Origin of the sequence: Peptoniphilus koenoeneniae, from assembly GCF_030812875.1 — a bacterium.
Lineage (GTDB): Bacteria > Bacillota > Clostridia > Tissierellales > Peptoniphilaceae > Peptoniphilus_B > Peptoniphilus_B koenoeneniae.
The window spans coordinates 1-57,671 of the sequence record NZ_JAUSTN010000005.1 but is presented as its reverse complement, the minus strand read 5'-3'; the positions used below and the strand labels follow the sequence as shown (position 1 = coordinate 57,671).

Annotated in this window: 52 protein-coding genes and 1 tRNA gene (1 of these 53 running past the window's edge); 39 read left to right on the top strand and 14 right to left on the bottom strand. The window is 30.3% G+C overall.

Features of this window, described 5'->3' with window-relative positions; translation table 11 throughout:
- The 4 genes in view from J2S72_RS05300 to J2S72_RS05285 are tightly spaced (at most 7 nt apart) and all read left to right on the top strand, a layout consistent with a single transcriptional unit that may run on beyond the window.
- Window positions 1-1,011: the 3' portion of an AMP-binding protein gene (locus J2S72_RS05300; protein ID WP_307495121.1), read on the top strand. It extends 465 nt beyond the left edge of the window; 1,011 of the gene's 1,476 nt are visible here — the last part of the coding sequence; its start codon lies beyond the left edge, outside the window; it ends in the stop codon at window positions 1,009-1,011.
- Window positions 1,004-1,252: an acyl carrier protein gene (locus J2S72_RS05295; RefSeq protein ID WP_307495120.1), complete on the top strand. Its 249-nt coding sequence runs from the start codon at window positions 1,004-1,006 to the stop codon at window positions 1,250-1,252. Before J2S72_RS05300 ends, J2S72_RS05295 begins: the two co-directional genes overlap by 8 nt.
- Window positions 1,249-2,760 carry an MBOAT family O-acyltransferase gene (locus J2S72_RS05290; protein WP_023056003.1) on the top strand — a complete coding sequence of 504 codons (1,512 nt, stop codon included), beginning with the start codon at window positions 1,249-1,251 and terminating at the stop codon, window positions 2,758-2,760. The genes J2S72_RS05295 and J2S72_RS05290 overlap by 4 nt, the downstream gene beginning before the upstream one ends.
- A gap of 7 nt (window positions 2,761-2,767) precedes the next feature.
- Complete coding sequence (locus tag J2S72_RS05285; protein WP_023056104.1) at window positions 2,768-4,546, top strand: polysaccharide deacetylase family protein; 1,779 nt, start codon at window positions 2,768-2,770, stop codon at window positions 4,544-4,546.
- 15 nt (window positions 4,547-4,561) lie between these two features.
- On the opposite strand, the gene J2S72_RS05280 is transcribed toward J2S72_RS05285, so the two are convergent.
- Complete coding sequence (locus J2S72_RS05280; RefSeq protein WP_023056081.1) at window positions 4,562-5,377, bottom strand: hypothetical protein; 816 nt, start codon at window positions 5,375-5,377, stop codon at window positions 4,562-4,564.
- A 126-nt stretch (window positions 5,378-5,503) separates the two neighbouring features.
- On the opposite strand from J2S72_RS05280, the gene J2S72_RS05275 reads away from it, so the two are divergent.
- The 3 genes from J2S72_RS05275 to J2S72_RS05265 all read left to right on the top strand — a co-directional run bounded on the left by J2S72_RS05275 (window position 5,504) and on the right by J2S72_RS05265 (window position 8,570).
- Window positions 5,504-6,667: an NAD(P)-dependent malic enzyme gene (locus J2S72_RS05275; RefSeq protein ID WP_023056031.1), complete on the top strand. Its 1,164-nt coding sequence runs from the start codon at window positions 5,504-5,506 to the stop codon at window positions 6,665-6,667.
- Entirely contained in the window at window positions 6,667-8,043 is a 1,377-nt protein-coding gene (gene fumC / locus J2S72_RS05270) for a class II fumarate hydratase (protein ID WP_023056036.1), read from the top strand. Before J2S72_RS05275 ends, fumC begins: the two co-directional genes overlap by 1 nt.
- An 89-nt stretch (window positions 8,044-8,132) precedes the next feature.
- Window positions 8,133-8,570, top strand: a complete 438-nt coding sequence (locus tag J2S72_RS05265) for a universal stress protein (protein ID WP_023056095.1) — start codon at window positions 8,133-8,135, stop codon at window positions 8,568-8,570.
- 44 nt (window positions 8,571-8,614) lie between these two features.
- On the opposite strand, the gene J2S72_RS05260 is transcribed toward J2S72_RS05265, so the two are convergent.
- Window positions 8,615-9,166 carry a stage II sporulation protein M gene (locus J2S72_RS05260; protein ID WP_023056006.1) on the bottom strand — a complete coding sequence of 184 codons (552 nt, stop codon included), beginning with the start codon at window positions 9,164-9,166 and terminating at the stop codon, window positions 8,615-8,617.
- A gap of 79 nt (window positions 9,167-9,245) precedes the next feature.
- On the opposite strand from J2S72_RS05260, the gene J2S72_RS05255 reads away from it, so the two are divergent.
- The 7 genes from J2S72_RS05255 to J2S72_RS05225 all read left to right on the top strand — a co-directional run bounded on the left by J2S72_RS05255 (window position 9,246) and on the right by J2S72_RS05225 (window position 17,230).
- Window positions 9,246-10,367: an AI-2E family transporter gene (locus tag J2S72_RS05255; RefSeq protein ID WP_023056059.1), complete on the top strand. Its 1,122-nt coding sequence runs from the start codon at window positions 9,246-9,248 to the stop codon at window positions 10,365-10,367.
- A 94-nt stretch (window positions 10,368-10,461) separates the two neighbouring features.
- Window positions 10,462-11,610, top strand: a complete 1,149-nt coding sequence (locus J2S72_RS05250) for a cation diffusion facilitator family transporter (RefSeq protein ID WP_023055995.1) — start codon at window positions 10,462-10,464, stop codon at window positions 11,608-11,610.
- Window position 11,611: 1 nt separating this feature from the next.
- Window positions 11,612-13,000 (top strand): Trk system potassium transporter TrkA, encoded by a 1,389-nt coding sequence (trkA, locus tag J2S72_RS05245; RefSeq protein WP_307495119.1) that lies wholly within the window; start codon window positions 11,612-11,614, stop codon window positions 12,998-13,000.
- On the top strand, window positions 12,978-14,417 hold the full coding sequence (locus tag J2S72_RS05240) for a TrkH family potassium uptake protein (RefSeq protein ID WP_023056107.1): 1,440 nt from the start codon (window positions 12,978-12,980) through the stop codon (window positions 14,415-14,417). The genes trkA and J2S72_RS05240 overlap by 23 nt, the downstream gene beginning before the upstream one ends.
- An 8-nt stretch (window positions 14,418-14,425) precedes the next feature.
- Window positions 14,426-15,796: an NAD-binding protein gene (locus tag J2S72_RS05235; protein WP_023056044.1), complete on the top strand. Its 1,371-nt coding sequence runs from the start codon at window positions 14,426-14,428 to the stop codon at window positions 15,794-15,796.
- Window positions 15,797-15,806: 10 nt separating this feature from the next.
- A complete protein-coding gene (locus tag J2S72_RS05230; protein ID WP_023056004.1) occupies window positions 15,807-16,475 on the top strand; it encodes a uracil-DNA glycosylase in 669 nt (222 codons plus the stop codon).
- Window positions 16,475-17,230, top strand: coding sequence for a prolyl oligopeptidase family serine peptidase (locus J2S72_RS05225; protein ID WP_307495118.1), 756 nt, complete (start codon window positions 16,475-16,477; stop codon window positions 17,228-17,230). The genes J2S72_RS05230 and J2S72_RS05225 overlap by 1 nt, the downstream gene beginning before the upstream one ends.
- Before the next feature lie 24 nt (window positions 17,231-17,254).
- Here J2S72_RS05225 and J2S72_RS05220 read toward each other — a convergent pair whose 3' ends face one another.
- Complete coding sequence (locus J2S72_RS05220; RefSeq protein WP_307495117.1) at window positions 17,255-17,785, bottom strand: guanylate kinase; 531 nt, start codon at window positions 17,783-17,785, stop codon at window positions 17,255-17,257.
- 68 nt (window positions 17,786-17,853) lie between these two features.
- On the opposite strand from J2S72_RS05220, the gene J2S72_RS05215 reads away from it, so the two are divergent.
- Genes J2S72_RS05215 through J2S72_RS05195 form a run of 5 tightly spaced genes read left to right on the top strand, consistent with a single transcriptional unit; the run spans window position 17,854 to window position 24,826 of the window.
- Complete coding sequence (locus tag J2S72_RS05215; RefSeq protein ID WP_307495116.1) at window positions 17,854-18,834, top strand: ABC transporter substrate-binding protein; 981 nt, start codon at window positions 17,854-17,856, stop codon at window positions 18,832-18,834.
- Entirely contained in the window at window positions 18,812-19,546 is a 735-nt protein-coding gene (locus J2S72_RS05210; protein WP_307495115.1) for an ABC transporter permease, read from the top strand. The genes J2S72_RS05215 and J2S72_RS05210 overlap by 23 nt, the downstream gene beginning before the upstream one ends.
- Window positions 19,537-20,100, top strand: a complete 564-nt coding sequence (locus tag J2S72_RS05205) for an ATP-binding cassette domain-containing protein (protein WP_307495114.1) — start codon at window positions 19,537-19,539, stop codon at window positions 20,098-20,100. The genes J2S72_RS05210 and J2S72_RS05205 overlap by 10 nt, the downstream gene beginning before the upstream one ends.
- 42 nt (window positions 20,101-20,142) lie before the next feature.
- Window positions 20,143-20,844: an ABC transporter ATP-binding protein gene (locus J2S72_RS05200; RefSeq protein WP_307495113.1), complete on the top strand. Its 702-nt coding sequence runs from the start codon at window positions 20,143-20,145 to the stop codon at window positions 20,842-20,844.
- A 1-nt stretch (window position 20,845) separates the two neighbouring features.
- The gene (locus tag J2S72_RS05195; RefSeq protein WP_307495112.1) at window positions 20,846-24,826 is read left to right on the top strand and encodes an FtsX-like permease family protein; all 3,981 of its coding nucleotides are present in this window, start codon (window positions 20,846-20,848) and stop codon (window positions 24,824-24,826) included.
- A gap of 29 nt (window positions 24,827-24,855) precedes the next feature.
- On the opposite strand, the gene J2S72_RS05190 is transcribed toward J2S72_RS05195, so the two are convergent.
- A complete protein-coding gene (locus J2S72_RS05190) occupies window positions 24,856-25,239 on the bottom strand; it encodes a hypothetical protein (protein WP_307495111.1) in 384 nt (127 codons plus the stop codon).
- Window positions 25,240-25,495: 256 nt separating this feature from the next.
- On the opposite strand from J2S72_RS05190, the gene J2S72_RS05185 reads away from it, so the two are divergent.
- On the top strand, window positions 25,496-26,890 hold the full coding sequence (locus tag J2S72_RS05185; RefSeq protein WP_307495109.1) for a copper amine oxidase N-terminal domain-containing protein: 1,395 nt from the start codon (window positions 25,496-25,498) through the stop codon (window positions 26,888-26,890).
- A 15-nt stretch (window positions 26,891-26,905) separates the two neighbouring features.
- Here J2S72_RS05185 and J2S72_RS05180 read toward each other — a convergent pair whose 3' ends face one another.
- Window positions 26,906-27,439, bottom strand: a complete 534-nt coding sequence (locus tag J2S72_RS05180) for a phosphatase PAP2 family protein (RefSeq protein WP_023056108.1) — start codon at window positions 27,437-27,439, stop codon at window positions 26,906-26,908.
- Window positions 27,440-27,970: 531 nt separating this feature from the next.
- Window positions 27,971-28,047: transfer RNA gene (locus tag J2S72_RS05175), tRNA-Arg, on the bottom strand.
- Between the two features lie 65 nt (window positions 28,048-28,112).
- On the opposite strand from J2S72_RS05175, the gene J2S72_RS05170 reads away from it, so the two are divergent.
- The 13 genes from J2S72_RS05170 to rplA all read left to right on the top strand — a co-directional run bounded on the left by J2S72_RS05170 (window position 28,113) and on the right by rplA (window position 36,422).
- Window positions 28,113-28,691 carry a hydrolase gene (locus J2S72_RS05170; RefSeq protein WP_307495108.1) on the top strand — a complete coding sequence of 193 codons (579 nt, stop codon included), beginning with the start codon at window positions 28,113-28,115 and terminating at the stop codon, window positions 28,689-28,691.
- A 76-nt stretch (window positions 28,692-28,767) separates the two neighbouring features.
- On the top strand, window positions 28,768-29,016 hold the full coding sequence (locus J2S72_RS05165) for a GlsB/YeaQ/YmgE family stress response membrane protein (RefSeq protein WP_307495106.1): 249 nt from the start codon (window positions 28,768-28,770) through the stop codon (window positions 29,014-29,016).
- A gap of 321 nt (window positions 29,017-29,337) precedes the next feature.
- Window positions 29,338-31,335: a methionine--tRNA ligase gene (metG, locus tag J2S72_RS05160; protein ID WP_307495105.1), complete on the top strand. Its 1,998-nt coding sequence runs from the start codon at window positions 29,338-29,340 to the stop codon at window positions 31,333-31,335.
- 6 nt (window positions 31,336-31,341) lie between these two features.
- Entirely contained in the window at window positions 31,342-32,109 is a 768-nt protein-coding gene (locus J2S72_RS05155; protein WP_307495104.1) for a TatD family hydrolase, read from the top strand.
- The gene (gene rnmV, locus J2S72_RS05150; RefSeq protein WP_023055656.1) at window positions 32,102-32,662 is read left to right on the top strand and encodes a ribonuclease M5; all 561 of its coding nucleotides are present in this window, start codon (window positions 32,102-32,104) and stop codon (window positions 32,660-32,662) included. Before J2S72_RS05155 ends, rnmV begins: the two co-directional genes overlap by 8 nt.
- On the top strand, window positions 32,635-33,486 hold the full coding sequence (gene rsmA, locus J2S72_RS05145; protein WP_307495183.1) for a 16S rRNA (adenine(1518)-N(6)/adenine(1519)-N(6))-dimethyltransferase RsmA: 852 nt from the start codon (window positions 32,635-32,637) through the stop codon (window positions 33,484-33,486). The genes rnmV and rsmA overlap by 28 nt, the downstream gene beginning before the upstream one ends.
- A gap of 4 nt (window positions 33,487-33,490) precedes the next feature.
- Entirely contained in the window at window positions 33,491-33,826 is a 336-nt protein-coding gene (locus tag J2S72_RS05140; protein WP_023055660.1) for an ArsR/SmtB family transcription factor, read from the top strand.
- Window positions 33,827-33,863: 37 nt separating this feature from the next.
- Entirely contained in the window at window positions 33,864-34,094 is a 231-nt protein-coding gene (locus J2S72_RS05135) for a glutaredoxin family protein (protein ID WP_307495102.1), read from the top strand.
- A gap of 191 nt (window positions 34,095-34,285) precedes the next feature.
- Window positions 34,286-34,435, top strand: a complete 150-nt coding sequence (gene rpmG / locus J2S72_RS05130) for a 50S ribosomal protein L33 (RefSeq protein WP_036739506.1) — start codon at window positions 34,286-34,288, stop codon at window positions 34,433-34,435.
- A 10-nt stretch (window positions 34,436-34,445) separates the two neighbouring features.
- The gene (gene secE, locus J2S72_RS05125) at window positions 34,446-34,664 is read left to right on the top strand and encodes a preprotein translocase subunit SecE (RefSeq protein ID WP_023055666.1); all 219 of its coding nucleotides are present in this window, start codon (window positions 34,446-34,448) and stop codon (window positions 34,662-34,664) included.
- 1 nt (window position 34,665) lies between these two features.
- On the top strand, window positions 34,666-35,205 hold the full coding sequence (gene nusG, locus J2S72_RS05120; RefSeq protein ID WP_023055652.1) for a transcription termination/antitermination protein NusG: 540 nt from the start codon (window positions 34,666-34,668) through the stop codon (window positions 35,203-35,205).
- 50 nt (window positions 35,206-35,255) lie between these two features.
- Window positions 35,256-35,681: a 50S ribosomal protein L11 gene (rplK, locus tag J2S72_RS05115; RefSeq protein WP_023055650.1), complete on the top strand. Its 426-nt coding sequence runs from the start codon at window positions 35,256-35,258 to the stop codon at window positions 35,679-35,681.
- Window positions 35,682-35,720: 39 nt separating this feature from the next.
- Window positions 35,721-36,422: a 50S ribosomal protein L1 gene (gene rplA / locus J2S72_RS05110; RefSeq protein ID WP_307495101.1), complete on the top strand. Its 702-nt coding sequence runs from the start codon at window positions 35,721-35,723 to the stop codon at window positions 36,420-36,422.
- A 108-nt stretch (window positions 36,423-36,530) separates the two neighbouring features.
- Here the strand turns inward: rplA and J2S72_RS05105 are convergent, their stop codons facing one another.
- From J2S72_RS05105 to J2S72_RS05085, 5 genes are read right to left on the bottom strand one after another with little or no spacing between them, the layout of a single operon-like run.
- Window positions 36,531-37,622, bottom strand: coding sequence for a threonine synthase (locus tag J2S72_RS05105; protein ID WP_307495100.1), 1,092 nt, complete (start codon window positions 37,620-37,622; stop codon window positions 36,531-36,533).
- A gap of 52 nt (window positions 37,623-37,674) precedes the next feature.
- Window positions 37,675-38,772, bottom strand: a complete 1,098-nt coding sequence (gene wecB, locus J2S72_RS05100) for a non-hydrolyzing UDP-N-acetylglucosamine 2-epimerase (RefSeq protein WP_307495099.1) — start codon at window positions 38,770-38,772, stop codon at window positions 37,675-37,677.
- On the bottom strand, window positions 38,769-39,815 hold the full coding sequence (locus J2S72_RS05095; RefSeq protein ID WP_023055668.1) for a glycosyltransferase family 4 protein: 1,047 nt from the start codon (window positions 39,813-39,815) through the stop codon (window positions 38,769-38,771). The genes wecB and J2S72_RS05095 overlap by 4 nt, the downstream gene beginning before the upstream one ends.
- Before the next feature lie 8 nt (window positions 39,816-39,823).
- A complete protein-coding gene (gene upp, locus J2S72_RS05090) occupies window positions 39,824-40,453 on the bottom strand; it encodes a uracil phosphoribosyltransferase (RefSeq protein WP_023055670.1) in 630 nt (209 codons plus the stop codon).
- Between the two features lie 9 nt (window positions 40,454-40,462).
- Window positions 40,463-41,509 (bottom strand): L-threonylcarbamoyladenylate synthase, encoded by a 1,047-nt coding sequence (locus J2S72_RS05085; protein ID WP_307495098.1) that lies wholly within the window; start codon window positions 41,507-41,509, stop codon window positions 40,463-40,465.
- Window positions 41,510-42,054: 545 nt separating this feature from the next.
- Between J2S72_RS05085 and J2S72_RS05080 the strand changes: the two genes are divergently transcribed.
- The 5 genes from J2S72_RS05080 (at window position 42,055) to J2S72_RS05060 (ending at window position 52,393) form a co-directional block, all read left to right on the top strand.
- The gene (locus J2S72_RS05080; RefSeq protein WP_023055662.1) at window positions 42,055-42,468 is read left to right on the top strand and encodes a MaoC family dehydratase; all 414 of its coding nucleotides are present in this window, start codon (window positions 42,055-42,057) and stop codon (window positions 42,466-42,468) included.
- 13 nt (window positions 42,469-42,481) lie between these two features.
- Window positions 42,482-43,663 (top strand): acetyl-CoA C-acetyltransferase, encoded by a 1,182-nt coding sequence (locus J2S72_RS05075; RefSeq protein WP_023055651.1) that lies wholly within the window; start codon window positions 42,482-42,484, stop codon window positions 43,661-43,663.
- Window positions 43,664-43,672: 9 nt separating this feature from the next.
- Window positions 43,673-44,455: an enoyl-CoA hydratase-related protein gene (locus J2S72_RS05070; protein ID WP_023055664.1), complete on the top strand. Its 783-nt coding sequence runs from the start codon at window positions 43,673-43,675 to the stop codon at window positions 44,453-44,455.
- A 19-nt stretch (window positions 44,456-44,474) separates the two neighbouring features.
- The gene (locus J2S72_RS05065; RefSeq protein ID WP_023055648.1) at window positions 44,475-45,317 is read left to right on the top strand and encodes a 3-hydroxybutyryl-CoA dehydrogenase; all 843 of its coding nucleotides are present in this window, start codon (window positions 44,475-44,477) and stop codon (window positions 45,315-45,317) included.
- Window positions 45,318-45,853: 536 nt separating this feature from the next.
- Window positions 45,854-52,393, top strand: a complete 6,540-nt coding sequence (locus J2S72_RS05060) for an S-layer homology domain-containing protein (protein WP_307495097.1) — start codon at window positions 45,854-45,856, stop codon at window positions 52,391-52,393.
- Window positions 52,394-52,517: 124 nt separating this feature from the next.
- Here J2S72_RS05060 and J2S72_RS05055 read toward each other — a convergent pair whose 3' ends face one another.
- The 3 genes from J2S72_RS05055 to J2S72_RS05045 are packed head-to-tail and all read right to left on the bottom strand — an operon-like array spanning window position 52,518 to window position 56,058.
- Window positions 52,518-54,191, bottom strand: coding sequence for a vWA domain-containing protein (locus J2S72_RS05055; protein ID WP_307495096.1), 1,674 nt, complete (start codon window positions 54,189-54,191; stop codon window positions 52,518-52,520).
- The gene (locus J2S72_RS05050; RefSeq protein WP_023055644.1) at window positions 54,188-55,102 is read right to left on the bottom strand and encodes an AAA family ATPase; all 915 of its coding nucleotides are present in this window, start codon (window positions 55,100-55,102) and stop codon (window positions 54,188-54,190) included. Before J2S72_RS05050 ends, J2S72_RS05055 begins: the two co-directional genes overlap by 4 nt.
- A gap of 5 nt (window positions 55,103-55,107) precedes the next feature.
- Window positions 55,108-56,058, bottom strand: a complete 951-nt coding sequence (locus J2S72_RS05045) for a 2-hydroxyacid dehydrogenase family protein (RefSeq protein WP_023055659.1) — start codon at window positions 56,056-56,058, stop codon at window positions 55,108-55,110.
- A gap of 128 nt (window positions 56,059-56,186) precedes the next feature.
- Here J2S72_RS05045 and J2S72_RS05040 point away from each other — a divergent pair, with 128 nt between their 5' ends.
- On the top strand, window positions 56,187-57,533 hold the full coding sequence (locus tag J2S72_RS05040; protein ID WP_023055654.1) for an MATE family efflux transporter: 1,347 nt from the start codon (window positions 56,187-56,189) through the stop codon (window positions 57,531-57,533).
- Window positions 57,534-57,671: the final 138 nt, after the last annotated feature.

Genomic DNA, 57,671 nt, shown 5'->3' with positions numbered 1-57,671 from the left:
TTAAAAAGTCACGGCTCTATAATTGATCAGTGCAGAAACTTTAATGAAGAATTTAATTTTACAAGGGAAGATATTTTTGGAAATCAAGTTAGCTTTGAATTTGATTCTTCCTGTAAAAGTATTTTTTTGTCGATTTATAACCTTGCAGCTATAGCCCTAATACCGCCTAAATATTTTATGTTTCCCAAAAAAATCCTTGATCTTATAAATTATTTTCAAGCAAGTGTTTTAATTTGGTCTACTTTTGCTTTAAGAATTATGGAAAATTTTAAGGCATTTTCTTATAAAAAAATACCAAGCGTAAAAAAAGTTATGTTTTCAGGAGAAATTTTACCAAAGAGAACGGCGATTTATTGGATGGAAAATTCTCAGGCAAAATTTTACAATCTTTATGCTCCTACTGAAGTAAGTTTTAATTGTCTTTATCATGAGATTTCAAAAGATGATGATCTTTTAAATATTCCTGCTGGAAAAGAAGTTCCTGGATCTAAAATATATATCTTAGATGAAGAAAACAAACCTTGTAAAGAAAATGAAGAAGGACAAATTTTTGTTGGAGGAGAAGGACTTGCCTTAGGTTATTATGATGATTTTGAAAAAACAAATATGACCTTTGTTCAAAATCCTCTACAAAATAAATATAGGGAAATTTTTTATAAAACGGGTGATTTTGGACTTATAAAAAATGGGGAAATTTATTTTAAGGGCAGAATGGATAATCAAGTAAAACACTTAGGATATAGAATAGAACTTGGAGAAATTGAAAATAGAATTAATGCCTTAGAAGGAATTGACATAAGCGGAGTTTTATTTGAAAAAGAAAAAGAATTAATAAGCGTATTTTATCAAGGTCAAATCGATGAAAAAAATATGTTTAGGCTCTTAAAAGATAAATTGCCAAGACACATGATGCCAAAAAAAATAATAAGACTTGACGTAATGCCATTAAATAGAAATAATAAAGTAGATAGAAATAAATTAAAAGAATATTTAGGAGAAAAAAATGACTAATTTAGACAAAATTATAGAAATTTTAAAGGATGTAACACCAGATCCTAATGCTGAAATCGAAGAAGATACTGAACTTATTGAATCAGGAGTAATAGATTCCTTTGATACTGTAAGTTTGATTTTGGAACTTAACGATGAATTCGGAATCGACATAGGAGTTGAAGACATCTTACCTGAAAATTTTGAAACTCCAAAAACTATTTTAGAACTTGTAGAGCATTTTTTAGGAGAGCTTGATTGAATTTTACAAATCCCATTCTTTATTTAGGGTTAAGTATTTTTGTAGTTTTATATTACACAATTTTTAAAAAATTCCAGTGGTTATTTTTACTTCTGGCAAGTCTTGTTTTATATTTTGTCATGGAAAAATCCATGGCAATTTATATTATTATAACTAGTATAAGCATTTATTTTTTAGGTGTAAAAATACAAAAAATAAACGACCTCTACCCTAAGAAAGATAGAAAAAAATATTCAAAAAAATATTTAATAAGTGGGCTTTTAATTAATTTTGGAATACTTTTTGGCTTAAAATATCTGGGACTTTTAAAAGTATTTAAAATTGAAAGCTTTGATTTTATGTCAATTATTCCGCCCCTGGGAATATCTTTTTACACTTTCAAGGCAACTTCATATTTAATTGATCTTTATAGAAGTAAATATGATGCTGAGAAAGATTTTTTTAAATTTGCAACTTTTGTAAGTTATTTTCCAGCTCTTTTACAGGGCCCTATTGATAAATATGATGAACTTTCAAATACCTTATACACAAAGAAAAATTTTGACTATGAAAATCTTGTAAGAGGTTTTTATTTAATTTTATTTGGTATTATGAAGAAAACCGTAATAGCGGATAGATTGGTTGAACCTATAGGAAATGTTGTAAAATCTTACACTTCTTATCAAGGTTCTGTTTTATTTTTTGCTATGTTTGTTTTTGGAATTCAAATTTATGCAGATTTTTCCGGCGGTATAGATATGGTTAGGGGTTTTTCAAAAATCTTGGGAATTGATCTTGCAGAGAATTTTAATAATCCCTATTTTGCAGATTCAGTTGCAGAGTATTGGAGAAGGTGGCACATGAGTTTGGGAGCTTGGATGAGAGAATATGTATTTTATCCTATGAGTCTTTCAAAGAGTTTTGCTAACATAAATAAAAAATCAAGGAAAAAATTTGGACCTAAATATGGGAAAATTTTTACTTTGCTTATTTCAACTATTGTAGTTTATCTTTTAATAGGAGCTTGGCATGGTGCAAGGACCATATCTCTTTTATTCGGTTTATTTTATGGTATAGTTATATCTATTTCTCTTGTTTTGGAAAATATAAGAGCAGACATAGATAAGAAACTTCCTCTACCCTATAAATTTAAATATTCCTTAAAAATTTTATGGGTAATTTTTATTACCACCATAGGAAGATATTTTTCTAAGGCAAATACTGGAAGAGAACTTTGGATCATGCTTAAATATACTGTAAAGAATTATTTCGGAAAAAATTTTTGGGCAAACTTTTATTCTGCCATGAACATGAAACCTCTTTCATATGTGGTTCTTATTATTGGCATAACTATAATGATTTTTGCCGGAATATATAAGGAAAAATACGGAGATTTTTACGAAAAGATAAAGAGACTTAAACCTGTAAGTTTATATTTACTTTTAGTCTTTGTAATAGGATTTACAATTGTTTTCGGACTTATGGGCACAAACATAACTCAAATGGAATTTGTATATCAAAAATATTAGGAGAAAAATGAAAGCTAAAAAACAAATTAAAATAGTTATACTTTCAATTTTAAGTATTCTTATTTTAATAGGAGCAATAAATTTTTATATGGACCCCTTTGGAGTCTTTAGAAAAGATGGTTGGTTTGCATATAGGATGACAAGAAATCCTCGAACTGCAAAAATAACTTATCTAAATAATAAGGATAATTATGATGCTTATATAGTAGGGTCATCAGGTTCAAGTCCTCTTTTGACACAAAGCTTTAATAAATATGGCAAAAAAAATTATTATAACGCCTTTTATTATGGTGCCGATATGAAGGATGTAAAAGAAACTGTTAAATATTTGGTAAATAAAAGAGGTGCAAAAGAAATAGTCTTGCCTATTACTTTTTCTTTTGCTGAAAGTTATGATACAGGGGATAATGATCTTCACTACAAGATGAAGCCTGAAGTTGATGGTAAAAATAAATTTGAATTTTACTTAAATTATTTATTTTCAGATATGAGATATGCCTATGACATGTATAAGTCTTCAAAAAAGAAATCTTATATTCCATCGGGATTTGATGTATTTATACCTGATAGTGGCAATTATGACAAAAGAGTTAGAGATACAGAAAATATAGGCTCCCTTGAAAATTATTTAAATTTATATCCGGATTTTAAATTTGAAAAGGCAAAAATAGAAACAAAATATAAAGATCAATTTTTTTCAGACTTAGAAGATACAGTAAAGTTTTTGCAAGAGAAAAATGTTAAATTAAGACTTATAATGTATCCTCTTTATAAAACTGCCTTTAATGCTTACCCAAAAACAGATATTGATGAATTTTATAGAAGGTTAAATAAAATAAGCGACTATTGGGATTTTACTTATTCAAGTATAAGTCTTGATCCAAGATATTTTTATGATACCGCCCACTATAGAAATGATGTGGGAGATATGATGATATATAAAATATTTGGAGACAAAGAACATTTTATTCCTGAAGATTTTGGAACTTTTGTAAAGAAAGGACAAGATGTAAGACCTCAAATTGCAAAAAAAGAAAATTTTGAAGGTAAAATTTTAAATCTGATGCTCCATCATATAGGGCAAGATAAAAATAATCCTGCAATAATTGATGAAAATAAACTTATAGAACTTTTTGAAAAAATAAAAGAAAAAAATTATACTACAATAAGTCTAAAAGATATAAATGATTTTGTAGAAAAGGGAAAAGCCCTTCCTGAAAAATCAATTCTTTTAACTTTTGACGATGGCTATAAAAGTAACTATACAAAAGTTTATCCCCTTTTAAAAAAGTATAATTATAAAGCTTTGTATTTTCCCATAGGAGTTTCCATAGGCAAAGACACTTATAAAGAAAGCGGAATAAAAATTATTCCCCACTACGATTTAAATCAAATGGAAGAAATGAAAAATTCAAAACTTGTGGAATTTGGATCCCACACTTTTGATATGCACCAAGTGGAAAAATATGAAAAAGAAAATCCTGACATTCACACATCTCTTTTAAGGCAGGGGGATGAGAAAGAATATATTTCTTATTTAAAAAATGATATTAAAAATTTTGAAGAAAAGATGAATGGACTTATGAGTCCCTATAAGGCTATGGCATATCCTTTAGGTCTTCACGATAATTTAAGTGATGTTATAGTAAAAGAAAAGGGATATAACATTACATTTACAACAAATGAAGGAGAAAATATTATTTTAAAGGGATTAAAACAGTCTACTTTTTCAATGAATAGAATAAACATAGGTCCTGAAACGGATTTAGAACAAGTATTAAAATAACCCGAAAAATTCGGGTTATTTTTTTATGCTTTTTAAATATTCTTTTGCGCCGTTAAGATTCATGTAATAATTTGCAAAACTGGCATTTTCTGCAAGTTTATATATATTTAAATCCTTTAAATCTTCTTGATTTAACATTTCTTTTGAAAAAAGACTATAAGAAAGAAGAGCCTTTTTTCTAAATTTTAATTTTACAAATAAATTATCATAAGATTTTTCCTCTAGTTTTTCATTAAAGTTTGAAAGTCTTATGCAAAGATAAAAAACATATAAATTTTTTTCCATATCATCTTTTATTATCTTATAATTTATCTGATCTAAACCCTTTGAAGTGCCATAGATGTTTTTAATTAAGGCATCTATATCATCTATAATTTTAATTTTTGCAAGCTCACCTTCATCAATGGTTTTAAGCTCATAAGTAAGTTTTTTAAAATTTTCCTCATTTACAGGTAGAGAAAATAGTTCTCTTAAATATATTTTAAAAGTTTTTCTCTCAATAATACTTTTATCTGTTGAACTTTTTAAAACAATGGTGTTTATAGTGGGATTTAAATAAAAAATATAAACAAGTTCTTTTATATTTTGGTAAGAATTTTTAAAATAATCCTGGTCACTAAGCTCAAGAGTAAGAGTATCATCTTTTAAATTCATTATTTGTTCTGTTTTATTTAAAGCAACACTTAAATCTTTAATTTTTTCAGCAGAAGGCCTTGAGGAAAAATATTGAAAAATTTTTTCCCTTTCATCCATTTCTTTTGAAATCTCTTGATTTGAGCAGGCTGTTAAAAATATAAAAATTGAAATTAAAAATAAAAAATATTTTTTCAAAATATCACCAATCTAAGTTTATTAGCCTTTTATTTTTAAGTCAAGAATAAGAAAACATTTTCTGTATAAAGAGGATTGTGTGCTATAATTTACTTAGTTTAAAAATTAATTATTAGGAGGATAAAAATGGACAATAAAAAAGAAGCTATGAAGCTTCATAGAGAATTAAGGGGAAAATTTGAAATTAAACCAAGAGCAAAGACAGATAACGCAGAAGTTCTTGCCCTTGCATATACACCGGGAGTTGCAGAAGCTTGTTTAGCAATTAAAGAAGATCCTCACGAAGCTTACAATTTAACAAGAAAATGGAATCTTGTAGGAGTTGTAACTGATGGAACTGCAGTTTTAGGTCTTGGAGATATAGGTGCTATGGCAGGAATGCCAGTTATGGAAGGAAAATCAATTTTATTTAAAAATTTTGCTAATGTTGATGCCTTTCCAATCTGCCTTGCTACAAAAGATACAGAAGAAATTATAAAAACTGTAAAAAATCTTGAACCTACTTTTGGTGGAATAAATCTTGAAGATATAAAAGCACCTAAGTGTTTTGAAATAGAACAAAGGCTTGCAGAAGAAATGGACATTCCAGTTTTTCATGACGACCAACATGGAACTGCAATAGTTGTTATTGCAGCAATTTTAAATTCTTTAAAATTAGTAGGAAAAAAACTTGAAGACACAAGAATTGTAATGAGTGGTGCCGGTGCAGCTGGTATGGCAATATTACACCTTCTTACTCTTGAAGGAGCAAAAAATGTAATTTTTGTAGGAAGAAAAGGAATAATAGGTCCGGACTACTACGATGATGAATATAGACAAAAAATGCTTTCTAAATGTAATCCTGAAAATGTTAAGGGCGGCATGGCAGAAGCTTTAACAGGAGCTGATATTTTTATAGGAGTTTCAGGTCCAGGTCTTGTTACAAAAGAAATGGTAGAAAAGATGAATAAAGATGCAATTGTTTTTGCAATGGCAAATCCAGTTCCTGAAATTTATCCGGAAGAAGCAAAAAAAGGTGGAGCAAGAATTTGTGGTACAGGAAGAAGTGACTTTCCAAATCAAGTAAATAATGTATCAGTATTTCCGGGACTTTTCAGAGGAGCCCTTGATGTAAGAGCAAGAAAAATTACAGATAACATGAAACTTGCCGCAGCTCATGCAATAGCAGATGCAGTTGAAAATCCTATAGAAGAACGTGTACTCCCTGATGCTTTTGATTTAAGCGTTGCAGAAAAAGTTGCAAAAGCTGTAGCAGATCAAGCAAGAAAAGATGGAGTTGCAAGAGAATAATGGATTATAGAATTGAACATGACAGCATCGGTGAGATAAGAGTTCCAAAAGATAAATATTGGGCTGCTCAAACTGAAAGAAGTCATGAAAATTTTCTTATAGGTACTGAAAAGATGCCTGAAGAAATAATAAGAGCTTTTGCAATTTTAAAATATGGAGCTGCTGAAACTAATAAAAATTTAAATCTTATTGATGAAAAAAAAGCAGGAGCTATAAAAAAAGTTTGTGATGAAATACTTGAAGGAAAACTTGACGAACATTTCCCTCTTGTGGTTTGGCAAACAGGATCTGGCACTCAAAGCAATATGAATGTAAATGAAGTAATAGCTAACAGGGGAAATGAAATACTAAAGGAAAAAGTTCTTCATCCAAATGATGATGTAAATAAATCCCAATCAAGTAATGATACTTTTCCAACGGCTCTTCATATAAGTGCTTTACTTTCCATCGAAGAAAAATTAATTCCTGCTATAGATCAATTGGAAGAAACTTTTGATAAACTTTCAAAAGACTATATGGAAATTATAAAAACAGGAAGAACTCACTTGCAAGATGCAGTGCCCCTATCTTTAGGACAAGAAATAAGCGGCTGGCATAGAATGCTTGAACTTTCAAAGGAAATGATAAAAGATTCTCTTGAAAGACTCCGTGAAATTGCCCTGGGAGGAACTGCAGTAGGAACAGGACTTAATGCTCACAAAGATTTTGCAGAACTTGTAGCAAAAGAAATTTCAAAAAAAAGCGGCCATAAATTTATAAGCGCAAAAAATAAATTTCATGCTCTAACAAGTAAAGATCAACTTGTCTTTGTGCATGGAGCAATAAGAGCTCTTGCATGTGATATGCTTAAAATGGCCAACGACGTAAGACTTCTTGCATCAGGTCCAAGGTGTGGAATAGGAGAAATAACAATTCCTGCAAACGAACCTGGTTCATCAATAATGCCAGGAAAAGTTAACCCAACCCAAGCAGAAGCTCTTACAATGGTATGTGTTCAAGTAATGGCAAATGACACTGCAATAAGTATAGCGGCTTCTCAAGGAAATTATGAATTAAATGTATACATGCCTCTTATAGCTTATAATTTTCTTCAAAGTGTAAGACTTTTAAGTGATGCACTTATAAGCTTTAATAAAAATTGTGCAGTTGGAATAAAACCCAATATGGAAAAAATTAATGAAAATGTAAACAAATCTTTAATGCTTGTAACTGCACTTAATCCCTATATAGGCTATGAGAATGCAGCTAAAATTGCAAAAAAAGCTCACCAAGAGGGAACAACTTTAAAAGAAGCTTGTCTTAGTTTAAAACTTTTAACAGAAGAAGAATTTGATAAAATAGTAGACCCTAAGAAAATGGTAAATTTAAAAAGATAATATCAAAAAGAAACAGAGTAAAATCTGTTTCTTTTTTTTAAATTGGGTATAATTATATTAATAAATTATAGAAATTTAAGGAGGGCAAAATGAAATTTTTAGTACCTATAGATGGATCAAAATCCAGTAATGAATCCGTAAAAGTTGCAAGAAAATTAGGAGAAAAAGTTCAAGCGGATTTATTAATACTTACAGTAATACCTGAAACCAGCATATTTGAACAATATCCTACAAATTTCCCCTATACTTTGGAAATAGATAAGGCAAACACCGAAAGAGCGGAATTTGTCTTAACTGATGTAGATAAAGAACTGGAAAATTATCCCTACAATCATGAAACATTTTATACATCAGGAAATCCTGCAAGTCAAATTTGTAAATTTGCAGAAGAACATGATTGTGATTTAATAGTAATGGGAAACCGTGGTTTGGGAGCATTTTCAAGAACACTTTTAGGAAGCGTATCAAACAAAGTAATAAACCAATCAAAAGTAAGTGTCCTTGTAGTAAAAAGTGATTTAAAATAAAAAGAGATTGTTAAACAATCTCTTTTTTTATAGAAATTTTAAATTTATTTTAATAAAAGGGGAGTTACATAAGCTTCAATAAGAGCGGCGATTATCAGTAGGGGAATTACAATTTTAATAAAATTCATAATATTTTTTCTGAAAAGGTCTGAAAAATTTTCTCTGTCTTTTTTCAGAAATTTTTTTGTTATATTTAAGCAAAAAGTTACACCTAAATACATGGCATAAATAAGGGCGGGAATTTCAAATATTCCATGGGGAAGAATCCCAAAGACAAAAGCTCTAAGCAAGTTCATTTTTTTAAAAGAGAGCATTTTTCCTATTACCCCTATTATAAATCCATTTGCAAAAGAGCCTAAGTAAGGTAAAAACAAAAAAGGTATGAAGCCTATAATGACCATTATAAAGCTTGCTCTTACATTATTTATAAAAAGTCCCTTTGCGGAAATTTCTCCGTTTATTAAAATATTTTCTTTATTTTTAATAAATTCATAGGAAAATTTTTGCGCTAAGTCTTCATTTAAGAGAAAGTAACCCAACAAGATTGAAACTAAAAAAGTGAGACTTAGTGAGATAATTATATTTCTTTTTTTCATAAAGTCCTCCAAATTATTGTTTTGTTATTTATATACCCATAAAGTTTAACTTAATGTTAAAATAGATATGGGTGAGAAAATGATAAGAAAAGAAGAAAACAAAGACATTTTAAAAATTATATTAATTGCAATTACTTTTACTTTTTGCTTCATATATATAAAAAGTATTTTCAAATATTTTTTATTTTTACTTGGTATTGTAAGTCCTTTTATTGCAGGGGCGGCTCTCGCTTTTGTTTTAAAAATTCCAATGAATTTTTTTATAAAGCTTTTAAGTAAAGTTAAGAATGAAAAGTTTAAAAAATTTATAGAGCCTCTTGCTCTTTTAATAACTTTAATTATTTTAGGAGCCTTTATAACTCTTGTAACTTATCTTATAATTCCTCAACTTATAAATGCGGTTAAAGCTCTTGAAGAGAAGATACCTGAATTTATAAAAAGACTTGTAGAATTTTTAAAGAAAAATTCCTGGACTGCAGTTTATGGAGAAAATCTTGAAAAAACCATAAGCAAACTTTCTTGGGACAAAGTTTTTGACAAAGTTAAAGGATTTTTTGACGGGTCAAATTCAAAAATTTATACCTCAATTATAGGAACGGCATCGGGTATTTTCGGAGCCTTTATGGATTCTTTCTTAGCTTTTGTTTTTGCAATTTATATTCTTCTTGATAAAAAAGGTCTTGAAAGGCAATTTAAGAAATTGATAAAAGCTTTATTTAAGGAAAAGAGCGCCTATATTTTTCATGTTCTTTCAATTACTCACAATAATTTTTATTATTTTGTAAAAGGACAAGTTTTTGATGCAATTATACTTGGGCTTTTAACTTTTGTGGGCATGATAATTTTAAGACTTCCTTATGGACCTATGATTTCAGTTATTGCAGCTACAAGTGATCTGGTTCCTCTTGTGGGACCTTTTATAGGAACTGCTTTGGGAGTTGTGTTTATTTTAATAGAATCTCCTACAAAGGCCCTTATATATTTAATTTATTCTCTTGTTATCCAACAAATTCAAGGAAACTTTATTTACCCTAAAATTGTAGGTGGAGCTCTTTCTATACCTCCCATGTGGTCCTTATTTGCCATTATAGTTGGAGGAAGTCTTTACGGAATAATTGGGATGTGGGTTTTTGTTCCTCTTTTTGCAGTTGTATTTCAGCTCTTAAGAGAGTACACTAATAAAAGAATTACAAATATTTAATGGAAAGCTTCGGCTTTCTATTTTTGTATAAGGTGAGAAAATTTCTTGCCTTTTATTATGATATAATCTAAGAAATACTTATATTGAGGTTAAAATGGTAAATTTAATTTTGAAACTTGGAAAATTTGGAGGTCCTTACGAAGATAGGGCTAAAATTTCAACTTATACCGGATTTTTCGGCATTATCACCAATGTTATTCTTTCTATAATTAAAGTTACAATAGGTCTTGTTTCAGGCTCTATTTCAGTTCTTGCAGATGGGGTCAACAATATTTTTGATGTTTTTTCTGCAGTTGTAACTATTATAGGGGTTAAACTTTCAAGAAAACCTGCCGATAAGGAACATCCTTACGGCCATGGAAGAATAGAGTATTTATCAGCTCTTATTATTTGTATTTTTGTTTTAATAGTGGGAATTCAATTTTTATTCGCTTCCTACAAAAAAATAGTAAACGGATCAAAGGATGAATACAGTTTTATTTCCCTTATTCTTATGAACCTGTCAATTTTAATAAAGGTTTATATAGTTGTGGTTTATAAGACAATAGGAGAAAAAATTGATTCAAGTCCATTAAAGGCAACGGCAACAGATGCCATTGGAGATGTTTTAGTAACATCCATTGTACTTATAAATATTTTTACTAATAAGATTTTCAAAATTCATATTGACGGAATTATAGGGATAATTGTTTCAATATTTATTATTTTCTCAGCTTTTTCTCTTCTTAAGGATACGGTATCGAATATTATAGGAGAGGCACCTTCTGATGATATTATTAAAGAAATAAAAGATTCTATAAATTCTTACGAAGATGTTAAGGGCTGTCACGATGTAAGAGTTGTAAGCTTTGGTCCTGAAGATAAGTTTGCCATTGTGGATGTTGAATTTGATCATAACATGAGCATTTATGACGTTCATTCCATTGTTGACAATATGGAACATCAATTAAAAAATCAGCTTAAACTGAATTTTATTATTCATCCAGAACCAGCGGGTATGAAAGCTAAAAAATATAAGGATGCTGAAAGGGAAATTGAGAAGATTATGGAAACCACAAGAGCTTTTGTAGGCTTTCATGATTTAATAATAAGAGACGGAGTTATAAATTTTGATGCTGTAGTTGACGGAAATATAATAAAAAGTTACGGAGACAGAGATAAGATAGATAAAGAGATTGAAAATAAATTAAAAGAAAAATTTAAAGATTATACTTTTAATATTGAAATAAAAATGAGGTATTGATATGAAAGCTATAATTGTAGGTGGAGGAAAACTAGGTTCAAGATTATCTTCTGCTCTTTCGATAGAAAATTATGATGTTACAGTGGTTGATAAATCGGAAAAAGCAATTTCAGATATAAATTCCAGTTTAGATGTTTTAACCGTTCATGCAAACGGTCTTGATTTTGATGTTTTAAAGGAGCTGGAAATATCAAGCTATGACCTATTAATTGCAACTACTACTTCTGATGAAGCTAATGTACTTATTTGTACTGTTGCAAAAAAATTAGGCTGCAATAAATGTATTGCAAGGGTAAGAAATCCGGAGTATCACAAGCAAGTTGGCTTTATTATTGATGAGCTGGGAATAGATCACATAATAAACCCAGACTATGCAACCGCCCTTAATATTGAAAAATATTTGCTTAAAAAATATCTTTTAATGACAGATGAATTTGCAGGTGGCAAGGTAAAACTTGCTGAGTTTAACATTCAAACGGATGAAAATTTTGTGGGAAGAGAAATAAAAGATCTTGAGGATTTTGAAAATCTTTTAATTGCAGCTGTGTCAAGAAACGGAGAAACAATCATTCCCTATGGTTCAACTGTTCTTGAAGAAAATGACGTTGTTCTTATATGTGGCCCAAGAAAAGAAGTTGATTTATTTGACGAGAAACATTCTGGCATAAGAAAGTCCAGAACCGTTCAAAGAGTAATGATCTTAGGCGGAGGAAAGCTGGGTTTATATCTGGGGCTTTTGCTAAAGGAAGATAAAATTGATACAACTATAATAGAAATCGACAGGGAAAGATGTATAAAATTAAAAGAGCGTCTTCCCAATGCAACTATTATTAATGGTGACGGAACCAACCTGACTCTTCTTGAAGAAGAGATGATGGATACAAATGATGCCTTTGTAGCTGCAACAGGCATTGATGAAACTAATTTACTTATGGCTCTTTCCGCTAAGCAAATGGGAATTTATAAATCTGTTGCCAAGATTTCAAGACCTAATTATAACCAGATTCTTGAAAAACTATCTCTTGATGGAGCTTTTAACACATCATTTATTACTGCAAGTGAAATTTTAAGGATATTAAGAGGTTCAGGTTCCCTATCTGTAAACCTTATGCTTGATGGCGATGCTGAGTTTACTGAAATCTTAGTTAAAGAGGGAGCAAAGATAATAAATAAAAAAGTTATGGACTTAAATCTTCCCCAAGGAATACTTCTAATTTCTGTTTTAAGAGATGAAAAAGCTTTTATTCCCAACGGAAATACGGTTTTGGTGCCGGGAGACAGGGTTGTTGTATTTTGTACTCATGAAAATATACAAACATTAAAGTCCATATTTTACAATAAAAAGAAAAAGAAGAGTGATTTTATAAATGAATTATTCAGTGGCATTTAGAATAATAGGATTTCTTGTGGGAATAGAGACCTTTTTTATGGTTCCTTCCCTCCTGATAGGATTTTTTAATCAAGAAGCCTCTCTTAATTCTTTTATCATTACTATTGGGATTATGCTGGTTTTCTCAGTGTTTACAAGTTTTATAACGGAAAAGAGCAGAAGGCTTACTCCTAAAGATGGGCTTTTGATTGTTTCTTTAGGTTGGATATTTGCAGCTCTATTTGGAGCTTTACCCCTATATTTGTCAAAAAGTGTACCAACTTATATAGATGCTTTTTTTGAAATTGTTTCAGGTTTTACAACAACTGGAGCAAGTGTTATAGATGATATAAGTAAGATTCCCAAATCAATAGTTCTTTGGAGAAGTGTAACTCACTGGATAGGGGGAATGGGAATTCTTGTATTTACTCTATCTCTTTTGCCGAAACTTGGTGTTGGAGGTTTTCAAATATTTAAAGCGGAAACCCCAGGACCTGTAGCAGGTAAAATTGAACCTAAAATGAGTGAAACTGCAAAAAGACTTTATATAATTTATATGGGTATAACAATCATTTTAATAACTCTACTGAAAATTGGAGGAATGACCCTTTTTGATTCTGTAGTTCACACTTTTGGAGTAGTGGGAACTGGAGGTTTCTCTTCTTACAGCGATAGCTTAATGAGCGTAGATGGAGCCTATATTCCTATTGTAATGAGTGTTTTTATGGTTCTTTGCGGAACCAACTTCACCATGTACTATTATCTATTAAAGGGAAAAATTAAAAACATTTTTACAGATGAAGAATTTATACACTATTATTTTATAATTATAGGGGCAATAATTTTAATAGGCCTTGATTTATTTTTCAGTGGCTATGGAAGTTTTGGAAAATCTTTTTTAGATTCAGCTTTTCAAGTTACATCCATAAGTTCAACATCAGGATTTGCCAGTGCAGATTATGACCTTTGGCCTGTTTTTTCAAAATACATTTTATATATTTTATTTTTCATTGGTTCCTGTGCAGGTTCTACTGCAGGTGGAATGAAGGTAATAAGAATTGTTGTTATATGGAAACTTATAAAAAGGGAAATTATAAAGGTTATCCATCCTAATGCAGTTGTGCCTATAGAAATAAACGGAAGAAATTTAAGCGATGAAGTTGTATTTGGAATAGCTGCCTTTGCAGGAGTCTATATTATAGTTCTTGTCTTAGGATCAGCCCTTGTTTCCCTTAGCGGTTTGGATTATGTCAGTGCTACATCTTCTGTAATGACCATGCTTTCTAACGTAGGTCCAGGTTTTGGAAGAGTGGGTCCTACACAAAACTTTTTGTTTTTTAATGGAGGATATAAGCTTATGTTTTCCTTCTTTATGCTCTTAGGAAGACTGGAATTTTTCACTCTCCTTGCTCTTGTAGCACCGGGAAGAAAATCATAGGAGTCAATATGAAAATAATTATTTTCGGCGCAAACGCCATATCTCAAAAACTTGTTGATGTTCTTCAGGTTTATGAAGACCAAGTTCTTGTTATAGATAGGGATTCTTGGGAATTTAATAATTTTAAAAAGAGAAATGCAAAATTAATTTCAGCTAATTTTTTTGACCAAGGTCTTATGGAGTCTTTAGAAATAAAAGATACAGACTATGTCCTAATTTTAACTGAAGATGACAAAATAAATCTTTTAATATCAAGACTTGTAAGAAATTATACAAAAGGATTTATTATAACTAAGATGAATTCTTATGACGATATTAATGATATTTTTGATTTAAAGAAAAGTTTAGGGATAGATTATATATTAAATCAGGATTTAGAAAGCTCAAGAAATATTTTAAAACTTGTTGAAGATGACATAGGAATAAAATCTGATGTCTTTGCAGGAGGCAAGGTAAGATTAATAGATTATAGCGTAGAGCTTGATCCGGAATTTATAGGAAACAAAATTTCTGAAATAGGAAGTCTTTCCACAATACTTGTAGTTGGAATTTTAAGAAAGAATAATCTTATTATACCTAACGGAAATACCGTTTTAGACGAAGAGGATAAGTTGTACTTAATGGGCCTTACTGATGATATTATTTCTTTCAGATCCAGACATTTCCATTTTACCAATGTAGAAAAAAAGAAAGATATGATAATTATTGGAGATTCGGGAATAACCAGATCTTTAATAGATACTGCCAAGGAAATAAATATAAAAGTAATTGAAGAAGATTCAAAAAAGGCAAAGGATTTAAGAAACAAATATGAAGATGCCTTTGTAATAAGAAATTCTTTTAAAGATGTTTTAAAAAAGAGCAGAGAAGAGTTTACTAGTTGTGATGCTCTTTTAGCCCTAACATCTCAAGATGAATTAAATATAGTAACCTGTCTTATGGCAGACGGAATTGGAATAAAAGATATAATTTTAAAAGTAGAATCTCAAACTTACAATAAATTTTTGGATAATTTGCCAGCAAGTGCCATTATAAATCCATCTATGATAGCTGCAGATAAAATCTTAAAACTAATGAAAAAAGATGGAGGGATGAATTTATACCACATGTTTGCAGATAGGGCTGAAGTTTTTGAGATTACCTTAAAAGAAGGCTCAAAAGTTGAAAATTTAACTTTAAAAGAATTAAGCCTTCCTGAAGGTATGATTATAGGTGCAGTTGTAAGAAAAGACGGTTCTGCAATTATACCAAGAGGAAATTCAAAAATTGAAAGAGGAGATAGACTTGTAATATTTTTTAAAAAGAAAAATAGGGATAATCTTATTCAATTTTTAAATGGAGAAAATAAAAAATTATTTCAATCTCTTTTCGAGTCATAAGGAGTCTTAAATGGATATTTTTAAAAATGATTGGAAAGAACTTTTAGAAGATGAATTTAAACAAAACTATTATAAAAGTTTAAGAAGTCTTTTAATAGAAGAGTATAAAAATCATCAAATTTTTCCTAAGGCAGAAGATATTTTTAATGCCTTTCACTATACGGCTTATAAAGATATAAAAGTTGTTATCTTAGGTCAAGACCCTTATCACAACTTAGGGCAAGCTCATGGGCTGGCATTTAGTGTGCAAGAGGGAGTAAAAATTCCACCATCCCTTTTAAATATTTATAAAGAATTAAAAGATGACTTAGGAATAGAAGAAGCCCATACAGGGTGTTTAATTCCATGGACAAGAGAGGGAATCATGCTTCTTAATACAACTCTTACAGTAAGAGCTCACAATCCTATGAGCCATTCAAAAATAGGATGGGAAATTTTTACTGACCATGTAATTGAACTTATTGATAAAAAAGAAGAACCCCTTGTTTTTATTCTATGGGGGTCCCATGCAAGATCTAAGAAAAAATTATTAAAGAATAAAAATCACCTAATAATTGAAGGACCACATCCCAGTCCTCTTTCAGCCTATAGGGGATTTTTCGGCTCAAGACCCTTTTCAAAAGCAAATTCATTTTTAGAAAGTAAGGGAGTAAGACCACCAAGCTGGAGGCTGGACTAATGATAAAATCAAAAATGTTTACTTATGATGAAATTTATATAGATGGAATACAAACTTATGTAATTAAACCAAAAAAAATAGAAGACAAAATAAAAACCCTTATTTTTTATCATGGTTGGGGTTCAAATATAGAAAGACAAGTTTTTAGAGGAACAATTTTTGCAAGTTATGGCTACCAAGTAATAATTCCCGAAGAAAGAAATCATGGTTCAAGAGGAAACTTAGATTATGAAGATGCAAATACCATTAAGGAATATTTTTTCAGAACTCTTATGGGAAATGTAGAGGAATCTACAAGAATTTATAAGCATGCAATAAAAAACTTAGGAGCTGATGAAAATAATATAATTATAGGAGGCCATTCTCTTGGCGCCATAAGTGCCGGAGCAATTTTTACCTTTAATAAAAAAATCAAAAGTCTTTTGTCCTTTAACGGTTCCATGGAGTTTGAAGAATTAGTAAAAGGAATATCTCAAATACAAGGGACAGAAACTTATGAAATGATGAGAAGAAATGAATTTATAAGAACTTTAAATCCAATCAGGTATCCAGAAAATTTAATGAATAGAAAAATTTGCCTTTTAAACGGTCAAGATGATGACACTGTAAGTAATTCCATGAACGAAAAATTTTACCAAAGCATAAAAGAAAAGTATAAAAATAAAAAAGACCTGTGTTTTGAAAAATTTGAAAAAACAGGCCACCAATTGACAACTCAAATGCTTGAAAGAGCTTTGGAATTTTTAGAAAATTAAAGAGCTAGGTCGGAACAAATCCGCCTAGGCTCTTATTTTTTTGTATATTTTTAAAATTTCTTCAGTAATATTTTGAATAGAATTTGTTCCATCGATTACATAATCGGAAATATCCCTATAATTTTCGGAAATTTTAATTCTTTTTTCAACAATTTCCCTTTTTTCTCCCCTTGCCATAAGTCTTTTAAAAATAATTTCTTTAGGAATTTCTAAATAAATTGTTGTGCAGGGGATTTTTTCCTTTAAAACTTTTGCACCATTACCATCAACAGTTAAAACAAAATTGTCGGAACTTTTTGCAGCATTTACAATGGATTCTTTACTTGTTCCATAATAATTATTTGCATAAATTGTATATTCAAAGAAAAAGTCTTCTTTAATTTTATCTTCAAATTGTCCTTTATTTATAAAATTATAAGATTCGTGATTCTTTTCGCCCTCTCTAATGGACCTTGTTGTATATGTAACAATTTTTTTAAAATTATAAGACCTTTTTAAAATTTCAGCCTGAGTAGTTTTTCCACTTCCCGATGGCCCAAGCAAGATAAGTAACATAAGAATCTCCTCTCAATCAAATAGACTTTGGTTATCAAATATATTATAATTCATTTTAGGAGGAATTTATGAAAAAATTAAGTATCATTTTACTTTCTTTTCTTTTAATATTGACAGGATGTTCTAAACCTGTTGAAAATACAAAAGAAAAAGAAGCGAATAAAGAAAAAGAAACAATAAAGATAGCAGCTCTTAAAGGACCTACAGCTATGGGTCTTGTGAAATTATTTAACGACAGCGATGAAGGAAAAACAGAAGTAAAGTATGAATATAAAATTTTAAACAGCCCCGATGAAGCCGTTACAGGCCTTATGAAAGGGGAATATGATGTTTGTTCTCTACCTTCAAACTTAGCTGCAATAATAAACAACAAAAAAGAAGACTTTATAAAAGTTGCAGCCATAAATACTTTGGGAGTTTTGTATATTGCATCAACAAATGACCATGTAAAAACAATAGCAGACTTAAAGGGAAAGACTCTCGTTACCAGTGGACAAGGAGCTTCACCGGAATTTGTATTAAGACATCTTCTTATAGAAAATGGATTAGATCCAGATAAGGATGTAAACATTCAATATAAAAGTGAACATAGTGAAGTCGTATCAGACATTGTTCAAAATAAAGACCATATAGTAATGCTTCCCCAACCCTTCTTAACAGTAGCACAAAAAAAAGTTGAAGGTTTAAAAGAACTTATAAATCTTACGGAAGAATGGGATAAGCTTAAAGATTCAGGTAAGCTTATTGTTGGAGTTACAGTTGTAAGAAATGACTTCTTAAAAGACCATGAAGAAGCTTTCAAAACATTTTTGAAAGAATATAAAGAATCTGTAGATTTTACAAAAAATGACGAAGCTGCAAAGCTTGTAGGAAAATATGAAATAGTTCCTGAAGAAATTGCAAAAGAGGCACTGCCAAAGTGCAATATAACTTTTATTGATGGACAAAAAATGGAAGATGATCTGGCAAATTATTTAAAGGTGCTTTATGATCAAGAGAAAAAATCAGTTGGAGGAAAACTTCCCGGTGAAAATTTCTACTACAAGTAAAAAAATTTTAAGGGGATTTTTTTGGATTTCCATTTGGTTTATAATTTCATATGTAAAAAGGAGGGAGATACTTATAGTGTCTCCCCAAGCTGTATTAAAAAGACTTTTTGAAATTTTAAGGGAAAAAGAGTCTTACCTTAATATTTTAAACACCTTTTTAAGCCTCCTAGAGGGCCTTTCAGTGGCTTTAATAATAGCTTTAATCTTATCCTACCTATCTTATAAATCTAGGGCTTTAAAAGAACTTATAGAGCCTCTGATAAAGACAATAAAATCTATACCTGTTGTAAGTTTTATTATTTTTGCCTTGATGTTTTTTAAAATTGAAAGCTTAGGTTTAATTATTTCTGCAATTGTAATAATTCCCCTTATCTATATAAATATTATGGAGGGTCTCGGCCAAATTTCTATAGATTACATTTTTATGGGTAAAATATTTAATGTAAGACCCTTTAAAAAATTTAAGTACATATATTTTGAAAGTTTAAAACCCTATTTTTTAAGTTCTCTTTTAATAAGTTTAGGATTCGGTTTTAAAAGTATAGTTGCGGCGGAAGTAATAGGCCATCCTAAATACGGACTAGGCTCGAGAATATATGATTCAAAAATTTATTTGGACATGGAAGGTTTAATAGCCTGGACAATAATAGGAATCAGCTTAAATTTTTTTCTTGAATTTATTATAAAAAGGATAAAAAGTAGATGGAACTGATCTTAAAAAATATTTGTAAATCTTATGGAGATAAAAAAGTTTTAGAAAACTTCAATTTACATTTAAAAGATGAAAAAATTTGCCTTATAGGTAGATCAGGATCTGGAAAGACCACCCTTATAAAAATAATAAGCGGTCAAATAAGACCTGATAAGGGGCAAATAATTTCTTCAGAGCCCCTTAAACCATCAATTGTTTTTCAAGACAATCTTCTTTTTGAAAATAAAAGTGTAAGAGAAAATTTAAGCTTTGTAAAAGAACTTACAGATTTTCAGTACGAAAGAGAATTAAATCAGGTTGGACTTTTTAATCTTTTGGACATGAAAGTTAGAGAGCTTTCAGGGGGCATGAAAAGAAGAATAAGTTTTATAAGAGCTTCTATATATGACGGAAATATTTTGCTTATGGATGAAGCTATTCGTGAAGTTGATGAGGACACAAGGATTTTAATGCTTAATTATATAAATAAAAATTTGAAAAGTCCCTTAATTTATGTAAGCCACAGACTAGAGGATGCAGAAATTTTAGGGGCAAGAGTAATTAATATTGAATAAATGAAAATTTAAAGTTTTCATAAAAGGGGTATAAAAAACAATATGGCATTTATAGAAGTAAAAAATTTAGTTAAAAAATTCATAACTGGATCATCAACTGTAGTTGCAAACGACAACATTTCCTTTGAAATAAATAAGGGAGAATTATGTCTTATAATAGGTCCATCAGGGGCAGGAAAAAGCACGCTCCTTAATATTTTAGGAGGTATGGATAGGGCAGATCAAGGTCAAGTTATAATTGATGGAAAAGATCTTGTAAAATTAAATGAAATGGAACTTACAACTTACAGAAGGGAAGACATGGGTTTTGTTTTTCAAAATTACAATTTAATTCCAAATCTTACGGCTCTTGAAAATGTTGAACTTGCATCTCAAATAATAGAAAAGCCCCTTGATGCTAAAGAAGTTTTAAAAGAAGTGGGCCTTGAAAATAGGATGGATAATTTCCCGGCACAACTTTCAGGAGGAGAACAACAAAGGGTTGCCATAGCAAGGGCAGTTTCAAAAAATCCCAAAATTCTCTTGTGCGATGAACCTACAGGAGCTCTTGATTATAAAACGGGAAAGCAAGTTTTGAAAATTTTGCAAAATACTGCAAGAAAAACGGAAACCACAGTCCTTATAATTACTCACAACACTATGATTGCTCCAATAGGAGATAGGGTTCTTGAAATAGTTGACGGCAAAGTGGGGAAATTAACTGTAAATGAAAATCCCAAAAATATAGATGAAATAGAGTGGTAGTATGAAAAGACCACAAGGTCTTAAAAAAGACACATTTAGAGAAATAACAAATACAATTTCAAAATACATTTCAATTATTTTAATTGTAGGCCTGGGAGTATTTGTCTTTGTAGGTCTTATTACAACAGGACCTCTTATGAGAGATACTTTGGAAAAAAGCATAAAAAAATCAAATATGGAGGACATAAGAATAACATCAGCTTTGGGTCTAAAAGAAAAAGATCTTCGTATACTGGAAAACCTTGAAGGCATAGACAAACTTTCATTAGACTATGACGAGGATCTTTTTGTCGTGGGAAAAGACTTTGCCATAAAAGTTTTATCTATGCCAAAATCCATAAGTCTTCCCAATATTATAGAGGGAAGGGACATAAAAAATGAAGGGGAAATAATTTTAGATAAGACCCTAAAAAAAGAGGGTTATAAATTAAATGATTCCATAAACTTTAAAAAGGAAGTTAATAAATTTGCTTCTAAAGATGAAAAAAGGGACGATCATCTTAAAAATTACACTTATAAAATTGTGGGCTTTGCAGATTATATTGAAAATGTAAAAAATATTACAAGGGGCAACAGTCAAAGGGGTCTTGGAGAGCTTAAGGGTTTTGCCTTTGTTGAAAGATCCAACTTTTTATCTGATCCTACAATTGCAAGGATAATTTTAAAAGATACTGAAAATTTAAAAACATCTTCCAAAAAATATCAGGATCTATTAAAAAAATATGAAGATGAACTGGAAATAGATTTTAAATATAGGCCTAAGGAAAGGCTGGAAGAATTAAAACTTGACATAGAAGATAAGATTGTAGAGGGTGAAGACCAGATAGACTCTGCAAATGCTAAGCTTTTAGACGGAAAAAACGAACTTGAAGAGGCTAGAGAAAAACTTTCAGATGCAAGAGAAAAATATAAAGACGGAAAAAATAAGTTTGATGAAGAAAGTCAAAAGGGCAGAGAAAAATTAAGTGAGGCTAAGGAAAAACTTGCTGATGCAAAGAAAAAAATAGACGAAAATCAAAGCAAAATTAACGATGGACAAAATCAGTTAGCAAATGGAGATTTAGATTTAAGAGGGGCTAAGGTTGAACTTGAAAGGGGAAAGGCTCAGTACAATAATGGAAAAGAAGAGCTTGAAAAGGGTAAGGGAAAATTAGAAGCCACAAAAATTTCTTTAGATCAGGCAAACAATCAACTTATTGAGGGAAGAAAAAAACTTGATCAAGGTTGGGAGAAGATTAAAAAATCTCAAGAGGAACTAAAAGAGGCTGAGGAAAAATTAAATCAAGGGAAAAAACAATATGAAGATGGAAAAGCTCAATATGAAAAGGGCCTTGAGGAGCTTCAAAACAGCGTTCCTGGTGGTAAAGGAAAAAGCCCCGAAACTATAAAGTCAGAGCTTCAAGTAATAAAAGACATTTTAGTAAATAATCCTGAAATTGAAAAAATTTTACCTGAATTAGGTCAACTAAATAAAAATATAGAAGATCTTAATAATAAAAAAAATGGACTTGAAGGAAAATTAAATGAGCTTTTAAGTCTTCCTGAGGAAGAACAAAAAAAACATCAAGCAGAAATTTATCAGTTAAAAATTCAAATTGCAGCAATAGAAACTCAACTAAAGACCTTGGAAGAAATAAAAAATAAAATAAAGGACTTGGAAGATAAGTATGGCCTAGGAGATTTGGACTTATCCAAAATAAACTTAGAAAACATAAATGCTGGCATAGAGGGTGCTGATAAATTAATAGAGGCAAAAAAAGAATTAGATAAGGCACAAATTCAATTAGCTGAAAGTCAAGCCAAGTACGATATGGGAAAAGATGCTCTTGATATGGGCATAAAACAAGCCCAAGAAGGAGAACTTGAATATAAAGAAAATTACGAAAAATACTTAGACGGTCTAAGGCAGTATGAAGAAGGACTTAAAAAATTAGAAGATTCGGAAAAAGAATTAAATGAAGCTAAGGAAAAACTGGATAAGGGCGAAATAGACTACGATAGGGCAAAATTAAAATATGATGAAAACTATAAAAAATTTATAGAAGGTAAAAGTCAGTTAAAAAGCGGTCGTGAAGAATATGAAAGAAACCTTGAAGATTATAAGTCTGGACTCAAAGATTTTGAAGAGGGAGAAACAAAGGGCAAAAAGCAATTAAAAGATGCCCTTTATGAAATAAATAAGGGCCAGAGAAAACTTGACAAGGGTCAAAGAGAATATGACGAAAAATCCCTTGAAGCAGATGAAAAAATAAAAGACGGCTTAGATAAAATTAATGATGCAAAGAGAATTTTAAAAATTTTATCCCAACCTTCCTATGAAATTACGCCAAGACACTTAAATGAAGACATAAACACTTACATTGATTATGCTCATAGAGTAGATCTTTTAAGTCTTGTCTTTCCTGTATTTTTCTTTTTAATATCAATGCTTGTATGTTGGACAACGATGACAAGAATGGTTGAAGAAAATAGAATAAATATAGGAACTTATAAGGCCTTAGGTTACAGCAACAGGCAAATTGCATCAAAATATTTCATTTACGGAGAATCTTCAGCCTTAATAGGTGGAATAATAGGAGCTTTAATAGGAGCCTTTGCCCTATCAAGATTAATAGGCAATTCTTATTCTGTTGATACGATTTTTGAAAAAAATTTAATTTTTAAATTTTACCCAATAAGAACTTTATTTGCCATTATAGTAGGGCTTTTGGCAACGGGAATAACGGCAATGATTTCCGTATATGCAAGCCTTAGAAATAATGCGGCAAATCTATTAAGAGGACCTGCTCCAAAGGGCGGAACAAGAATTTTAATAGAAAGAATAAAACCTCTTTGGAAGAGACTTTCTTTTTTACAAAAAGTAACTGCAAGAAACTTATTTAGATACAAAAAGAGAATGATAATGACTGTAATAGGAATTATGGGTTGCAGTGCACTTTTAGTTTTGGGTTTTGGAATAGAGGGTTCCGTTAAGGGAATAAAAGACAAGCAATTTAAACAAGTTATGAAATATAATTTGGCAGTCTTTTACGATAGGGAAATTGACAAAAAAAGTTTTGATAAATTTAAAGAAGAAATAAAAAAAGACCAAAGAATAGAAAAATATGCCTCCTTTAATATGTCCAATTTTAAAAGTAAATTTAATAAAATTGATCAAGATGTAAGTGTTGTAGTTCCAGAAAACTTAGAAGAATTTTCAAAATTTTATACCTTGAGAACAAGAAGAAATAAAAAAGAAATAAAACTTACAGATAGGGGAGCTGTAATTACAGAAAAATTAAGTAAGTTAAAAAAGGTAAAAGTCGGGGACAGTCTTGAAATTAAGGATAAGGACGGAGAAACTTATAAGGTTCAAATAAGCGGAATTGCAGAAATGTATGTAGGACATAATTTGTTCATGACACCTAAGTATTATGAAAAAGTATTTGGTAAAAATTTTGTGTCCAACTGTGAGGCTTTAAAACTCAAAAACCCAGAAGATATAAGTAAAATATCCAAGGACTTTATGGACTATAAATGTGCAACCTCAACAATGGATGTAAGTGTATTGGAAAAAACTTTGGATAACTTTATGAGCTCTATATATCTTGTGGTGGCAACAATAGTTCTCGCATCATCAATGCTTGCAGTAATAGTTTTATATAACTTGACCAACATCAACATAGAAGAAAGAAAGAGAGAACTTTCCACAATAAAAGTTTTGGGATTTTATCCAAAAGAAGTAACAAGTTATATTTATAGAGAAACTTGGATTTTAACAATAATAGGAATAGGAATAGGACTTTTAGTAGGAAAGATTTTACACTACGGAGTTCTTCAAGTTGTAGCACCCTATATGGCAATGTTGGATCCGGTTTTAGTGAAGAGAGCTTATTTATTTTCAGCCTTAATTACAACTATAGTAACATTTTTTGTAATGTTGATTTTCCACAAAAAACTTAAAAAAATAGATATGGTTCAAGCTTTAAAAGCACAAGAATAAAAAAAGCTTCCCTTTTTCAGGGAAGTTTTTTAATTTAAAATAAAAATTTTTTCAAAAATCAATAAGATTAAACTTATTAAGAGACTTATTTTATTTGGAAAACAAAAGATTAAAGAAAAAATCAAAATATTAATAAAAAGAGCATCTCTGTCCTTAAAATAATTTTTCTTAAAACTTTTTCTTAGAACTTTTGAATTTGTGGACGAAATAAAAATAGCAAGGTCCTCTTTATCCCTAAAAGCGTAATAAGTTCCCCCGATATAAGCGCAGTAGTCATAGAAAATCGGATTGCTTATTACCATAAGATTTGAATTTCTTAAATAGTTATTAAGATTTTCGATCTCTCTTTGAGAAAAAATAATTTCATTAAAGCTTTTGCCTTTGAACAAAAGTTCAATTGATAAAGGGTTCATAAAATAGTCTCCTATCATTTAAAATAAAGATTAGCTATATAAGTAAATCATAGATGATGATAATTGATAAAACAAGAAATTTTTAAATAATTGAATTATCAATTGAAAAGAAAAATGCAAATAAAATTTAATACATTAAAAGAAGCCTTAAAGCCATTTATTAAGGATGTAAAAATTTAAACCTAAGATGCAATGGGAAAAATTCTGTGTTACAATAGGGAAAGGAAAAAAAATAAATAAAAATTTGGAGGGTTTTATGAGAAAAAAAATAATTTTAGTTTTTTCACTTATTATGACAATGCTTCTTACAGCATGTACACCTAATATGCAAGCATTTTTAGGAGTTTCTCAAAAATTAAACGCTTGGGAAGCAACTAAACAATCAGGAAAAGTTGAAGTTGAAGTTGAAGCCTTTGACAAATCAGCAAACAAAAAAGTGAAAGTTGAAATACCAGCAAAGTTTGAAGGTATTTCACAAAAAGAAAAAGCACAAATGTCTATTGAATATGATTTAAGCAATTTTAAAAAATTATTACAAGAAGATGAAAGTGCACCGGAAATAAAGGTTCCCGATAAATTTAAAGTTGAAATCTTTGTAGACGGAAATAAGATTTATGTAGATAAGGCTGCTTTTAAGACATTAGCTGACTTAAGTGGCAAAAAAATGGATATAAAAGAAGACTATGTTCTACTTGATGCTTCAGAAGACAAAAAAGAAATGGATCCAAGCTATGATAAGCTTATGGAATATTCTAAATCAGGAGAATTTACAGCTGATTTAATTAAATTTACAGACCAAGCTTTAAAGGGCTTTAAGCCAAGTAAAGATATTGAAATTAAAGGCAACACTTACAAATATGAAGCAAGCCTTGAAGAAATTTTAAAAGATGCTAATGCAGGTTTAAACATAGTTGCAAAAAATTGGGATAAGGCTTCTGAAACTTTAATTCCAATGCTTGAAAAGATGGGAATTAAGGCACCAAAAGAAGATATCAAGAAAGCTTTTGATAATTACAAAGAAAATGATTTAACAAAATCACTTCCTCTTGATGAAAAAGCTTTGAAAGATTCAAAAGTAGAATATTCACTTGAAGTAAAAAATGACAATGAATATGAAACTGAATGTGAAATTAAACTTGTTATTCCTGAACTTATGACAATGACAGTTGAATCTGAAGTTAATGCAAAAAGAGAAAAAGACGTAACAGTTCAAATGCCTACATCTTTCAAAAAGCTTTCTCAAGCAGATCTTATGAAATTATTCAGAGCAGATAATTCTCCTATAATTTTAGTAAGCGTTGAAGGAAAGATGATAGAATTTGAAGACCAAGAACCTGTAATTAAAAATTCAAGAACTTTAATTCCCTTTAGAGGAGTTTTAGAAAACTTAGGAGCAGAAGTTAATTGGGACCAAGAAAAGAAAATGGTAACAACAAGTCTTGGAGATAAAAAAATTGAAATGACAATCGGACAAGAAACAATAAAAGTTGATGGAAAAGACGTTAAACTTGATGTAGCTCCAATGATTATAAACAACAGAACTATGATTCCTTTAAGAGGAGTTTTAGAAAACTTAGGTTATAAAGTTGGATTTGAAAAAGTTGGATCTGAAAAAGATGGTTTGATTTATTCAATTGATATTACAAAATAATTAAAAAAAGCAGCTCTATTTAGGCTGCTTTTTTATTTGTCTTAATTTTTTATAAATAAGATCCGTTAAAAACTTAGAAACATAAGAAAGAATAAGGCCTAAAAATATGCCGCCTATAATATCTGTAGGGTAGTGGACATAAAAATATAATCTGGAAAAGGCCACAAGGCTTGCAATTATATAAATTATTTTTCCAAATCTCTTATTGTAAAAATAAATGGAATTTGCACTTCCTATACCACTATAAGTGTGGCCTGAAGGAAAGGAAAAATCTTTTGGAGGATTTATTTTAGGAAAAATTCCTTTTACAACAAAGGGCCTGGGCCTTGCAATAAGAGGTTTTAAAATTAAATTTCCAAAAATTCCACATAAAATTAAAGTTATTAAAACATTTAAACCTATTTTTCGAGTTTTTTTCCAACTAAAGAGCCATATACCTATAAAAATAAAAAATATTCCGCAATTTCCTAAACTTGTAATTAATAAAAAAATAAAATCCAATAGAGGATTTGTCATGTTTTGAATAAGATCAAGTAATTTAAGTTCCATGTAAATTATTATACTATAAAAAATTTACAAAAAAATTTAAAAAAATTTAAAAATTTTTTATAAAAGTGTTTTAAATAAAAAATAGAGGGTATATTAAAAATACCAAGAGATTGGTGAACAGAACCTTGAAATCCATCCAACTTTCTAAATAATTATTGACCGTTTAATCGCTTTAAGCGTTTATATAGAGTCTTGATGATTATAACTTGTTATTTTAAATAACAAAACAAAAGTAGGATTAGAGAATGAGATGAAATTTAATAAAAATTTTTTTCTCAAAAATTTAGAGTAGGATTTTTGAAAAAAGAAAAAAGTTTGATTTTAAATGTAATCACATTTGGCAACTAAAACGCGATTTGTAAGTTTGTTTAAAAGGATTTTGCAGCTGCAGTTTTACTTGTTATGTGAATTGCAAAAAGCAAAAGAAAGGTAGTAGAATGATAGAACCAAAAACATTTGGTTGGATGGATTCTTGGAATAACTGAAAAGAGAATGTAGTAATAATTGATTACACATTCTCTTTTTTGTTTATGGTGGACATGAGAGGAATCGAACCCCCGGCCTAAGCTTTAGGAGAGCTTCGCTCTATCCTACTGAGCTACATGTCCATGTGAAGTATATTTTAATTTACTGAAAGATTATTGTCAAATAGGTAAAATATTGGAGGCAAAAAATGAATTATCCCACAAGAGAAAAAGCTTTGAAACTTTTAAAAAAATATAATAAAGAAGAATTCCACTTAAGACACGCTTTCACCCTTGAAGAAGTCTTAAGATACTTAGCAAAAAAAGAAGGAGAAGATGAAAATTTTTGGGGCCTAGTAGGTCTTTTACATGATGTTGATTATGAAAAGTGGCCTGAAGAACATTTAAAAAGGACTCCAGATATTCTTAAAGAAATAGATGCTCCTCAAGAAATGATTCATGGAATATTAAGCCACGGACATGGAATTTGTAGTGAGGTTAAACCTGAGAAAAAAATGGAAAAATATCTCTATGCTGTTGATGAACTTACAGGTCTTATAGGTGCTTGTGCCTTAATGAGGCCAAGTAAATCCACAAAAGATATGGAACTTAAAAGTTTGAAGAAAAAATTTAAAGACAAAAAATTTGCAGCAGGTTGCTCAAGAGATGTAATAAAAAAGGGAGCTGAAAACTTAGGCCTTGAATTAGATGAACTTTTAAGTATTACTTTGGAAGCAATGAAAGATAGGGAAGATGCAATTGAAGACCATCTTAGAAAAAACTTATAAATTATTTATGATTAAAACAAGGATAGTTTTGGTATAAATAAAATGTATATCTAATAAATTAAGAGGAGGTAAAAAAATGGGTTGGTTTATGAGTATTATAGTTGGTGCAGCCGCAGGTTGGATTGCCAGCATGATAATGAATAAAAATGAAAAAATGGGAGCTCTTGCAAATATTTTTGTAGGTATCATAGGAGGTTCCATAGGTAGATTTGTTCTTGGTCTTGTAAATGTTCAAGCTGGTCAAGGAGCAGTGCCTTCACTTTTAGTGGGCGTTTTTGGAGCAGTTATCTTACTTTGGATAATTAACAAAGTAACAGGAAAATAAAATTAAAGGCTACTGAAAATTTTATATAAATTTTAATTTTAAATTATATTTGCTTTTTTAAAAAACTTACTATATAATTCATAATTAATTAAAAATTTAAAGTTTATAGTGTTTTGAGTAGAAAATCAGACTCTTTAGAGAAGGACCGGTTGGTGAAAGGTCTAGAGAAAAATTTTTGAACATGGATTCACTTTATCCCCAATCGGGGCGTTTTCCACGTTACGGACTTAGAGGCTTAATATAATTTAAGCAAATTAGAGTGGTACCACGTCCTTCGTCTCTAACGAAGGACGTTTTTATTTGTTAATTTTAGGAGGTTTTATGAGTAAAAAATATTATTTAACAACACCTATTTACTACCCAAGTGACAATCTTCACATAGGACACACCTATTGTACAGTTGCAGCAGATGCACTGAAGAAATTTAAAAAAATGCAAGGATACGATGTTTTCTTTACAACGGGTTCTGATGAACATGGACAAAAGCTTATGCAAAAAGCTCACGAATATGGAATGGAACCAAAAGAATATATAGACCACATAGTAGAAAATATTAAAGCTCTTTGGGCAAAAATGGATATTGATTATGATTCTTTTATTCGTTCAACAGATGAGCAACACGAAAAAAATGTTCAGGAAATTTTCCAAAAACTTTATGACAAGGGAGATATTTATAAGGGTCAATATGAAGGATATTATTGCACTCCTTGTGAATCTTTTTGGACTGAATCACAACTTGGAGAAAATCACACTTGTCCAGATTGTGGAAGGGAAACTCACTTATCTCATGAAGAAGCATATTTTTTCAGACTTTCAAAATATCGCGACAAACTTTTAAAACTATATGAAGACCATCCGGAATTTATTCAACCGGAATCAAGAAAAAATGAAATGGTTAAAAACTTCCTTGAAAACGGCTTGGAAGACCTTTCAGTATCAAGATCAAGCTTTGATTGGGGAGTAAAAGTTCCCTTTGATGACAAGCATGTAGTTTATGTTTGGATTGATGCTTTAAGTTGTTATTTAACAGGTCTTGGTTATGGCTATAACAATGAAAGATTTAATGAGTTTTGGCCTGCTGATGTTCACCTGGTAGGAAAGGAAATTGTAAGATTTCATACAATTATTTGGCCTGCAATTTTAATGGCCCTTGATATGCCTCTTCCAAAACAAGTTTTCGGTCATGGATGGATACTATTTGATGATGACAAGATGAGTAAGAGTAAGGGAAATGTAGTTTATCCAGAACCAATTATAGAACTTTACGGAGTAGATGCTTTAAAATACTTTTTACTTCGTGAATTTTCCTTTGGAAGCGATGGAAGCTTCACAAAAGAAAAATTTATGGCAAGATTAAATTCAGATCTTGCTAATGACCTTGGAAATCTTGTATCAAGAACTGTTTCCATGATTGAAAAATACAAGGGAGGAATAATTAAAAAGTCCTCTGCAAAAACTGAATTTGATGAGAATTTAAAAAATATTGCAGTTTCAGTTAAAGAAAAAGTAGATAAGGCAATGGAAACTTATCAATTTTCCGATGCCCTTGAAGAAATTTGGAAACTTGTAAGACGTGCAAATAAATATGTAGACGAAACACAACCATGGGTTCTTGCAAAAAATTCTGAAGATAAGGAAAAACTTGAAAATGTTTTATACAATCTTGCAGAAAGTATAAGAATTATAAGTGTTTTAATCTATCCCTTTATAACAAATACTTCAAAAGAAATCAGAAGACAACTAGGAATAAAAGACCAAGTTAAATGGGAAGATGCTAGGCAATTTGGACTTTTAGATGGCGAAAAAGTCCTAAAGGGAGATGTGATTTTTCCACGTCTTGACATTGAAAAAGAAATTGAAAATCTTGATAAGGCAAATAAAAAATTAGCTGAAGAAAGAGAAAAAGATCTAAATGATTGGATTAAGCAAGCAGGAAAAAAGCTTAAGAAAAATGAAAAAGAAGAAAAATCAACAATTGTTGGCTTAGGAAAAGAAGAAATAACTCTTGAAGATTTTGAAAAACTTGATCTTAGAGTCGCAACTATTGAATCTGTTGAAGATCATCCTAATGCAGATAAGCTTTATATTTTAAATTTAAAGTTAGGCCAAGAAAAAAGAACCATAGTTTCTGGCATTAAAGATTACTATAAAAAAGACGACTTAATAGGCAAGCAAATAATTATAGTTGCAAACCTAAAACCTATTAAATTAAGAGGAGTGGAATCAAAGGGCATGCTTCTTGCAGCAAAAGATAAAAATGGTAATTTATCCCTTGCAAGTCTTATGGATAAAATAGAAGACGGAGTAAGTTTAGGTTAAATTATTATGATAGATTCACACGCCCACTTAGATGATGAAAAGTTTGATCTTGATAGAGAAGAACTTATTAACAATTTAAAAGAAAATGGAATTGACAGAGTTTATAATATCGGAGCCGACATTATAAGCTCTGAAAATTCTGTAAATCTTGCAAATAAATATGATAATATTTTTGCAGTAGTTGGAGTTCATCCCCATGAAGCAGACTCTTATGATGAAAAAATTGAAAAAAGACTTGAAGAACTTGCAAAAAATGAAAAAGTAGTTGGGATAGGAGAAATAGGTCTGGATTATTACTATGACAATTCACCAAGGCAAGTTCAAAAACAAGTCTTCAAAAGGCAAATAGATTTGGCCGCAAAATTAAAACTTCCAATTATAATTCATTCAAGAGATGCCCATAAAGATACTTTTGATATTTTAAAAGAAGGCAAAGAAAAGTACCCTTCTCTAAAGGTCCTAATCCACTGTTACAGCTCAAGTGTCGAAATGATGAGGGAATATATGAAGCTTGGGTTTTACATCGCTCTTGGAGGGGCTGTGACCTTTAAAAACGCAGTTACACCTAAGGAGGTTGCTAAGGAAGTTCCCCTTGAAAGACTTTTACTTGAAACGGACTGTCCCTATATGGCACCAGTTCCCCTTAGAGGAAAGAGAAATGAGCCTATGTTTATGAAATATACAGCAAAAGAAATTGCAGCTTTAAGAAACATGGACGTAAAAGATCTTGTAAAACAAACAGATAAAAATACTTTGGAGTTTTATCATGATTAAAGAAGTAATAGTAGTTGAAGGAAAAGACGATATTACAAAGGTAAAAAGTGCCATTGATTGTGAAGTAATAGCAACTCATGGTTTTGGCTACGGGAAAAAACTTATAAATACCCTTAAAAGTATAAATAAGAGAAGGGGTATAATCATTTTTACTGATCCAGATTATATGGGAGAAAAAATAAGAAGAGATTTAACAAAAAATATCCCTGGAGCAAAACAAGCCTATCTTCCAAGACATTTAAGCCTTAAAGGAACAAACGTAGGAGTGGAAAATGCAAGGGAAGAAGACATAAGAGAGGCTCTTTTAAATGCTAAACCCCTTACTGAACAATATGAAGAAATTTTTCAACTGAAAGACCTGTATAAATACGGACTTTTAGGAAATGAAGACTCTTCATATAAAAGAGAAAAAATTTGCGAAAAGTTAAAAATAGGTCATGCAAACGGAAAAATTTTGCTAAAAAGATTAAATAGTTTTAAAATAAGTGTGGAAGAACTTGAAAATGCACTGAAAGAGGTGGAACAATCGAAAGACTATTTAAACCGAAAATAGTTTCGGAAATTTTAAAAAAATATGGCTTCAGATTTACAAAAAGCCTGGGACAAAATTTTCTAATAGATGGAAATATTGTAAGAAAAATTGCAGATACAGCCGGCATAGATGAAAATTCAAATGTTCTTGAAATAGGACCGGGGATAGGCACCTTAACTGAGGAAATGGCATTAAGAGGGGCAAATATTTTATCTGTAGAAATAGATGAAAATTTAAAAGAAATTCACAAAGAAACTCTAAATTATGATAATGTAGAAGTAGTATTCCAAGACTTTTTAAAAATGGATCTTGAAATTTTAAAAGAGCACTTTAAAGATAAGCCTATAAAAGTTGTGGCAAATCTTCCCTATTATGTAACAACGCCGATTTTAACAAAACTTCTTGAATATGAAGGAAATATTGAATCTATAACGGTAATGGTACAAAAAGAAGTTGCAGACAGATTTACGGCAAAAGTTGGAACTAAAGATTATGGGTCCCTTACAGTTTTCATAAACTACTATGCAGATGCCAAGTATGAATTTTCAGTTCCAAAAACTGTCTTTATGCCAAAGCCTCGTGTTGACAGCGGGGTGGTAAAATTTAAACTTAAAAATAAAAGGGAAGAAATAGATAAGGAAAAAATGTTTAGAATTGTAAGAGCATCCTTCTCAAAAAGGAGAAAAACAATATTAAACGCCCTTTCAACTTACGGTTTTAATTTAGACAAGGTTCAAATAAAAGAAGCTCTTAGTCTTTCGGGAATAGATCCTGAAAGAAGGGGAGAAACGTTAAGCCCGGAAGAATTTATGGTACTTGCTATAAATTTTCCTGATTGGAGGTAATCAATTGGAAAAAAATTTAAAAGAAAAAATAAATGAATTTTCACAAGATGAAAAAATGTTGAATCAACTTTCAGGTATTTTCAAAATACTTGGAGATCCTACAAGGCTTAGAATAATCTATGCTCTTTCTTTCGGACCCCAATGTGTATCAGATATAGCTGAACTTTTGGAAATGAGTCAATCTTCAATTTCCCATCAACTGTCTTTACTTAAATTTACAGACCTTGTTCAACTGAAAAAAGACGGAAGAAAAAATTATTATTCCCTTGATGATGAACATGTTTTAAGACTTTTTGAAGACGGTCACCAACATGTAAAACATAAAATAGTGAATAAATAAAAAATAAAAGGGTAAAAATAAAAATGGAGGTTATACTATGGATAAAGTAAAAGTTTATACTTCAAATACTTGCCCTTATTGCACAATGGCAAAAGAATATTTGAAGGACAGAAATATTGAATTTGAAGAAAAAAATGTTCAAACAGATAAGGAAGCAAGAAGTGAACTTATGAACATGGGTTACACTGGAGTTCCAGTAATAATTATTGATGGACAAGAAATCGTAGGCTTTGATAAAGCTAAACTTGATGAAATTTTGGACAAATAATAAAAAATAAAAATGCGAGCTTACCTTAAGCTCGTTTTTTTGTATTGAATTTTTGTAAAATATTATATTAAAACTTGCAAAACAATTAACTTTATAGTAAAATAGGCAAGTAAATTTAATAGGCAAATGCCAAAATTACAAGGGGCTTATAAATTAAGCCTTTTTATAAACCGTTTATGGAGGTGTTTTAGATGGCAGACCGCGTTGTTCTTGAGTGCACAGAGTGTAAACAAAGAAACTATGTAACGTATAAGAACAAAAAAACTAATACTGAAAGATTGGAAATGAAAAAGTATTGTAAGTTCTGTAAGAAACATACAAACCACAAGGAAACAAAATAAGGAGGATTTTATGGCACAACCTGCTGTTAAAAAAACAGAAGAAAAGAAAAGCGTAGGAAAATATTTACGTGGTGTTAAGTCCGAATTTAAAAAAGTTGTTTGGCCTACAAAAGACCAAGTAATTAAATATTCCATTGTTGTTATTGTTACAAGTATCATTACAGCTTTGATTCTTTCAGCTTATGATGAAGTAGTTTATTTCCTTATGAAACTTATTGTAGGTAAGTAGAATGTCAGAAGACTTAAATAGGGAAGATAAGGCTAAATGGTACGTAATCCACACTTATTCAGGTCATGAAAATAAAGTAAAGGCAAATATGGAAGCCATGGTGCAAAATAGAAAAATGGAAGATGTTATTTTTGACATCCAAGTGCCCATGGAAGAATATGTGGAGAAGAAAGATAACAAGGAAAAAGTAAAAGAGAGGAAATTATTCCCTTCTTATGTACTTGTTAAAATGATTATGAATGACGAATCCTGGTATCTTGTAAGAAATACAAGAGGTGTTACAGGATTTGTAGGGCCAGGATCAAAACCTGTTCCCCTTTCAGATGAAGAAGTTCTTGCACTTGGAGTTGCAGATAAAAAAGAATTTTTCGGAAATTATGAAGTGGGAGAAAATGTTAAAATTGTTTCAGGTCCCTTTAAAGACTTTGTGGGAGAAATAAGATCCATGTCTTATGACAAGGGCAAAGTTGAAGTAATCGTTTCAATGTTCGGAAGAGATACAAGCGTAGAACTTGATTTCAATCAAATTTTAAAGATTTAAAGAATGAAAAAAGTGGGAGGGTAACTCCGCTAAACCACAGGAGGTAAAAAATGGCAAAGAAAGTCATAGCGTTAGTAAAATTACAAATACCTGCAGGAAAGGCAACTCCGGCACCGCCGGTAGGTACTGCTCTTGGTCCTCATGGTGTTAACATTATGCAATTCACAAAAGAATTTAACGCAAAAACACAAGATCAAGCAGGAATGATTATTCCTGTAGTATTAACAGTATATCAAGACAGATCATTTACTTTTATAACTAAGACTCCACCAGCTGCAGTTTTAATTAAAAAGACTATCAATCTAAACTCAGGTTCAGGAGAACCTAACAAGAAAAAAGTTGGAAAAATTACAAAAGCACAACTTGAAGAAATTGCAAAGACAAAAATGCCTGATTTAAATGCGGCAAGTCTTGAATCAGCAGTTAGTATGATAGCAGGAACTGCAAGAAGTATGGGTGTTGAAGTTATTGATTAAGTGGGAGAAATTTTTCGCTAAAACCACAAGGAGGTAAATATGCCAAAAAGAGGAAAAAATTATTTAGAGAGCTTAAAATTATATGAAAAATCAAAATTATATGATGCTGAAGAAGCTCTTGAAATCGTACAAAAAACAGGAAAAGCAAAATTTGATGAAACAGTTGAACTTGCAATGAGACTTGGAGTAGATCCAAGACATGCCGATCAACAAGTAAGAGGTACAGTAGTACTTCCTAACGGTACAGGAAAAAGCATAAGAGTTCTTGTACTTGCAAAAGGACCTAAGGTTCAAGAAGCACTTGATGCAGGGGCTGATTATGCAGGTGGAGATGAATATGTAGAAAAAATTCAAAAAGAAAACTGGTTTGAATTTGATGTTGTTATAGCAACACCTGACATGATGGGCGTTGTAGGTAAAATCGGTAGAGTCTTAGGACCTAAGGGATTAATGCCTAACCCAAAATCAGGCACAGTTACTTTTGAAGTAGCAAAAGCGGTTAACGATACAAAAGCAGGTAAAATTGAATACCGTGTAGATAAAGCCGCTATTATTAATGTACCAATAGGAAAAGTTTCCTTCGGAACTGAAAAACTATCAGAAAACTTTAAGGCAATTGTTGCAGCAGTTATAAAGGCAAAACCAGCAGCTGCAAAGGGACGTTACCTAAGAAGCGTAACAATTTCCACAACAATGGGCCCTGGTATTAAAATAAACGGTCAAAAATTAATGGAAAACTAAAACACTTAAAAGGCACCTTAAAAGGTGTCTTTTTTTTTTACTTTTTTTACTTAAAGAAAAAATAAAAATGATTTTTACATAGAAAAAGCCATCAATCTTGATGGCTTTTTAGTGGTCTGATTTAAGTCCGGCACCGCACATGGGTATTAAAACTTCTTTAAGGGGACCAAAAGTTTCAATGTAATTTAAATAGCCGGCATAATTTGCAGCACTGGTGTGCTCACAATAAATTCCATTTTTAGCAAGAAAGTGCCTTGCCTCTAAAATTTTGTCCTCCCTTGCATGAATAAACTTAACCTTATATTTTTTAGCAAGCCTTAAAATCTCTTCATCTCTTTTAGGCTGACCAATTGCAATTCCTTCAGCAAAAGTTTTTTTAGGTTTAACTTCATAATAGCTATCCATATTTCTTTTTCTAGCCTGTAAAAGAGGATCACAGTTTTCCGATTGAACTCCTATAATGTTTGGAAATTTTTCAATAATACCGCTAGATAAAAGATCCTCAAGACCATAGATAATTCCTAAAAAAAGAGTTCCATTTCCCACAGGAACTAAAATATTTTCAGGAATTCTACCAAGTTCTTCATAAGTTTCATAAATATAAGTTTTAGTGCCTTCATAGAAAAAAGGATTATAGACATGATTTGCATAATAAATTTTTTCTTCCTTAACTTTTTTTCTAGCAGCATCAGCACAATTATCTCGAGAACCGGGAATAATATTTATTTTTGCTCCATGAGCTTTAATCATATTTATTTTTTGAGGAGAAGTTCCCTCGGGAACAAAAATTTCACACTGGATATTTGCCCTTGCACAGTAGGCTGCAACAGAATTTCCAGCATTTCCAGAGCTATCTTGAATTACTTTTTTTACACCGATGGATTTTGCATGAGAAATTAAAGCTGCTGCACCCCTGTCTTTAAAAGATAGGGTGGGCATAAAATAATCCATTTTTAATAAAACATTGTCATTTAATTTTACAATGGGACTTAAGCCCTCTCCAAGGCTTACAATTTGGTCTTCTTCCTTATTTGCCATAAAATTTATATAGCGAAAAATTGACCAATCATTTTTTTTAATCTTATTTAAATCAAACTTTTCTTTTTTGTATTTTAAATTAAAAAGTCCGCCACAAGAACAATTTGCTTCTAAAGTATCTATGGGGTAAATTTTATGACACTTACTACACTCAAATTCCATACTTCCTCCTAAATTATCTTCCTATAAAAATAGCTCCCTTAAGGAGCTTAAATTAATTTTCTTTTAAAATATCAACAATTTTTTTTGCCGCTTGTCCATCTCCATAAGGATTTACTGCATGGGCCATTTCTTTATAAACTTTTTCATCATATAATAAAGTTTTTACAGCCTCATAAACATTTTTATATTCAGTTCCCACAAGTTTTGCAGTACCTGAAATTACACCTTCCATTCTCTCTGTTTCATCCCTTACAACAATAACAGGTTTTCCAAGAGCAGGTGCCTCTTCCTGTATTCCTCCAGAATCAGTAACAATAAAAGAAACTTTTCCCATTAAATTTGAAAAAGGTAAGTAGTCAAGAGGCTCAATTAAATGAATTTTTTTATTATCTTTAAAAACACTTTTTGCAATTTGACGAACCTTGGGATTTAAATGAATAGGAAAAATTACTTGAGCATTTTCATCTTCATTTACTGCATCTAAAACAGCCTTAAAAATATTTTCCATAGGCTGTCCTAAATTTTCTCTTCTATGACAAGTCATAAGTATTATTTTTTTATTAAAATCAATTTCATTTAAAAGAGAATTTTCAAATTTATAATTTTTATCTACGGCATAATGAAGAGCATCAATTACAGTATTGCCTGTAATATAAATATTTTTATCGGAATAACCTTCCTTTAAAAGATTTTCTCTGTTTGCATTAGTGGGGCAAAAATTATAATCAGCAAGAACTGAAACAAGTTTTCTATTTGCTTCTTCAGGATAGGGGGAATGAAGATTAAAACTTCTAAGGCCCGCTTCCACATGACCGATTTTTACATTTTGGTAAAAAGCAGCAAGAGCTCCTGCAAAAACAGTAGTAGTATCTCCTTGAATTAGAAGAACACTTGGCTTGTAATCTTTTATTACGTCTTCAAGACCTATTAAAGATTTAGTTGTAATTTCTGTAAGACTTTGACCGGATTTAAAAATATTTAAATCGTAGTCGGGAACTATATTGAAAATTTTTAAAACCTGATCCAACATATCCCTATGTTGGGCAGTAACACAAACCTTTGAATCTATATTTTGCCTTTTAAGCTCTTTAACAATAGGAGCCATTTTAATAGCTTCAGGTCTTGTTCCGAAAACTGTTAGAACTTTCATTTTTCCTCCTTGTTTTTAAACATGCCCTTGGCATAGGCAAGTACAAATATAAATAAAATTATAATTACCGAACTTATTATGCCTATTATAGGATCGAAATCGCTTATTACATTTGCAAGAACTCCAAATATAATGGAAATTGTGTATAGAATTAAAACTGTCTGTCTTTGACTTAAACCTAAAGCCAATAACCTGTGGTGAAGATGACCCTTGTCAGCTTCTGAAATTTTTTTGCCAGATAAAAATCTTCTTATCATGGCAAAAGTCGTATCAAAAACAGGAACACCTAAAACTAAAACAGGGACAAAAATCGTAAGAGCAGTTGCATATTTCATTACTCCCTGAACAGAAATATATGAAAGCATAAAACCTAAAAATAAGGCTCCAGTATCTCCCATAAATATCTTTGCCGGATTAAAATTATAGGGCAAAAATCCAAGAGCTCCACCAGCAACAATAGCAGAAAGAAGGGCAACAGTAATTAAATCCATCTTTAAAGCTATAAACATAAGAGATAAGGCACAAATTCCACTTACACCAGCAGCAAGACCATCAAGACCGTCAATTAAATTGACAGTATTTGTAATTCCCACAATCCAAAAAATCGTAAGGGGTACTGAAAGATATTCAAGCCAAATTACATTTTCCATGTGGCTTAAAAAAGAACCCTTTAGAAAATTTGTAAAAAATTCAATTCTCGAGCCGCCTAAAACTAAAATAATAGCCGCAGAAATTTGAAACAATATTTTCATTTTTGGACTTAAGCCCACCTTATCATCAATTAAGCCTGAAATTAAAATGAGGCTTGAGGAAGCAATAAGATAAAAGAGATCTTTTTTGTCTCTTAAAAATATAAGAAGACAAATAATTACTCCAAGATAAATTGCAGTACCTCCTGCAAGGGGCATGGGCTTTTTGTGCATTCTTCTGTTATCTTTAGGTATATCCATAAAACCTAAAACCGGTGCAAGTTTAATTGCAACCGGCGTAAATAGTAAACTTATAATAAATGATATTAAAAAGGGTACAATAATTTTCTGCATTATTTCTCCTATTTTGTTCCGAAAATTCTATCTCCTGCATCACCAAGACCAGGTAAAATATATCCATGGTCATTTAGGCATCTGTCAACTGCTGCAAGATATAAATCAACATCTGGATGAGCTTCTTGAAAAGCTTTTATTCCTTCAGGTGCTCCAACAATGCAAACAGCCTTGATTGATTTTGCCCCAGAATTTTTAAGCTCCCTGACAGCTTCAATCAAAGAACCGCCCGTTGCAAGCATGGGATCAACTAAAATCATAGTTCTTTCTGAAATATCCTTGGGCATTTTGTTGTAATAAGTAACAGGTTTTAAAGTTTCGGGATCCCTATAAAGGCCTATATAACCAACTCTTGCTACAGGAACAAGGCTTAAAAATCCATCAACCATTCCAACGCCAGCTCTTAAAATAGGAACAATACCTAATTTTTTTCCGGAAATTTCTTTACCTATTGTTTTTTCAAGAGGAGTTTCAATTTCTATATCGCTAAGTTCTAAATCTCTTGTAACCTCATAGCCCATAAGAGTAGCAATTTCTTTTACCAACTCTCTAAACTCATGACTTGAAGTTTCTTTCTTTCTCATAATTGTAAGTTTGTGTTGTATCAAAGGGTGATCACATACTGTTAATTTACTCATAAAATCCTCCTATAAACCTAATGTAATTTTTCCACCACAAGCCTTTAAAAGCCTGTTCATAATTCCCGTACCTATACCTCTAAATTCAAAGCCCTCAGCATAAATTAAATCCACATTAAGCTCATCACACTCTCTTAAAGCATAGAACAAATTGTGGGCGATTTGAGGCATATTTTCTCTTGAGCCAAGGTTTATTACCTTATAAGCTCCAAGGTAGTCTTTTTGAGTCTCCTCCGTTGCCAAAACCGCAATTTTTTTGTCCGGTTGATCTTTAATTTTTTTATTAATAGTATTTACAATATTTTTTAAATTACCCGCAAAACAATAAGCCTCAGCCTTGGGAGCATAATGCTTATACTTTTGACCGGGAGACTTGGGAACTCTTTTATCATTTGCATCAATTGCAGTATTATCCGTTAAAACTGTTCCGACAGCATCTTCCAGCATTTCAAGAGTGATTCCACCAGGTCTTAAAATCATAGGCGGATCAACAGTAACATCAAGAACTGTAGACTCAATTCCCACATCAGTAAAACCGGAATCAACAATATAATCAACCTTTGAAAAAAGATCATCAATAACATGATTTGCATTAGTAGGAGAAGGCCTTCCTGAAGTATTAGCAGAAGGAGCTGCAACAGGAATGTCAGCTTCATTTAAAATTGCATTGGCAATTTTGTGAGAAGGCATCCTTATAGCAACAGTATCAAGACCTCCTGTAGCTTCATCAGGAACAAGATCACTTCTATTAAAAATCATAGTAAGAGGGCCAGGCCAAAATTTTTCCATACATTTTTTAGCGACTTCAGGAATTTCTCTAACAAGAGCCTCAAGCTGATCATTTCTTGCTATGTGTAAAATTAAAGGATTGTCGCTGGGACGACCCTTGGCAAGATAAATGTTCTTGCAAGTTTTCGGATTTAAACCGTCACCGCCTAAACCGTAAACAGTTTCTGTTGGAAAAACTACAAGTTTTCCATCTCTTAAAGCCTTTGCCGCAATTTTAATTTTTTCCAAATCATTTGGACTTTCAATTTTTAAAATTTTTGTTTTCATAATAACTCCTTGAGTATCTTCTGAAATTATATCACATTGAGCATAATCATTTAGGCATTTGTAGATAAAATTTAATAATTTTAATAGAAAATATATTTTTTATTTTTTACGCTTCACGTGAAGCATTTTTAAATTTATTCTTTATTTTTAAATTAAAATTCATTTTAAAATTTTTTAAATCCTTTTATTGTGAATAATCCTAAATTCTTGCCATAACCTTTATAAATCTTCTAGGAACCGGTTTATCGGCCCGTGTGTCTAGGTGGGAGGACAAATTCAATTTTTTTAATGAATAATCTAAATTTTATTAAAAGAACAAAACAATGATAAATATTTAACAAAAACTTGTTGAATATTATTAAAATGATTGTTATAATATAAACAAAGATTATTTTAATTAGTTTTTCTTTAATAAACCTTATGCTTTTCTAAAAAATTCAATTTTAAAATTAAGAAGAATTAAATTTAAAATTTTGTTTATCAATATGTTAATAGGGTAAAAATTTATTGGAAATGTGATGTATTTTATTAAGGAGGAATAAAAAGTGGGAAAGACGATTAGCCAAATAAAAATTGGTGATAAGGGTCAATTTGCAAAGACAATTTCCGAATCTGACGTATATCTTTATGCGGGAATAACTGGGGATTTAAATCCTGCTCATATTAATCAAATAAGTGCTGAGAAGACACCTTTTAAGAGCAGAATTGCCCATGGTATGTTGACGGTAGGTTTGGTATCGGCAGTTATAGGGACTCAACTTCCAGGGCCTGGCACAATTTATATGGCTCAAGAAATGAAGTTTACTGCTCCCGTTTATTTCGGTGATACCATTACCGCAACTTGTGAAGTTATTGAAATAATCAAAGAAAAAATTGTAAAATTACAAACAACTTGTACAAATCAAAAAGGAGAAGTTGTACTTGACGGAGTGGCTACTGTAATGCCACCAAGAGAATAATTAGGAGGTTTTAATGAGAAAAGTAGTTATAGCAAGTGCTGCAAGAACACCTGTAGGATCATTCGGAGGATCTTTAAAAACAGTTTCAGCTGTTGAACTCGGAATTATAGCAGCAAAAGAAGCAATGAAAAGAGCAAATGTTACACCTGATATGATTGATGAATCATATATAGGAAACGTACTTCAAGCAGGCCAAGGACAAAACGTTGCAAGACAAGTGGTTCTTGGTGCAGGAATCCCTTATACTAGCCCTGCAATGACAATTAATATTGTTTGTGGTTCAGGTTTAAGATCAGTTTCTTTAGCAGCTCAAATTATTTCCAATGGTGATGCTGATATTATACTTTGCGGTGGAACTGAATCAATGTCTTGTGCACCTTTCCTTCTTCCAAAGGAAAGATGGGGAGCAAGAATGGGAGATGGAAAAGTTGTTGATGAAATGATTAAAGACGGACTTTGGGAAGCTTTTAATGATTATCACATGGGAATGACAGCTGAAAATGTTGCTGAACAATTTAACATCACTCGTGAAAGACAAGATGAAATTGCAGTAATGAGTCAAAATAGAGCTGAAGAAGCAAGAAAAACAGGAAGATTTAAAGATGAAATAGTTCCTGTAGAAGTAAAGGGTCGTAAGGGAAAAGTTACTGTAGTTGAAGAAGATGAATACATTAAAGAAGGCGTAACTATGGAATCAATTTCTGGACTTAAACCAGCTTTCAAAAGAGATGGCGGTACAGTAACAGCTGCAAACGCATCAGGTATTAATGATGGAGCTGCTATGCTTGTTGTTATGAGCGAAGAAAAAGCTAAAGAACTTGGAATAGAACCTCTTGCAACTATAGTTTCTTATGCAACTGAAGGTGTTGATCCTAAGATAATGGGAACAGGACCTATACCTTCTTCAAGAAAAGCTCTTGAAAGAGCAGGCTTAAAAATTGAAGATATAGATTTAGTTGAAGCAAATGAAGCTTTTGCTGCTCAAGCAGGAGCTGTTATAAATGAACTTGGTCTTGATACAGATAAGACAAATGTAAATGGTGGAGCTATTGCAATTGGACACCCAATCGGAGCCAGTGGAGCAAGAATTTTAACTACTCTTCTTTATGAAATGAAAAAAAGAGATGCAAAAAGAGGACTTGCTACTCTTTGTATAGGCGGCGGTATGGGTACTGCTCTTATAGTTGAAAGATAAGGAGTAAATATGGATTACAAATATCTTTTAGTTGAAGATAAGGGTGATGGAGTAAAACTTGTTACCATCAACAAAGAGAAAAGCTTGAACGCTCTTAATTCTGAAGTTTTAAAAGAACTTTCAGATTGCTTTTTAAAATTGGATAAGTGCCAAGAAACAAAGGTTATTGTTTTAACAGGAGCAGGTAAGGCTTTTGTTGCAGGAGCTGATATTTCTGAAATGAGTCCACTTTCAGCAGCGGAAGGCTATGCTTTTGGAAAGCTGGGAATGGATGTATTTATGCAAGTTGAAAGAAATTCTAAACCTGTAATAGCAGCTGTAAATGGATTTGCTCTTGGTGGAGGATGTGAACTTTCTCTTTCTTGCGATATAAGACTTGCATCAACAAAAGCAAAATTCGGTCAACCTGAAGTAGGCCTTGGAATAACACCAGGTTTTGGTGGAACTCAAAGACTTATAAGAGCAGTTGGACCAGGAATGGCAAAGGAATTAATTTATACTGCAAACATTATAAACGCAGAAGAAGCTCTTAGAATAGGTCTTGTAAATCATATTTATGAGCCGGAAGAACTTTTAGATCAAGCAATTAAACTTGCAAAGACAATTGCTTCAAAGGCAAAACTTGCAGTTAAATATGCAAAGAGCGCAATAAACAACGGAATTCAAGCTGATATAGAAACTGGCATGGAAATTGAAAGAACTTCTTTCGGACTTTGTTTTGCAACAGAAGACCAAAAAGAAGGAATGAAAGCCTTTCTTGAAAAAAGAAATCCGGAATTTAAAAATAGATAATAAACTTAGGAGGTTTAAATTGAAAATAGCTGTAATAGGTTCAGGTACTATGGGAGCAGGAATCGCTCAAGTACTTGCAAGCCACCACGATGTAATAGTTAGGGATATAGATCCTAAAGCACTTGAAAGTGCATTGGCAAAAATTAAAAAAGGTTACGAAAAAAATGTAGCTAAAGAAAAAATGACTGAAGAAGAAAAAGATAAAGCTCTTAGCAGAATTAAAACTTCATCAGACATAAACGATATAAAAGATTGTGATCTTGTAATTGAAGCTGCAACTGAAAATCCAACAATAAAAAAAGCAATCTTTAAAGAACTTTGCGAAACTTGCGACAAGAAAACAATTCTTGCATCAAATACATCTTCACTTTCAATAACAGACATTGGAGCTGCAACAAAAAGACCAGATAAGGTAATTGGAATGCACTTTTTCAATCCAGTACCAGCAATGAAACTTATAGAAGTTATTTCAGGTCAATTAACAGATCCTAAAGTTAAAGATACAATAATAGAACTTTCAAAAGAAATAGGAAAAACACCTGTTGAAGTAGCAGAAGCTCCTGGCTTTGTAGTAAACAGAATTTTAATTCCTATGATTAATGAAGCAATAGGAATTTATGCAGAATCAATCGCATCAGCAGAAGATATTGACACTGCAATGAAACTTGGTGCAAACCATCCTATGGGACCTCTTGCTCTTGGAGATTTAATCGGACTTGATGTAGTACTTGCAATAATGGAAGTATTATACACTGAATTTGGTGACTCTAAATATAGACCACATACACTTTTAAAGAAAATGGTAAGAGCAGGTCTACTTGGAAGAAAAACAGGCAAAGGATTTTACGATTACAGTAAATAATTAAATAAAATTATTTTAAAATTTCACATTAACACAAAGACTCTATAATATTTTGAGAATAAAACCTCAAATGAAGATTATAGAGTCTTTGTTATTTTATAGAAAAATTAATATTTTCCTATTTTAAATTTCTATTCTTTTATGCAGGAGTGAAAATTTATAGGTCTAGTTTCCTAAAATTCTTTATTTCATATAATTAAATAAGATTTAGCTATTTTTATATGTTTTTGCTGCATAATACCTTATTTATAATCTGTGTGGTAAATATATTTGATTTTTTTATTAATTTAATAAAAGCAATTGAAATAAAGAGGGGTAAATAGTAAAATAAATCGATAATTTATCTCAAAATTTATTAAAAAATTTAATGAATATTTTGAGATAAATTTTAGATTTATTTATCTTTTACTACAGTAAATAAGAAGAGATAAAAAATAAGTTTTTAGATACTAATAATTATAATTAAATTTTAAAGATTATTTTTAATAAACTTCTAATGAAACTTTAGTAAAGAGAAAAAACGTTAAGGAGGATTTATGAAAAAAAATAAGAATTTTTCTAAAATTTTATCAATTTTATTATCAGTAATTGTTTTATTATCTGCATTTCCAGTATCAACTTTTGCAGATAATACAAAAAATTCAAGTGAATTTACTGATGTTTCTAAAAAACATTGGGCAGAAAAGGGAATTTCTAACTTAGTAAAAAAAGGAATATTAAAAGGCTATGGAGATAATAGATTTCTGCCAGATAATAAAATAAAAAGATCAGAATTTGTTAGCATACTAAATGAGTCGTTTGGTTTTCATAAAAAAGCAAATGTAAAATTTAATGATGTTGAAGTAGGTTCATGGTATTATGAAGGAATTTCAATTGCAGTGGGGGAAAATTACATATCTGGATACCCAGATGGATCTTTTAGACCAAATGCAAATATTACCAGGGCTGAAACGGCAATGTTACTTTATAAAATCTTTACCAATGAAAATAGTGAAGAGTTAAACAATAAAGAAGAGGAAAATAAAGTAGACTTAAAAGAAGACGTGCCATCATGGGCAAAAGATGCAATAAAATTTGTAATATCAAAAGGATATATGAAAGGCTACCCTGATGGAACTTTTAAAGTAAACAATTCCATTACAAGAGCGGAAGTTTGTAGCATAATCAACAGTGCCGATAATGTAATTAGTAAAATTAAAGAAAAAAAACAAGAAGATAAGAAAGAACAAAAAGAAGAAAAGAGTAAAGAAAAAACAAAAGCGCAGTTTAAAATACAATCAAATTCAGATAAGACTTTTGGATATGGCTCTAAAAACGATAGACCAAATACACCGAGTACACCGAGTACACCAAGTACACCAAATACAGAATCAAATCCTTTAGCAATAGGAGAAATCAATGAAAATTTTTATCTATTGGATTTAAGTAAGGTAGACAGTGAAGAAAAAGCAAAAGAAATTTTAAAAGAAAAATACCTATCCTCAGACAATTATTGCACAGGAAAAGTCTTTAAAGATAATAAAAAAGTGCTTTTATATGCTGAAAATCTTAAGGTGAAATGTGAAAAAATATCACAAATTCCAGAAACAATAGATGGAATTTACACAGATAAAAATGGAGAATTTGTATCTTGTAACGACAGATCAACTAGTGGGGATATTAGTCTTTTTGTTGGAAATGTTAAGCTTGATATGCCATTTAAGACAAGTAAATATGTTTTAGGACTTAAAGGAAATAAAATAGAAGGTGCTTTAGATTTACAAGGTGCTACAAGAAAAATAGATGGTTTAAATTTTTATTTAGAAAAACTTCCTGCAAAAAATATGATATATGCTTCAGCTATATCTCAATCAGGAACTGTTAAAGACAATATATCCGATCTTGAAATCACAAATAATAGTTTTTATTTTGGTACAAACACTATAGCAGCTAAGAATGCAATAAGAATAGTTACCAGCTTGGAAAAAGGATATTTAAAAATTAATAATAATACTGTTAATGGCTTGGGAGCAGATATTAATGGAAAAAATTATCAAAATGCAGCTATTTCAATTATAACAAGAACAAAAAATGGCACAGTAACAGAAATAAAGAATAATAAAATTTCTAATTATGGATATCATGGAATAGGTGCTACTGCTGACAAAGAAGCAAGTCTAAGTATAGAAAACAATATTTTAGAAGGTATTGGTCAAAATGGAATTGATATTTCTATGTTTGGAAGAGGAAAAGATATTAATGTTAAAGGAAATATTGTTTCAAAATATGGTTCAAAAAAAATAAAAGCTAAAAAAGACTTCTTTGGAAAAGAAGAAGAAATAACCAATAAATTTGAAGTAGGTCTTGGCATAAACTATATAGAAAATGTATATGGTGTAAAAATAAATGGCAAATATTATAGCGAACAGAAAAAATTTTTAGACGAATTATATAAAGCGAATACAATTGAATCTAAAGAGCAAAATGATAAGAATGAGGGTGTTTTAAATTGCACTCCTATATACTTGGGTCAGCCTTACAGATTTAAAAATCCAATAGAAGAAATTAATAAGGAAAATTCACGCTTACAAAATGAAGAATTAATAATCGTAAAAGATGATGATAAAGATTTAATTATTCCAGATAATAAGATAAAGGAAAAAACTGTTAAGTCTATTAAAATCGTTGGTAATGCTGGTGGAAAACTTGTATTAAATTCAAACCTTAAAATCACAGATAATTTAACCATTGATTTGCCAAATGCAATTTTGCAAAATAATGCAAATGTAGAAAAAGATAAAGTTCACATTATAAATATTAAGAATAGTGATTCATCTGAATTTTCAATAAAACCACAATTTACAAACCTTGTATTTAAAAATTCTGAGGATCTTCCAATAGAAATTTTAAATATTAAAAATAGCTTTGGTCAAGAAGTTACAAAAGAAAAATCTATTCTTACAAATAATGTCAAAGTGTTTGTTAATGGACAGGAAACAAAAGAAATCGAAATTGACGATAACAATGATAAAGTTATTATAAAAAAATCATTATTAAACACATTGACAAAAGCTTCAAGCATCAAATTGGAGTATACAGATGGGGCAAATGATGTTTCAAAAATAGAAAAATCTTTTGATCTATCTTTAACAAATGCATCCTCAATAAAGGCTCAATTTGAAAATAAAAATGTATTTACATTTTTTGAAAAATTTGCTCCAGATGAGGGAGTTAAAATAAAAATAACAGAAATTAAAGATGCAAGTGGAAAAGCACTGGAAATTTCAAAAGTTAATCTTAATAATTTAAAAGTAAAAGTATCATATCATGAAGCAAAAGCAAATGATTTAGCAATAAATGGAGATACAATAACAGTTAAAAAGTCATTTTTAGATACTATATTATCGTCAATTTATGGAAAAGAACAGGATATGGTTCTTTCGCTTAAGGATTTAGACAATAAAATTTTAGATGCAAAAACAAGTTTAAAAATAAGTGTTATAAACAATTCATCAGGACAAGCAGAAGCACTAAGTACTCTTACATTTACACAAAAAAATGCTCCAGCAGCAGGGATGATTTTTAAAATAGTTTCTCTTAAAAATTCTAAGGGTGAAAACTTAAAGGCAGATGAAATTGATTTAGAAAAATGTGTGGATGTTGAACCATTTCCTGTAGATTGGAAAGATGATAGCCTTGAAAAAACAGAAGATGGAACTATTAGGTTTAATAGAAAATATCTAACAATTGACAATGAAAATAAGACAGTAACTGTAAAAAAAGAATATCTTGATAAACTTCAAATAAATGATAAAGATACAGAATTTGGAACAAAACAAATTATTATTAAATACTTTGATGAAAAGAATGGAATTAACTTTAGAAGTGAAAAATTTATAATTCACATTAAAAAAGCTTTAAAAGCACTAAGCAATGAAACAAAAGTAAATTCAAATGTTTACAACATAAAAAATGACACAATAAATTCAGCTTCTAAAACCATTGACAATAAAACAAGTGTATCAGAATTTATTAAAAATATTTTAAAAGTAAATGAAAGACAAACTCTTCGTGTATATGAAGAAAAATATATTAAAAATAATTCAATAGATCAAGCTAATATTTATAATTACAAAAAATCTTATGAAAATATTAAAAAGGGTGATTATTTATTAGTTACAGCAGAAGATGGAAAGGCATTTAAAGCGTATAAAATTATTTTAAATAACGATGAGCAAGGGTCTTTAATTTCTATAAAAGATAGTGCAATAGTAACAAAACTTGGAACTACATTTGTAGAAATAGTAGAAAATACAGATTTTGAAAATTTGAAAAATGCTCTTACTATTGAAGAAGGAGCAAAGATTAGCATATTAGATCAGTCTGGCGTTGAAACAGAAAAAATAGATGACGGATATAAATTGATTGCTCAAAAAGATAATAGAACAGAAGAAAGAGTAATTAAAATAAAATATCTAAAAAAGACTTATCGTGCTTTAATTGTAGCAAATAGCGATTATGGAAATAAAAAATTGAATTTATTAGGACCAGTAAATGATAAAAAATTAATGAAAAAAGTTTTTGAAAATCAAGAAATAAATTCAAATAAATTTGATAAAATCCTTGTTGCTGAGAACGTTAAAAAAGCTGAATTTTTAGAAAAAATTAAAGAAGCTTTTAAAGGGGCAAGATCAAACGATGTAAGTTATTTATATTATTCTGGACATGGGAACAACGTTAATGGATTAAGCTATATTTGTACTGTAGATCCTATAAAGGATAAGGAATCACAAACACAAGCTTGGGTTAGTGTAAATGAATTAAGACAAGCCTTAGATTCAATACCTGGAACAAAAGTATTGATCTTAGACTCATGTAATGCAGGAGGCTTTATTGGTAAAAAAGTAGATGCAGAAACACAACCAACCCCAACAGCAAGTAGCTCAAGAACTTCATATGCATTTAATGAAAGTGTAAAAAGAGCTTTTAATACAACTAGTGACCGTTCAGTAGGATATCTTACAACAAATGAATATAAAGTTCTTACAGCAAGCTCAGAAGATGAATTTTCATTTGAAGATAAAAAAGAAGGGGTAGGTAAATTTACAAAAGTTTTAGCTCAAGTTGCAGGAATAAATGGAAATATAATTGGAGATATTGATAAGAATGGTAAGATTTCTCTTGAAGAAGCTTACAAATATCTTGAAGACAATGTAGTATATACATCCCATATTCAAGTATTTCCAAGAAATGACAGCTACACCCTATTTGAAGTTGGTAAGAATGCACAAGCTATGAGTAGCGATACAAAAATCTCTTCAGTAAAAAATTCGGAAAATAAAGATAATTTAATAATTTTTGACAAGGGAAATCAAAAATTAATAAAATCTGGAGCATTTGAAATCACAAATAAAGTAACCGTAGAAGAATTTTTGAAGAATATTAAAAAAGGACATGAAAATCAAGAATTAAATATTATAAAATATGATAATTCAACAAAAATTGTTAAGAAAGTTACAGATACTCTTGAAAAATTAGATATTTTAGAAGTTACAGCAGAAGATGGAACAAAGGCAACTTATATTATAACTGTAAAAGAAAATAAGAATAAGTCAGATATATTGACAATAACATCAAAAAAAGATGAAAGAGAAATTGCTTTTTATACAATTATACCAAGCAGAAAAACAATTTCTTCAAGTATTAAAAAAATTACTGACAAAACAAGCGTAAAAGACTTTTTATCAAATATTATAAAAGGTGATGATAGACAAACACTTAATGTAATTGATAAAAATCAAAGGATAAAAGGAGATACTGAATTTTTGGCAGTAGGCGATGTACTTCTTGTAAAAGCAGAAAATGGTTCTAAGATAGAATATACAATTAACCTTGAAGCTAAAAAATTGACCTTAGAATTTAAAGATGACGCTTTTAAACTTGAAGATATGGGAGGATTTTTAGGAATAAAGATTCTATCAAATAAGAAAAAACTTGATAATAATCTAAGCACAAAAGAATTTTTGGATCTTATTTCTAATAAAGAGGCCTTTTTAAACATTAAGCTAAATAGCGGAATAACTTATGAGCCTAAGAAAGATGATGAAAAATTAGAAAAGGGAGATTATCTATTAGTAAGCTTAAAGACAGGAGGATTTCCTCAAAGATATACGCTGATTGTAGAGGATGCAGTTCTTATTAGGCCAGGAGAAATTTCTAAAATAAATTTTGGAGATAGTTTTGTAGTAGACCACACTAATAGAAAGATTTCTTCAGGAAAGGTAAAGTTAACAACAGACTTAACCCTTGGTCAATTTTTAAGTTATTTAACAAATCGTAATGAATTTAAATCACTTAAAATAAAAGGTTTAAAAGAAACTGATAAATTAAAAGAAAAATCTATTTTACGTATTATTGCCAAAAATGATACTAAAAATAGAACACAAACTTATGATTTAATTTTTTCAAAAGATGTTTCAGATCCAAATAAGGAAATAGAAGCAGATTTTGGAAATGATTTTGAAATAGCAAAAGAAGCCTTAGTTTCAAAAATTAAATCTAAGAATACAAAAATCACGTCTAAAATGACAGTTAATGAATTTTTGTCAAAATTAAAAAATAAGGATAGATTTTCAGAAGTAGAAATAAAAAGAGGTTGGGATTTATTAAAGGAGACAGATACTCTAAAAGATGGAGATAAATTGCAACTTACATTTAAAAAATCAAATTCTAGTCTTTCTGTTAGTGAAACAAAAACCTATACTATTGAACTTTACAAAGGAACTCCCTTAAATGCACCTAATTTTGCCGGAGTTTATGAAATTGGAAAAATTAAGAAGAATGAAATTATATCAGGAACTGAAAAACTAACTTCAGACATTAAGGTTAAAGATTTTATATCAAAAATAAGAAATGCTTCAGATTATGACAGCATAAAAATTCAAAAAGCATATGAAGATAATTTTAAAAATGATGAAGACACAATAGAAAGTGATGACACTTTAATTTTGAAAAAAGGAGATAAAGAAGCAAAATATTTTCTAAGAAATGTTGAAAGTTCTGGGATAAGTGTAAATGATTTAGATGATATAGATTAGATTTTAATTTATAAAATATAAGAATTAAATCTAAATTAAATATACTTTATAATTTATTAATTAAAATTAATTTAGGGACGAGTATAATTTAGCTCGTCCCTTTTTATTGTGCAAATTAAATTTTTCAGCTTTTATAAATTAATTGAAAGATTTTTTTTCTGATATAATCTGCTCCCAAACTTGTAATATTTTCCAAGTTTTCTATATAGACGTAGTCTCCGTAAATTTTTTTTGCATTTTCAAGATTTTCTTTTCTTCCAGTTATTAAGGCGCAGATTTCTATTCCAGAGTTTTTGAGTTTAAAAACTTCTTTTGCGGTGTCATCAGAGCCAACTATACCGTAATCAGCCTTTATTTTTGAATTGTACCTTAAATCATCGGGGTTTGCATCAGTAACTATAATTAATAATTTTTTTGATTTTTTCTGATCCAACAAAAATTTTACTCCCCTTAGGGCAAAACCGTCTCTGTTGTAACCTGCAGCAAAATAATTAAAGATACCCTTGGAATTTTTATCATCATAGTCCTTTAAAATATTTATAACTGTGTAAGAATATAGGGTTGAAAAACTCATTACTCTAAGAGGGATTCCAGATTTTCTTAAGGATTCACTAAGCATATAAACCTGAGATGCATGTAAATTTACATCAAACAAGCGGGAAGCAGACCCGTCCATTAAAATATCAACGGAAAAATTTGGACTTTGTTTGTAGGTAAAGTTTCTAAAAATTTTTTCGTCGGATAAAATTTTTCCCTTCCAGGCAAGAGTTCCATCTAAAACTCCATATCTATTTAAAATTTCCTCATCTCTTTTACTTAGAATAAGGGTTGATGAAAATTTCCTTTGAAGTTTTCTAATACCTGAATCTACAAGGAGTTTATTTTGAACAAAATATTCCTTGTTGTCTAAGATTTGAGATTTTATGGAGTCGATTTGAGAAAGAATGTTTCTGTTTTTAGATAAGTTTGATTCTTCTCTTTTTGTAAAGTAAAGGTGAAGCCCTTCGTTAATATCGCAGGAAAGGTGCCTTTCTATATCAAGTTCAGTATTTTTATCAAAGATCGATTTACCAAAAACTCTTTCTATATATTCTCTATTATCATTTTTTGAACTTTTTAAAAGTCCTCTTCCTGAGCTTTGCTTTTTCCCGGAAACATCAAGAGAACTTGTCCTTTCAACAGTAAAACCTGAGGCTTCTTTTGAAAAGTTTTTTATTTTAAAGGGAAGTTTGATCTTTAATTTATGTTTTTTATTTAAGGAAAATTTAAAAAAAACTACAAAGGCATTTAAAAGTCTTTCTTTTAAGATTTCTTTTTCCAAAAATTCTCCAGGATTTAAAATCTTATAAAGTTCGTTTTCTTTTTTTGTTAAAAAAAATTTTCTTTCTAAAATTTCAGCCTTTCTCTTATAGATCATGGAATAGACAAAGTGATCCCAAAGGGCGATTTTTTTCCTTGCAAGGTCATTGGAAAGGTCTAAGAAATTTTCCGCTTCATCTCTTCTTATTTCCCACAAAACTGGTCTTGATTTAATTTCTTTTTCATAGACTGAACTTTCTAAAATAAGCCAAGCTAAATTATCATATCTATTTGCATTTTCATCATCTTTCCAGAGGTTAAAAAGTTCTTCCAAAAAACTTTTCCCATAATACTTGTAAGAAAGACCTATAATTGTGTTTAGATATAAATTTACCTTGCCCTTAAAGTCCATTGATTTATAAAAGGGCTCATATTTATAAGAGCCCCATGCATTCCATATAATATTGTACGCTCTACGAGTGTCACCGAAGACAATCATTTAAACAGCTCCTCTGAATTTAAGTTTTTTGGAATTCTAAGACTTAAAGCATCAAAGATTAGATTTTTTTCGTATTGGTCAAAACTTTTGTTTGTAATGAACATATTCAAAGCTTTTAAGGGAGAAAGTCCCAGTTTCATAAGATCTATTGCATCTATTAAGCCTCTTAAATCCAAAACTGAAAAGGAAATTTCACCTGCATCACATTTATTTTTAAGTTCCATAAATAAATCTACAAATTGACTTGTGTATTTTTCCTTTAGATCTGTAAATTCATTAGATAAAAGTTTAAATAAATTTTCTTTTGAAATCGTGGGCATTTTTATTACTGCAAACCTTGAAAGAAGGGCTTCGTTTAAATCTCTTGTTCCTTGATAACCATAGTTCATTGTTCCTATAAATCTTGTGGCAGGAGAAAGTTTTATTCTATCATAACCAGGCACGTCAATTATTCTTCTGTAGTCCAAAACTGAGTGGAGAACTGAAAGAGCTTCATTTTTTGCCATATTAATTTCATCTAAGACACAAAATCCGCCGTTGACTGCGCTTAAATAAACTGGACCCGGTCTAAAGAGAACTTGATTATTTTTAAAAGTATCTGATCCTATTAAAGAGTTGGCATCAGTGTTAACGTGAAAAGAAACGTTCCATAGGGGCCTTAGAAATAATTCTGAAAGGTTTTCAGCAAGAACATTTTTTCCTGTAGATTTCTCTCCAACTAAAAGTAAGTTTTTTCCTGCAATAAGAGCTGAAAGAGCTTGATCCCACACATCTTTTCCATAATATTTAAAGTGGCTTTTTCCTATACGATTTTCATATTCTAGATTTTTTTCGTATTTCTCTTTAAATTCTTCAACTTTTTTTATTAAATTTTCATTTATCTTTTCTTGATTTAAAAAATCTCTGTTCATAATATTTATTTTATAAGATTATTTCTTGGAATTTTTCCGGCATTAAGGTCATCTATATTGTCAAGAGCAGTGTGGCCCATTTCAAGTCTTGCTTCAAAAGTTGCATTGCCAAGATGGGGACACAAAATAAGATTTTTTGCATCTTTTAATTCTTGAGAAATCTTAGGTTCAAATTCATATACATCAAGGGCTGCTCCTGCAATTTCACCACTGTTTAAAGCTTCAATTAAGGCCTTTTCATCTACAAGAGGTCCACGAGCTGCATTTATTAAATAGGCACTTTTTTTCATCATTTGGAATTGATCTTTACTTATCATATGTTTAAGTTCTGGAGCAAAGGCAGTGTGAAGGGAAAGAAAATCTGAATTTTTAATTACTTCTTCTTCCGGAAGATATTTTACATTTAAACTTTCTATATCTTCCTTTCTATGTCTTGAATAATAAATTACATTCATTTCAAAAGCCAAAGCTCTTTTAGCAAGATTTTTTCCTATATTTCCCATTCCTATTATGCCAAGAGTTTTGCCTCTTAATTCATGACCTAAGAAAAATGTAGGTCTCCATCCTAAAAAGCCTCCTTGTCTTGAGCATCTTTCTCCGGGAATTAAATTTTTTGCCAGAGCGAGCATAAGGGTAAAAGTAAGTTCTGCGGTGGAAACTGCTGATGAAGGAGCAGGAGCATTTGTTACATAAATTCCCTTTTCTTTTGCTGCATTGAGGTCTATGTTGTCGTAGCCTGCACCGTAATTAGCAATAAGTTTTAAATTTTTACCTGCATCTATTATTTCCTTGTCAATTTTATCGCTTAAAGGACAAAGTAAGACTTGGGCATCTTTTATTTTATTTATTATTTCTTCTTTGCTTAGAGGTTTTTCCGAATCATGATAAATTAAATCATATTTATTTAATCTTTCTAAAACTTCTTGAGGCACTCTACTTGTTACAAATATTCTCATTTTCTTCCTCCTTAAAAATTTTATAAGTAATCTTCATCTCCATTATACACTTAAAACAATAAACATTGACATTTAAATTCATATTGTATAGAGTATTTTATGAAAATTTAAAGCAAAAGGAGTAAGTTATGGTTGAAAATAAAATGGGATATAAGCCAATAGGAAGGCTTTTAATTGAAGTTTCATTTCCTCTTATGATTTCCATGTTCATACAGGCCCTTTATAACATTGTAGATTCATATTTTGTAATGCAATATAGTGAAGATGCTTTTACTGCAGTTTCACTTGCTTTTCCCCTGCAAAATATAATGATAGGAGTTGCAGTTGGAACAGGCGTTGGACTTAATGCACTTCTTTCCAGATCTCTTGGAGAAAAAAATTATAGTTTGGTAAATAAAAGTGCAGAAAACGGTCTTTTTTTGTCATTAATTTACTCTATTTTATTTGCTATTTTCGGAATATTTTTATCAAGGTTTTATTTTGAAGTTCAAATTAATGATAAAAACATAATAAATTTAGGAGAGGCTTATGTAAGAACCGTTACAATTTTTTCTTTTGGAGTTTTTATTCAAATTTTTATGGAGAGAATTTTACAATCAACGGGCAAAAGTCTTTTAACTATGGTAACTCAAGGAATAGGTGCAATTATAAATATAATCTTGGATCCAATTTTAATTTTCGGTCGCTATGGTATGCCTAATATGGGAATTACAGGAGCTGCAGCTGCAACTGTCATCGGTCAAACTATAGGAATGACAATAGGAATTTTTCTTCACCACAAGTTCAATAAAGAAGTTAGAATCAAGGGGATTAGGCCAGATAAAAAAGTAATTTTTAAAATTTATCAAGTAGGCTTTCCATCAATTATTCTTACAACCTTATTTTCTCTTTCCATTTCTATTTACAATAGGATTTTAAATACTTTTTCTTCAACAGCAGTTTCTGCTTTGGGAGCATATTTTAAGCTGCAAAGTTTTATTTTTATGCCTATTTTTGGATTAAATAACGGAATGGTTCCTATAGTTGCCTATAATTATGGGGCGAGAAAAAAAGAAAGATGTATAAAAACTTTTAAGATTGCTCTTTTTACAGGACTTTTAATAATGCTTATAGGAATCTTAATTTTTCAATTTTATTCAGGTTTTATTTTAAAAGATATTTATAAAGTTTCCGATAATTTATATAAAGTTGCCGTTCCCGCTTTAAAAACAATAAGTTTTTGCTTTTTGTTTGTGGGCTATAACATAATTATCGGATCACTTTTCCAAGCTTTGGGAAATGGAATTTTAACAATGTTTGGAGTTTTTGTAAGACAATTTTTGGGTCTTCTTCCAACTGCATATTTACTTTCCAGAACTGGAGTCCTTGAAAATGTATGGTGGTCTTTTATAATTGCAGAATTTTTAGGAGTAATATATTTTTCATATTTTCTTAAAAAATTTGCCCTGCCTAAAATCAATAATTTAGAAGCCTAAATATTGCTTTTATTTAAAGGATATTGTATTATAAGGGAGAAATAATAAGGAGGAAGAAATGGCTAAACAACATTTTGAAAGAACCAAACCACACGTAAATATAGGAACAATAGGACACGTAGACCACGGTAAAACAAC

What these genes read in the sequence shown, in the direction of transcription:
- J2S72_RS05295 (WP_307495120.1), top strand. Translation starts at nt 1,004, where the DNA reads ATGACTAATTTAGACAAAATTATAGAAATTTTAAAGGATGTAACACCA.
- J2S72_RS05285 (WP_023056104.1), top strand. Translation starts at nt 2,768, where the DNA reads ATGAAAGCTAAAAAACAAATTAAAATAGTTATACTTTCAATTTTAAGT.
- J2S72_RS05275 (WP_023056031.1), top strand. Translation starts at nt 5,504, where the DNA reads ATGGACAATAAAAAAGAAGCTATGAAGCTTCATAGAGAATTAAGGGGA.
- fumC (WP_023056036.1), top strand. Translation starts at nt 6,667, where the DNA reads ATGGATTATAGAATTGAACATGACAGCATCGGTGAGATAAGAGTTCCA.
- J2S72_RS05265 (WP_023056095.1), top strand. Translation starts at nt 8,133, where the DNA reads ATGAAATTTTTAGTACCTATAGATGGATCAAAATCCAGTAATGAATCC.
- J2S72_RS05260 (WP_023056006.1), bottom strand. Translation starts at nt 9,166, where the DNA reads ATGAAAAAAAGAAATATAATTATCTCACTAAGTCTCACTTTTTTAGTT.
- J2S72_RS05255 (WP_023056059.1), top strand. Translation starts at nt 9,246, where the DNA reads ATGATAAGAAAAGAAGAAAACAAAGACATTTTAAAAATTATATTAATT.
- J2S72_RS05250 (WP_023055995.1), top strand. Translation starts at nt 10,462, where the DNA reads ATGGTAAATTTAATTTTGAAACTTGGAAAATTTGGAGGTCCTTACGAA.
- trkA (WP_307495119.1), top strand. Translation starts at nt 11,612, where the DNA reads ATGAAAGCTATAATTGTAGGTGGAGGAAAACTAGGTTCAAGATTATCT.
- J2S72_RS05240 (WP_023056107.1), top strand. Translation starts at nt 12,978, where the DNA reads ATGAATTATTCAGTGGCATTTAGAATAATAGGATTTCTTGTGGGAATA.
- J2S72_RS05235 (WP_023056044.1), top strand. Translation starts at nt 14,426, where the DNA reads ATGAAAATAATTATTTTCGGCGCAAACGCCATATCTCAAAAACTTGTT.
- J2S72_RS05230 (WP_023056004.1), top strand. Translation starts at nt 15,807, where the DNA reads ATGGATATTTTTAAAAATGATTGGAAAGAACTTTTAGAAGATGAATTT.
- J2S72_RS05225 (WP_307495118.1), top strand. Translation starts at nt 16,475, where the DNA reads ATGATAAAATCAAAAATGTTTACTTATGATGAAATTTATATAGATGGA.
- J2S72_RS05220 (WP_307495117.1), bottom strand. Translation starts at nt 17,785, where the DNA reads ATGTTACTTATCTTGCTTGGGCCATCGGGAAGTGGAAAAACTACTCAG.
- J2S72_RS05215 (WP_307495116.1), top strand. Translation starts at nt 17,854, where the DNA reads ATGAAAAAATTAAGTATCATTTTACTTTCTTTTCTTTTAATATTGACA.
- J2S72_RS05205 (WP_307495114.1), top strand. Translation starts at nt 19,537, where the DNA reads ATGGAACTGATCTTAAAAAATATTTGTAAATCTTATGGAGATAAAAAA.
- J2S72_RS05200 (WP_307495113.1), top strand. Translation starts at nt 20,143, where the DNA reads ATGGCATTTATAGAAGTAAAAAATTTAGTTAAAAAATTCATAACTGGA.
- J2S72_RS05195 (WP_307495112.1), top strand. Translation starts at nt 20,846, where the DNA reads ATGAAAAGACCACAAGGTCTTAAAAAAGACACATTTAGAGAAATAACA.
- J2S72_RS05190 (WP_307495111.1), bottom strand. Translation starts at nt 25,239, where the DNA reads ATGAACCCTTTATCAATTGAACTTTTGTTCAAAGGCAAAAGCTTTAAT.
- J2S72_RS05185 (WP_307495109.1), top strand. Translation starts at nt 25,496, where the DNA reads ATGAGAAAAAAAATAATTTTAGTTTTTTCACTTATTATGACAATGCTT.
- J2S72_RS05180 (WP_023056108.1), bottom strand. Translation starts at nt 27,439, where the DNA reads ATGGAACTTAAATTACTTGATCTTATTCAAAACATGACAAATCCTCTA.
- J2S72_RS05170 (WP_307495108.1), top strand. Translation starts at nt 28,113, where the DNA reads ATGAATTATCCCACAAGAGAAAAAGCTTTGAAACTTTTAAAAAAATAT.
- J2S72_RS05165 (WP_307495106.1), top strand. Translation starts at nt 28,768, where the DNA reads ATGGGTTGGTTTATGAGTATTATAGTTGGTGCAGCCGCAGGTTGGATT.
- metG (WP_307495105.1), top strand. Translation starts at nt 29,338, where the DNA reads ATGAGTAAAAAATATTATTTAACAACACCTATTTACTACCCAAGTGAC.
- J2S72_RS05155 (WP_307495104.1), top strand. Translation starts at nt 31,342, where the DNA reads ATGATAGATTCACACGCCCACTTAGATGATGAAAAGTTTGATCTTGAT.
- rnmV (WP_023055656.1), top strand. Translation starts at nt 32,102, where the DNA reads ATGATTAAAGAAGTAATAGTAGTTGAAGGAAAAGACGATATTACAAAG.
- J2S72_RS05135 (WP_307495102.1), top strand. Translation starts at nt 33,864, where the DNA reads ATGGATAAAGTAAAAGTTTATACTTCAAATACTTGCCCTTATTGCACA.
- rpmG (WP_036739506.1), top strand. Translation starts at nt 34,286, where the DNA reads ATGGCAGACCGCGTTGTTCTTGAGTGCACAGAGTGTAAACAAAGAAAC.
- secE (WP_023055666.1), top strand. Translation starts at nt 34,446, where the DNA reads ATGGCACAACCTGCTGTTAAAAAAACAGAAGAAAAGAAAAGCGTAGGA.
- nusG (WP_023055652.1), top strand. Translation starts at nt 34,666, where the DNA reads ATGTCAGAAGACTTAAATAGGGAAGATAAGGCTAAATGGTACGTAATC.
- rplK (WP_023055650.1), top strand. Translation starts at nt 35,256, where the DNA reads ATGGCAAAGAAAGTCATAGCGTTAGTAAAATTACAAATACCTGCAGGA.
- rplA (WP_307495101.1), top strand. Translation starts at nt 35,721, where the DNA reads ATGCCAAAAAGAGGAAAAAATTATTTAGAGAGCTTAAAATTATATGAA.
- J2S72_RS05105 (WP_307495100.1), bottom strand. Translation starts at nt 37,622, where the DNA reads ATGGAATTTGAGTGTAGTAAGTGTCATAAAATTTACCCCATAGATACT.
- wecB (WP_307495099.1), bottom strand. Translation starts at nt 38,772, where the DNA reads ATGAAAGTTCTAACAGTTTTCGGAACAAGACCTGAAGCTATTAAAATG.
- J2S72_RS05095 (WP_023055668.1), bottom strand. Translation starts at nt 39,815, where the DNA reads ATGCAGAAAATTATTGTACCCTTTTTAATATCATTTATTATAAGTTTA.
- upp (WP_023055670.1), bottom strand. Translation starts at nt 40,453, where the DNA reads ATGAGTAAATTAACAGTATGTGATCACCCTTTGATACAACACAAACTT.
- J2S72_RS05085 (WP_307495098.1), bottom strand. Translation starts at nt 41,509, where the DNA reads ATGAAAACAAAAATTTTAAAAATTGAAAGTCCAAATGATTTGGAAAAA.
- J2S72_RS05075 (WP_023055651.1), top strand. Translation starts at nt 42,482, where the DNA reads ATGAGAAAAGTAGTTATAGCAAGTGCTGCAAGAACACCTGTAGGATCA.
- J2S72_RS05070 (WP_023055664.1), top strand. Translation starts at nt 43,673, where the DNA reads ATGGATTACAAATATCTTTTAGTTGAAGATAAGGGTGATGGAGTAAAA.
- J2S72_RS05060 (WP_307495097.1), top strand. Translation starts at nt 45,854, where the DNA reads ATGAAAAAAAATAAGAATTTTTCTAAAATTTTATCAATTTTATTATCA.
- J2S72_RS05055 (WP_307495096.1), bottom strand. Translation starts at nt 54,191, where the DNA reads ATGATTGTCTTCGGTGACACTCGTAGAGCGTACAATATTATATGGAAT.
- J2S72_RS05050 (WP_023055644.1), bottom strand. Translation starts at nt 55,102, where the DNA reads ATGAACAGAGATTTTTTAAATCAAGAAAAGATAAATGAAAATTTAATA.
- J2S72_RS05045 (WP_023055659.1), bottom strand. Translation starts at nt 56,058, where the DNA reads ATGAGAATATTTGTAACAAGTAGAGTGCCTCAAGAAGTTTTAGAAAGA.
- J2S72_RS05040 (WP_023055654.1), top strand. Translation starts at nt 56,187, where the DNA reads ATGGTTGAAAATAAAATGGGATATAAGCCAATAGGAAGGCTTTTAATT.